Origin of the sequence: Nostoc sp. LPT, assembly GCF_017115165.1 — a bacterium.
Taxonomy (GTDB): Bacteria; Cyanobacteriota; Cyanobacteriia; order Cyanobacteriales; family Nostocaceae; genus Nostoc.
On record NZ_JABXKF010000031.1, the window covers coordinates 1 to 56,856 of the forward strand.

Below are 56,856 nucleotides of genomic sequence, written 5' to 3' on the forward strand. Positions count from 1 at the left end.
CCTACCTTAATGGATTATTGTCGGTTTGAGGCACTTCAAAAACTGAGATGCTCCCCTTGGCTGAGGTTGAGAGATTGACAGACTCTATGCAAAGTAACACATCCACCGATGAATCTTCTGAAAATTCTGGTGAGGTGTAACCATGAGAAGAACATCTGAGCAACTAATTCAGGAACTTTCAACAATTATTGACTCTCACTTTGCCCATGCAGTAGTTGAATGCTACGTCGAAATGCAGCAACGATTTCTAGCTGGCGATTGGCAACCAACAGAACTAGACGGTGGGCGGTTTTGTGAAGCGATTTCGCGTTGCTTGCTTCAAATGGATACCGGAAAGATTGATCATCGAAAATTGCCTGGTAAGGTTCGTGAGGATTTATTGAACAAAAATATTCCCCATCAACTTGGCTCGAAGGATCGTTATCATTTGGCTAAAGTGATTGAGGTTGTGTATGGATTTCGCTCCGATCGCGGTGCTGTTCACATATCAACTGAGTACACTGCAAACTATATGGATTCAATGCTAGTGCTTCATGCAAGCAAATGGATTTTTGCAGAATTTCTCCGCCTAGTTTGGAATCGAGATCGAAAGCTTGTTGCAGAAACCATTGCCCAAATTGTTCAACTAGAACATTCAGTAATTCATGAATTGGACGGAAAACCTCTAGTTCTGGCAAGGGATATTTATGCAACGGATGAAGTTCTGTTGCTGCTGTATCATGCCGCCAATAATCGCTTGAGTCGGGCTGAACTACGCGAACATGCTGTCAGCCAGAACCCTCAAAACGTTAATGTTGCTATATCTAGGCTAATCAAAAGTAAGGATATTCGACCTGTTGGAGAGGATGAAGTTGCTCTGACTCCTAATGGTCAAAAACGAATCCTTGAGCAGGTATTGCCTAAGCTCGTTCCCCAAAAATAGAATTCCTAGTTCAATTGCAGGGTAAGCATTTATCAAATCCCGTCTAAATCATGGCGAAGATAGCAGATTACCCAACAAAGTGAAGATTTTTTACAGCAGTTCAGAGTAAATACGGCTCCTATTGAGCTTTCAGTTACTCTATGTTTAAAGATAAATAGCTACTTTACAAGCGATCGCACAATCATGGACGACAGCAAGGCATTGTTTGACTATTGGCATGACCGAGTTCGGCTGAAAAACTCAGAGTTAATTGCAGATCCTGGACACGTCAAAACCCAGGATCTACGCCATGATTGTACCAACTACGATGAACTTTGGCGTAGCCCCGAAGTTCAACGACTGGAGGAACCAGAGCGTAGCAGGGTTATTGCGATTATTAAGTACGAATGTACAGCCAAAGTCTTACAGAATCGAGCTGGTCGTCTGCGCGATCGCGCTAATGAGCTTGAAGCAGTTTATCATGAACAAGATCAACAAAAATCCAAGCTCTTGGGTCTGCTCAAAGCATTACAAGAGAAACTGTTTGGCAAGGATAAAGAAATTAAGAGATTAGAAGCACGAGTTGCCTCGCTAGAAGCCGAAAATGAAGCCTTGCGATCTGAAGCTGAGAATAGTAAAGCTGAGGCGGAAATGGTTACAGAACTAGAGCAGCTTAAAAAGAAGTACAATGCGGTTGAGAAGCGAAGACAGGAACTAGCTAAGAATAATCAGAGTTTAGGTGGAAGAGTTGCCCATACCAAAAGATATAAGCAGCAAAGAGATGAAGCAATAGCTTTAGTTGAACAGCAGAAACAGCAAATTGCTACATTATTTCAAGAGAGTCAGCGTCTTCGTCAAGAGAATGAAAGACTTTATCAAAAATTAAAATAAGCGGATCGATAAAATGCTCTAGATTTGGGATGCTCGATAATAATCATGAAACTTCAAGAGCTAAAAGCTAAAGTCTATGAGTTAGCTGGAGTAAATAATACCAAACAACTCAAGGCAAAAATTCAGGAGATTAAGACGTTAGATATGCGTCTTAAAACCTCCTGGGAAAAAACTATTGCTATTCTTCAAAAGCCGCAAAGCGAGTTTGAGGAGTGGTTAGAAAATCCACCTGAAGAATACAAAGATATTTTTTCTGAAATTACAGAAGCCTCTCAAAAATATAATCAGAAATCAGCACAGACGAAACAGTTAGCGCAAGAGGTATTGTCAATAGCGAATAATCTTGAAGAACTAGCAGAAGAATGTCAAGACGAAGCAAATAAAATCAAGCAAGAAATTAAAATAACTAGACGGATTTCAAAACAAGCCAGACTGAACTAGTTTTGACTCAAATGACTATTGCCACATTTCCTACGCTTACAGCCAATGATTTCCATGCTTTCTGACAAGCCAATTGTCTAACTGTGCTATCTGTTGCAGCTAACACTTTGCTGCAACAGACTGAATCGATATCTGGGTTTGGATGCAAAGAAGCAAGCGTCTGGGCGCATTTGCATTGTTGATGCCTTATAGAGAATAATCACAGATAAAGCAGCTTTAGTGTCTTCGTGCGAGAGAATAAATATAAAATATGGCGATCGCAATCGATTTTGGTACTAGCAACACAGTTATTGCTCGTTGGAACCCTGTAACCCAGCAGCCAGAAACCCTGGCTCTACCAGGTTTATCAATTAAACAAAGTTTCAATCCGCCACTGATTCCCAGCTTGGTTTATGTTGAAGACGCAAGTCAAAATAAAGTCTTAGTCGGGCAACAAGTACGCGATCGCGGTTTTGACCTCAAAGGCGAAACGCGATTTTTCCGTAGTTTCAAACGCGGTATTGGTGCAGACATTCAAGGTTTCTTACCCGAACTCGATGGGCAAGTTGTCACCTTTGAACAAGTAGGGCAATGGTTCTTGACTCAAGTAATTGAAGAACTAGCGCCTCTGGAAGGTGGCTTAGATTCCCTCGTGTTAACCGTACCCGTAGACAGTTTTGAAGCCTATCGTCACTGGTTGGGAAAAGTTTGTCAATCCCTTCCCGTCGAACAGGTGCGAATGCTGGATGAACCCACAGCCGCCGCCTTGGGTTATGGCTTGGCAGATCAAGAAATTCTCTTGGTGATTGACTTTGGCGGCGGTACTTTGGATTTGTCCCTTGTCCGGTTGGATCGAGGTGTGCAAGCAACTACAAAGCCGCTGGGATTTATCCTCAAGTGGGGTAACAAGTCCTTGGCTGAAGATTCAAAACAAAAAGTCAAAACTGCCCGTGTCTTGGCGAAAGCTGGGCAAAATCTGGGCGGTACTGATATTGATAACTGGTTAGTAGATTACTTTGCCAAAACTCAAGAACTGGCGGTAAGTCCCTTGACAACAAGATTGGCAGAACGGGTGAAAATTCAGCTATCAACTCAAAATCAAGCTAGTGAAGTTTATTTTGATGATGAGACATTTGAAAGTTATGAACTGGAACTAAACCGCGATACTTTTGACGATATCCTCAAAGAACATGCCTTTTTTGAGTTATTGGATGAGTCGATGACAACACTGTTGCAGCAAGCAAAACGGCAAGGGATAGAACTTCCAGATATTAATGCAGTTTTATTAGTTGGTGGGACAGTGCAATTGCCGGCAGTGCAGACATGGATCAAACAGTATTTTGAGCCAGAAAAAATCCGTTGCGAACGTCCCTTTGAAGCGATCGCTCAAGGTGCATTACAGCTAGCACAAGGGATACAAATCAAAGACTTTCTGTATCATAGTTATGGTATCCGCTACTGGGATCGTCGCAACCAGCGTCATAAATGGCATTCTTTAATTAAAGCTGGACAGGCATATCCGATGAGTCAAGCAGTGGAATTAGTCTTAGGCGCTTCTGTAGAAAATCAGCCCAGCATTGAATTAATTATGGGAGAATTGGGAGCAGATACAGGTAGTACTGAAGTTTATTTTGATGGCGATCGCTTAATTACTCGCCGTATGGACAATAATGAAACCAGCGTCAAACCCCTCAACGATCGAGAAGGTGCGAAGACAATTGCCCAACTGACACCAGCCGGATATCCTGGAAGCGATCGCATCAAAATCCTCTTTCAAGTTGATGAGCAACGCTTTTTGCGAATCACCGTTGAGGACTTGTTGACGAATGATACGCTGTTGGAAAATCAACTTGTGGCACAGTTGAGTTAAACTAGTGCGTTTAACTATTTAGCTAAAGGGATTTAAAAGTGGGATACCGCAGCTATCAAAATCGCGGATGTTGCGCGTTACTAAGGTCAATTGGTGAATTTGAGCAGTAGCAGCAATCATTATATCTGCTTGGGTATGTGTTTTCCCACTTGATCTTAGTTCACCTCGCAATTCACCGGAGCGTTTCGCAATTTCAGTAGTGATGGGCAATACTTAAGAGTTATTTTCTAAAAAGTTCTCGAACCATATTTGAATTCTAGAGTTGGCTTGGATGTCAGTCCATAAAATATTTCCTTAACGGTAATCGCACTCAGAACTATTGAGTAAGCGCTTTCTGCCCATTTAAGTACACCAGAGTTAGGTTGGAGTCGTGCTAATTCGCTGATAATGTTAGTGTCACACAGAAAAGTCATCGATGGCATCAGCGAAGGGGTTAGGACGGTCTTGGCGGGAGGGTACTTCGAGGATATAGTCTTCCTCAGCGGCTATCTGGCGTAATTCTTGGAAGGCATCAACTAAAGACATCTTTTCGTGCTGCTTGCGCCAAACTAAGAATTCCTCGAACATCTCAGCCTCCACAACAACCGCCACTAATTGATTTCGGTTGTAGATGCGTTGTGGTTCTTTGGTTACGGCATTAATCAGTTCGGAGAACCTCTGTTTGGCTTCGGCAATTCTCCAGTTCATTGCGCTACCTTTTTTAGTTGATGATTAATGTCTATTATAAACATAATTAATGTCTATAATTTTTCTTAAAAAGCGATCACTCCTTCTGATTCCAGCCGAGTTATTCCTATTTACCGGACATCATATTACGGAAGATGTTAATAATAATTACTGTTAAATTTATATCTCATTTTTACAATATAAATTCCTCAGTAAATACAGCACCTTTATAACTCACTTCAACCTTGAATTGTTTATCCAGTGCTTCGCTAAATTCTAACTGAATAGCATTATCAGTTTGCCTCGCAGTGACTTCCTGACTTATAGAATCAGGGGTATTGGGATTAAGAGTAATTTTCAAGTTCAAGCCAGAAGGTAAATATTCTTCCTGAGGAGGAAGAATTTGTACAAGCACACCTTGTTCTCCATTTTCTTCTTTTTTTAGATTGACAATTAAAGCTAAGGGTTTATTTTGCAGCAATAGGCCAAAATCAAATAATTTAGTTTGTGAAATAGGAAAATTATTTGACTCCTTCCGGCTTCTAACATAACCCCAAGTTAAATTATTTGGAATTCTACTCCCAATAAAATCTGTAGATTGCCAACCTTCTTCAAATACTCTATCCCACCATTTACCCAGATTGACTAATGCTTTACCTACTTGAGTTGTTACCTGAGTTAGAGTTTCTATAACTGTGTTATTACTTGTTACTACTACAGGTAATTTAATCGTAGATGGTTCTAAGAAACGAGTGTATAGCAAGAGGTTATTTAACTTCGTGTCAAACAAAGACAGGGGTAATTGATAACTACCATCTAGCTGAGATTTAAAATCTGGTGTTTGAGAATATTTAAATAGTTCATCATAACGTAAAAAGCCATGAATATTTAATTGTTCTTCTTCTTCTAACACCTCCAGGAAGACATAGAAATGAGCAGCCGTTTTGGCTGAGGTAACAAGTTTTGCCGGTACGATGACAAAATCATCAATCAGGTTATCTACGGTAATTAAGCAGAGGCGAAATTCACCTACACTGAGATAACAGACATCATCAATTGCATTAGCACTCTTGTCTGGTTTAATTTTGATATTTGGATTTCGTTCTTTCAGACACTTTTCAAAACCAAGTTGTGCTAGTGCGTTTAAATATATTTTCCATGCGCCGAACTCGCCGAACTGGCTAAAATGATTCTCACTGATTACTCGCGCTTCGTCAAAATCTTCTGGTTCTAGCCAAACAATTTTTGGTGACAACTTTATTTTTATGTTTTGTGTACCAATTATATAAATGTGTGAGTTAACCATATTTCCTCTGTGATTCATTGTATGCTCCAATAGCTATGTATGTTTTATCATAATTTATTAATTATTAAGGTAGATGCGGATCATTTGAGCAAATAAGCTGTTTTTTATCTGTTTTTTACTAGCAGCTAATTCGGCTTTTGCTTCTTTAAATGTTTTCTTAAAAGTAAATTCTCTAATTTCAGCAGCAATATTTTTTAGATAATCAGGTTCATGAGAAATTATAGTTGACTGATATTTATTGACTGATTGTAAAAGTTCCTCTAAAAAAATATCTTCGGTTCGATACTGCACAATTTCCAAAAAGTTTTCTAGTTGAAAAATTCGTCTAGCTTTACTCCATTCGATTTCCCAAAGTTTACCAATTTCACTCAAAGACTTATTTTCTTGGTAATAAAGTCGTAAACCTTCCGGAAACCGTTGAGCAAAGTTTTTGTAACCTCTACTTTTTTTCAAATCTTCAATTCGCTGGTTAATTACCTCTGCTATTATTTTATATAACACTTTTTCAAACAAATTCTGACAGATTTCTTGTAATTTTTCTAATTCTATATCCTCCGGTTCGCAGTCTGTATAATAAGGTAAATCTGGGTTAGGAAGATAATCATTTGTTGAATTATCATATACTTCTGTGGGTATAGTTTTGGTAGTGCCTGTTTTTTTAAAAAGCCAGTCTTGTCGCAAGATTTCGGCGATGCGTTTTATATGATAAATTAATTGTTGTGGAGAAAAAGTAATATTTCTTTGCTGCAACAAATGCAACATTTCTTGCAGTTGGCTTGGTGTTGGTTCAGAACAGCGTCCTTTTTGGCATGTTTTTAGTCTATCTCGTTGGTAAACTGTTTGAAAAGCTTTTACAATTTCATAGTCTTCTGTTAAAAGAAGCCCAGACAGAGAACGAGGAACAGATTTACATAATAGCCCCCAATCACTGGGAGTGGCTAATCCAAACTCCCACAAAAATGACTTGATTTCTTGATTCTGGCGGGTGAGTCTGGTAGTCCAATTATCTAAGCTTTCCTTAGAACCTAAGCTGGGATTAAATCTTTGCAAAATGTCAACGCTAAAAAATTCTCCACCTTTTGCGATCACTCGAGTTGTACTATCATGATGGTTTAAGATATGTTGAGTTTTAGCCTCACTATCTAAAACTACCAGTGCTGTACCATCGTCGTTTAAAACGAAGCGAAGTAAATCGGTGTACCTGAAAAGGTTTTCTGCACTGACGTTGTAGATGTGAGGGATAGTTTTGCAGGTGATGAGAATTCTGTGTGAAACATAGCACCGCAAACAAAGCCCTGCAAGAGCGCGTTGGTAAATATCGTCTTTTGAACGAAAAATTTCCCACAGAACTGATTGAACTTGCTTATTTTCTTCTGTCGATAGTGTGGGTTTGCTATTTAAGTGAGGAAATTGTATTTTAAAAAACTCCTTAGCCCTACCGATTTCTCTATATTTTTTAAGCTGAACGTTTTCTCCTATAGGAAGTATCTGCATTTGCCAATATTTTGACGGTGACACCATAGTAATTTTAGTTACCTCAAGTCTCTTGAAAACATGACATTAACAGCGAAGCTTTAGCACCAGAGACGATTTTTGATTAATCTTCTGGGGGCTATATCATATATAGGTTTGATTTTTTTAGTTTATACACTCTTGGGAGTTCTGAACTGTAGCAATCCTATATGATTTGTGAAAATTAAGAGCAAAGCGGTGTGTGACTGTCGTGCGATTTGTAATCATCCAGATTTGATGCAAAATGTGAGTCTATTGCATCCCGTTATACTGTTTCACCTTAATTGCGTCTCTCCCAAATATGATTTGTATTATATTTTGTGAAATGGTATTATATCTCGAAGAAACACAATTTTCTGTAAGCTTTGATATATAAATCTTAGAGAATGTGTTTATTGAAAGTAAACTTCTATTTGCCTCACACAAGTGTATAGGTCGATTGGACTTGAACTTATATAAAAGTAGAAGCAGGATAAACAAGTAAATACCTTCTGAGCAGTATCAATATAGCTTATTACTTGTTTTATCTTTGTTTCTATCACTTCTTCCCAACCAATTATCAATCAACAAAGGTTCAAAAGCATGAAACGTTTCGTTGCTAGTGCTTTATTGGCTTTACCATTTGCTGTTGCTTCCCTACAAACACAGGTATTCGCAGCGAATGTAATTGAGAAAACTCCTGTGCAAACGCAAATATCTGGAAGAGAGGAAACTTTGAAAACTCCTGTAAGTGCGCCTTATTCAGTTACAGAACGAATATGGATTCCTCCTGTTTATGGATACTCGGAGAATGGTACAGAAATCTTAATTCGAGCAGGTTACTGGCTTGAGACAAACAATAACACTTGACCAAAGATCAAGAAGCATAAAGTCTAATAAATTAAGAGAGTTAAGTTGTAAGCAAGCGAAAGTTAACGCTAACAAATCTGAATCATCGTGCAGTATATCTACGCGGATTTCTCATTATACTAGAGTTTAGTTCATGACCAACTAAACTCTAGTTTTTCCCTTGATGATAGTTATATCTGGTATCCATACATGAAAAAGATAAACACCTTATTACCTGTAGTTTTTGTTATTGTTTTCCTGCTTTTAGCTTTTCCTTTACTTGGTCATTTAAAAGGTGTATTAGAAAATATTATTACTCTACAAAAACAAACTCAATTATTAGAAAATGAAATTAAAACTCTAGAATTTAATTTAAATTCAAGCAAGAAGATTAATTTAAAAGATAAGATTGTAATAGAGAAAGAGCGAATTGCACTAGATAAAGACTTACTGGGATTAGAAAAAGATATTAACGGGATTTTTATTCAAGCTCTTGTTGGCTCTGCTGCCCTACCCAGTATCTTTTTCACATGGCGAAGTCTTAAGGTTTCCCAAGAGGGACAAATTACAGAACGCTTCACCAAAGCTATTAACCAACTCGGAGATGATAAGCTTGAGGTTCGACTAGGGGGAATTTATGCACTGGAGCGAGTTGCAAAAGATTCAGAAAAAGACCACTGGACAATCATGGAAGTTCTTACTTCCTTTATTCTGGAAAAATCTTCTTTAGATGAAATTAAGAATAATCCAGAAAAGCAACACACTAATCTTGTAGAACACTGTATAAATCAACAGGGCGATTTCAGTAATCAAGAAAGAGAATCAGGAAAAGTTACTACGGATGTTCAAGCAGCTCTCACTGTTATTGGACGGCGGAATTCTACGAAAAATCCAGATAATCTAAGAATTAATTTAATGTATGCCAAGCTCATTGAAGCCAACCTCACTAAAGCCAACCTTAAAGAAGCTAAACTAACATCAGCTAACCTTAAACATGCCAACCTCATTAAAGCCAACTTTAAGAGAGCTGATCTCTATTTCGCCAACTTCACTTATGCCGATCTCTATGAAGCTGACTTCACTGAAGCCTTCCTCCGTGGAGCCGTACTTATAAAAGCTAAGCTTCAAGGAGCCAACCTCACTAAAGCTAAACTTAATTATATTAAGGTAGACAAATCTAGTAGAGTTTTAGATGAGGAAGGCGAATCATTTATATCTGACTACTTTGGTCTCAGCAAAGCCAATTTTAAGCAAAAAGAGTTCACTGGAGACTACGATCGCATTTACGCATTTCTCATTAAAGCTGATCTCAGTGGAGCCGACCTCAGTGGAGCCGACCTCAGAGGAGCCGACCTCAGAGGAGCTAACCTCAATGGAGCCGACCTCAATGGAGCCGACCTCCGAGAAGCTAAAAATTTAACTCCAAAGCAAGTCTATGCTGCCAAAAATTGGCAACAAGCCAAATATGACCCAGATTTTTACAAGCAATTAGGCTTACCACCAATTACATCCTGAAGAAAAGACACACTGTGGTCAACAGGTATGGTACGGGTAGTTCACTTTTGAATGTCGATACCGTTACACAAAGTGCGATCGCTCTTACTAACATTCGGGTTATTCTTCAGATAATCACGCACCCAGTCGCAACCATGTGCCATTACCTTATCTACATCGACAACTTGATCTAAATTCCACAGAATCACTGTCTTGTCATCACTTGCTGAGGCGAGCTTTTTACCGTCAGGGCTGAAAGCTACTCCCCAAACCCTATCGCTATGCCCATTAAGGGTAGCAAGTAGGACAGGCTCTCGGAGCGACACTTTCCAGAGTTTAACCGTCTTGTCGTCACTCGCTGAGGCAATTGTTTTACCATCGGGGCTGAAAGTAACTCCAAAAACCCCAGCTTTATGCCCCTTAAGGGTAGTTAGCAAAGTGCCGTCCTTGTTCCAGAGTTTGACAGTCTTGTCCCAACTGGCTGAGGCAATTGTTTTACCGTCGGGGCTGAAAGCTACTCCCGCAACCGTGGCGTTATGCCCCTTAAAAGTAGTTAGCAAAGTGCCGTCTTTATTCCAAAGTTTAACGGTGTTGTCGTCACTCGCTGAAGCAATCGTTTTACCATCGGGGCTGAAAGCTACTCCCCAAACCCGAGCTTGATGCCCTTTAAAGGTAGTCAGCAAGGTGCCGTCCTTGTTCCAGAGTTTAACAGTGCTATCCTCACTTGCCGAGGCGATTGTTTTACCATCGGGGCTGAAAGCTACTCCCCAAACCCCATTGCTATGTCCCTTAAGGGTAGTCAGTAGTACAGGCTCTTGGAGCGACACTTTCCAGAGTTTGATAGTTCTGTCGCTACTGCCCGAGGCAATTATCTGTCCGTCAGGGCTAAAAGCTACTGCGTAAACCGGAAGTTGTTGCCCCTTGAGGATAGTCAACAAAGTGCCGTCGCTGGCTCTCCAGAGTTTAACGGTGTTGTCGTCACTCGTCGAGGCGAGCATTTGACCATTGGGAGAGTAAGCAACTCTGAGAACTGTAGCGCTATGACCTCTGAGGGTTGTCAGCAACGTGCTATTTAGCTTCCAGAGTTTGACAGTATTATCCGAACTTGCCGAGGCGAGAGTTTTACCATCAGGGCTGAAAGTGACCCCCCAAACCCTCGCGCTATGCCCATTGAGCGTAGTCAACAAAGTGCCGTCCTTGTTCCAGAGTTTGACGGTCTTATCCCAACTTGCTGAGGCAATCGTTTTACCGTCGGGGCTGAAAGCAACTCCCGTAACCGGAGCTTGATGCTCGTTAAGGGTAGTTAGCAAAGTGCCGTCCTTGTTCCAGAGTTTGACGGTCTTGTCCCCACTTGCGGAGGCAATCGTTTTAGCGTCAGGGCTGAAAGCAACATCCCAAACTGCATTTTGATGTCCCTGTAGGGTAGTTAGCAAGGTACCGTCGCTAACTCTCCAGAGTTTGACGGTGTTATCCGCACTTGCCGAGGCAATCGTCTTACCGTCGGGGCTGAAAGCAACTTTCCAAACTGTATTTTGATGCCCCTTAAGGGTAGTTAGCAAGGTGCCGTTGCTGGCTCTCCAAAGTTTGACAGTTTTGTCGTTACTTGCTGAGGCGATCGTTTTACCGTCAGGGCTGAAAGTCACTCCCCAAACCTGATCACTAACCTGGAGGGTAGTTAGCAAGGTGCTGTCACTTGCTTTCCAGAGTTTGACAGTTTTGTCCGCACTCGCCGATACAATCGTTTTACCGTCGGGACTGAAAGCAACATCCCAAACTGTATCTTCATGTCCTTTGAGCGTAGTTAGCAAGGTGCCATCAATCTTCCAAATTTTAACGGTCTTGTCGTCACTCGTCGAGGCAATTCTCTGACCGTCGAGGCTGAAAACTACTTTCTTTACCTCACTGCTATGCTGTGATAAGCGGTTGTACTCAACTGCCCCATAAACTGCCCGCCGCAGCACCAATTCAACCTGATGCTGGGTGTCCGCATCTACCCCTACTAACTTTTGCAGTTTCCGCCTCGCCCTGATTGCTTCTCTGAGCGCGTCCAACTTTTGATTTGAGGCAAACAGTGCTGCTGAGGATTCACTAATAGCTTTAAGTTCGCTCTTTGCTGAATTCTGCCATTGCCACCAAGCTGCACTAGCTAGCATCGAAGTTACCACCAAACCAGCAGTTAGCCCAAAAATAGTGAATTGATTTGTGCGCTTTTTTTCCCTTTCTTGCTTATTTTGCTTTTCTGCACTGGCTTGAATAAACTCCTTTTCTTGGAGTGTTAGTTCATCTGTGCGTTCGATGTACCATTTGAGTGCAACACTTAACGGCTTTTCCTGTAATAATCTCCCAGAGTCGTACTGATGATCTTGCCATTCTCGGACATTTGGCTTTAATCTTTCTTGCCAAGTACGAAACTCCCGGTTATCTTGAATCCACTGGCGAAAAGTTCCCCATTCCCTAATTAACGCTTCGTGAATTATCTCTACCGTCTCTTCCTTGTTTTCGCTAGTCTCATCACAACCAGTCACCAGCAAACGTGCATCAGCTAATTGTTGCACCAAATCCCAATTTGCTTCTCCTACCTGTTTTCGAGTCGCCACACGTCGGGTATCCTCCGTACCTTCCCCAGGACACACTAACTGAATAAATATTTTTTCCGCCCGTTTTCTATCAACCTCACTCAGCTTATCTAACACCGTATCGGCATAGTTAGCCAAAGCTTTCTCTAACCCACCAATTTCTTGATAAGCTTCGTGGGTGAGAAACCATCTTTTCGGTTTGAGCCAAAGCTGCATCAGGGTAAACTCAAGTAAAGGTAAACGTCCCGATTCATTACCCAAATCTCTGATTAAAGTATCTGTCAACCCCTCCTCAAATACCACCTTCATTTTTTGCGCTGGTTTTTCAATAGCACAACGCAACTCCTCCCGGTTCATCGGACTAAGATTATAAATTCCCTGCTGCAAAGCATCGCTAAAAGGACGGTAAGATAAAGCATAGCCATAAAAATCCGCCCGCAATGTCATAACCAAGGTAAATCTAGGAGCGTAGTTGATAGCGTAGATTAATGCATCTAAAAAAGGCTGGCGTTCCTCTTGTGGTGCGAGGGTGTAAAGTTCTTCAAATTGGTCGGCGATAAGTACTAAGTGTGATATCCCCCCTTCCCTCGTAGGGAAGGGGGGTAAGGGGGTTAGGTTCTGAAAAATACTTGCGATCGCATCACACAACTTTGTCTCATCATGCCGCAAGTCTATCTCTAAAACCATTTGGTCTAATCTGCGTTGTATATCTGTTGAATTTTCTCCTTGTAGTGGTGCTGGAGAATGACAATGATGATTTAATGCGATCGCTAAATTACCAAGAGGATTATTCCCCGGACGAAAAGAAATAATCTCCACATTCCCAATTTTTCGTAAATTCGGAACCAACCCCGCAAACACCACAGACGACTTCCCACTCCCAGATGCACCAACCACAGGAACCAAAGATTTACTTTGAACTGCTGCTACCAACTGATCAACAAACTTCTCTCGACCAAAGAAAAAATCTGCCTGTTCTTCCCCAAACGCCGACAAACCCTGATAAGGACACTCAGGTAACTTACCAGATAATCCACCCAAATCTGACCAACTGGGAGGAAGTTCTAATGTATTCTTGCAAATAATCGGTAACCAACTCACTCCTGGTAGGGGCTTTTCTCCCTCAGACTTTCCTGTCAGTTCTTGTAATTTACCCCTTGCTTTCAAAACAGCGGTAAATAAAGAATCTCCACCAGCGTAAGAAGAAAGAAAAAAGTTGAGAAACTTGTGCGCGATTTTATCCGGTACTGGTTCCCGCCAAACTATGACGTAAGGTAAATTGAAATCTGCTAATCGTTGTGCTAAACCCAAACCATCACAGGAATTAAAAATTGCTAATTTTAAACCTTTACTAATTGCTAATTTTAAAGTTTGCGGAATTTCTTCTAAATCTAAACTTTCATTAGGATTCAGGTCAATTATACCTTTTTTACCATGCTCTTGAGATTCACTGTGTCCCGCAAAAAACAAAATATCACAAGGCTCGTCCCAAAGTTTTTGAAGTGACTCACGCTTTGGTTCTTTCAAAGAAATAATTTCTGCGCCTCGTTTTTCTAGCTGTATAATTAATTTTTCATCTGTTTTTGTATCTAGATCTTTACTATCTCCAAAAATACTGATAATTTTAATTCTTCGGAAATTTTCAGACTTTAATTTAGTTGTAGATACAGCCGTTTTTTGCAGGTAATCTTTAAAAGAAAGCGCTACTTCCGAGGAAGAATGTTGGCCAAATAAATAACATTCCTGCCAAGGTATGCGATGTAAAATGTTCTTTGTCGATTCTGATGTAACTCCGTGCGTATTGACAATTAAACGAATATCAATATTAGTATTTGAGGTAATTGCTGGTTCTAACTGTAACTTAATTGGTAGTAGCCATTGATTTAGTTTTTCACGTAAAGACTTAGCATATTCAGAACAGATATCTGCAGATACATTTGTAACTTGGTTATTTTTAAAACCTCTGCTGTCAGGTTGAACTAACAAGTTATAGATTTTTTTCCAACGTTCATAGCTATTTGGAATTTCTTCGGCTGGAGGTAATTGGGTTTCTAGTTGCTTGATATCACTTTCAGTCGAAAAAGCATCTATCTGAAGTTTGATTTTACTAAATCCCTGCTCAAAATCACCATCGCCAAATTGCAAATTTACCCATACTTCCATAAACCACCACTTGAAATTAATTTACCAAGGTGCCTTAGAGACCATTTATAAAGTAAATCTTAAGTAGGGGAGGCAGGATGAGCGCCGGCTTTCGGCATTGGCGCAGCCTGCACTTCGACAAAGCTCAGTGACACCGCAGGTATCATAACTGCCATTGCGTTAGGCTAAAGCCTAACGCACCATGTTGTATAGCGGTGTGTTAGGCGCTTTGATATGTTTTTTGCGAGAAAGCATATTGAAATATGCGCCTAACACACTCTACAGTAACTTGATTTTTACTTGATAAATGACCTCTTAATCACTTATTAACAATCCTACAAAATTAAAGCTGTCATAACCACAACTGAAGCTGTGGTTATGAACATTCCAAGTGTCATAAGTAACGCTTAAGTTGTTGTTACCACAGCTAAAGCTGTCGTTATGAATTTTCCCAGTTTCATAAGTAACGCTTAAGTTGTCGTTACCACAGCTAAAGCTGTCGTTATAATTGCTCAAGTTGTCATTATCAAGGTTCAATGTTAGACCAAATAAATATTTCCTCAACAGCTATGTCTACGATGGGCGTAGATGCAGCACCTTCTTATTCCAGGCGAGTTATTTCTAGCCACCCATCTTTAACCATCCAAAAACTTGGTTGACGGTTAGTGCAAGTTCAATTTCCGGTAATACAGGCAAAAAATCTTCTCCCTGGAGTAGCACTGGCTGCTGCTCTGGTAGAAATACCAAAATACTTACATCGTCAGGGTCAAGAAACCATCCCAGGCGACTGCCATACTTCAGACAGTGAAGAATGTTCCCAATTACCTTGTTGGGTTTTTGTTCTGGTGAGAGAATCTCAATCGTCCAGTCTGGTGGAAGTTCAAAATTATCAGGTACTTCATCGTCAACTGTGAACGGTATGCGTTCCCACAGAAATACAGCTACATCAGGTACAATTGAGCGTTCCCCAAAGCTACACCGTAATTCGGGAAACCCATAGGCAATCTTCTAGATTCTCTGTGACTTCATTAATAACAGCACAGAGTTTACCTTGTAAGCGGCTGTGTCTCCCTTTTGGCATTGGCTTTTGAATAATCTCTCCGTTAATATATTGACTTGCAGGCTTTGTTTCTGGGAGCTTCAGAAACTCTTCCAATGTGAGAGGTTGAGTAATTATGACGCTCATAGCTCCTGAATCCTTTGAAGATTGTTTTTAGTCTAGCAATATGTATAGACAGGTGCTTAACTCCGTGAACGCACCTGTCTATACATCAAAGGAAAAATTGCAGATATTGATTAGGAATTATCGATTATTTCCGCACCACTACTAAAGTTCCTGTTGAAGCCCAGTTGTAAAGATTACGAGCTTGCTTAACAGGTAAATTTACGCAACCATGACTGACTGGAGTCCCAAAACGGTTATGCCAATAAGCGCCGTGAATGGCATACCCTCTGTAGAAATACATTGTGTAAGGAACGTCAGGAATGTTGTAGCCTCTGCCTCGCATCCGGTGAGTGCGATACTTAGAATTAATCCGAAATCTACCTATGGGTGTAGGAGTCGCTCGCTTACCTCCAGAAATGCGATATGAATGAACAAGTTTATTACCTTCCCATGCACGTAAACGTTGCTCTGACAAATCAATTTCAATCCAGCGAGGTTGGCTAATATTATTAGATAGAGTGATGGTGTTATCATCGACTGACGTGGCTGTTGCTGTAGTCGAATTGGATATACCTGTTAGCGGTGATGACCAAGAGAATAAAGTCACCACCATCAGCGCCACACCTGTACAAAAAGTTCCTGAAGAACGAATCCCACCACGGCGAATCCAAGTTTGCATTATGCCTCATCTTCTAAACTACGCAAAAATCATCAAGTGAAGTAATTTTCTGGAAAACTATAAATTTCCAGATCGACTACTTGATTTCTGTGGAGGATTTACGCAATTCATCCGCTAATGCTTCTCAAGACAAGTCCTAAGTTAATCTGCATCCAATTTGCACATTTGTCATTTGTCCATAATTAAATGATGAATCCTAACTAGTGACTAATGACTAATGACTAATTACAAAGGACAATCTTAACAAAAATTTGTCATTTAAATGCTTAAATACAAACTTTCCCCAAATTTATATTTGCATTCGTAATTTCATACAGGAATTGTCAGGATTTCCGCTTATTTTTCGGGCAACTTATGAAATGCCTCTTTCTATATTTTATTTCAAATTCAGTAATTCCGACTCCGAAGATTCCCAGCAATATTTTATGCTGGGAATCACTTAATTGTCTTGATTTGTTGTTATTTATAATTTTAACTAAATTGCTTTTTAGCTGCTTCAACTATCATTTATGAATGACTATTGGTGTCCCTACCGATGCCCAATCGAATAGCCATTTTGCATGTTTAGGTGCGATATTCACACAGCCGTGGCTCACTGGAGTACCAAATCTCTTATGCCAATAAGCTCCATGAATAGCGTAATTACCTTGGTAAAACATTGCATAAGGAACGTTGGGAACATTATAGTTTTCTCCCTGCATCCGCGTAGTTTTAAACTTGGATTGAACCTTAAAAGTACCGACAAGAGTAGGAGTGGCTTTTTTCCCAGAGGAAATAGCACTTCCATAAACAACTTTGTCACCTTGCCAAGCTATTAATCTTTGCTTTGAAAGATCAATTTGAATCCAGCGCTGATTTGATTGTTGTAATGTCTGGATTTTTTGTGCAATCACTTGATTTTTGGAATTCGCCCAAACTCCACTGGTTCCAGTAGTAGTAAAAACACTTAAGGACAGTGCTGTACCAGTGAGGATTATTTGTAAGCGACGCACCCAGTCAGCAGAAATTTGTCTTTTCATTTTAGATACACTCACACTCAAATCATGGGGTCTTGAGAAACTTATCAGGTTTCACCTTTATTTCCCTATCTATTACTTTAATAGACGTGAAGTTTGATGATTTGATTCTAAGTTAACCTAACTGTTGCATTAGGTTTTTCGCCTGAGTTGCGATCGCCTGCCAATTTCCCTCTGTGACAAGCTTTTGGGGAAATAATTCGCTGCTCAAACCGACAGCGATCGCTCCAGCTTGCAAAAATTCTTTGGCATTTTCTAGAGTCACGCCGCCAGTAGGAATTAAGGGAATCTCACCCAGCGGCCCTTGCAAACTTTTGATATAGTTAGTCCCTCCCACTGCCTGCACGGGAAACACTTTTACACAACTAGCACCTTGACTCCAAGCGGTAACAATTTCTGTAGGAGTCAGCGCTCCTGGTATAATAGGCACATTTTTTTCTTGTGCTGCTTGAATCATTGCCGAATCGACGTGGGGTGTGAAGAGGAATTGCGCCCCAGATGCGATCGCATCTTGTAACTGCTGCACATTAAATAGCGTACCAGTGCCAACGATACAGGCTGGTAATTCCGAACGTAGTTGACTGATTAATTCCCCAGCGCGATCGCTATTCCAGGTAATCTCAATTAGCTGCATTCCCCCAGATGCTACAGCCATTGCCATTTGTTGTCCCACTTCGATTTGAGGAGCACGGATAACTGCGATCGCTCGGTGTTTTTCCAACTGTGATAACCAAATTTGATTAGGCATTTTGACTAGGGATTGGGGACTGGGAGTAGGAATTGGGACTAGAGAATAGTTTTCAATCTAGTAAATACCTAATTTTTAATACTAATGCCCAATGCCCTATTCCCAATCCCCTTAAAACTTGCTTCTTACATCAAGCTATGAGATATTACATAAAATAACGGTAAGTCTATCGTATTTACGTATTTTAAAATTAAATGCCTCAGCATTTGAGTCTAAAGGAGTAATTAAAATGACAATTGCACGACAAAACACAGCAGCATCCTTACCAATCACCATTCACGATTCTGAAAGCGTCGATATAACTAACTTATGGAAGCTTGTGCGACTAGGTGCGAATGGCTTTTGGTGGCGCACTAAGGCATATACAACGATTTTGGGTGTTATGCTGCTAACTTTAGTAAGTCTGATTTTTCTAAGTATGCATTGGTATTACCGCAGACTGTTCCCATTTCTCAGCCATCAAGTCATTGGTAGCGATCGTGGGATAAGCAATTAAAAATTAAAAACTAGACATGAACTTGAAAAAGGATAGGCGATCGTCTCAATCGCCTTCACTTGCTTCCTTTACATTACTTTAGAGACACTCTCTAAAAACTCAGCTTAATTCTTCTAGTAGAGGAGAGAGCTAATTAAAAATGCATATACTGCAATTACCAAGCAATAGTTTGTATAAGCCCCTAGTTAAAGACCTACTAGGAGCTTTTTTTTAATTGACTATCTACCTCAAATGGGTAATATAGCAGTGGTCAGACAGCTGAGGACATTGGCAAATCCTAAGAAAACGGCTGTCACACCTATCCATAGCCGACTTGTCCTAAGCAGGATGGTAGCCGCAATATATTAAAAAATCTAGTAGCAATTAAACTATTCCTAACGGATATTTATAATTAATTCTGATGGTAGATTAAGTCAGAAATGAAGATCGTTAACATGTACTGTGTAAGTTAAAAACGTTTACCAAACTTAACAACAATAAATATTCTTGCTTGGATTGTTTTAGGTCTAATTGCTGGTGCGATCGCAAAAGCTATCTACCCTGGTCATCAAGGTGGCGGAATTCTAGGAACCATAGTGTTAGGAATCATCGGTGCTTTTGTTGGCGGTAGTTTAGGTGTATTCTTCAGTACGGGAACTTTATCTCTAGCAGCTCCTAGTCTTAGCATTCCAGGTATTGCAGTAGCAGTTCTTGGTGCAATTGTCGCAGTTTTCTTGTGGAATTTATTAACCAACCGCAGTGCTGTATAAATATAAAATTGCGGTCAATCAATGAGATAGATTTAGCACATTCATTTAATTATTTTTAACTGTGAATTAAATTAAAAAAATAACGTCACCATAAAATTACAGGTAGGCGTTATTTTTTTGATTGTTTTGCAATAAAATAATTTGGTTAAAAGAAAAAGGATTGAATTCAGTACATTTAAAACGTGTAATTGATACAAACGCAATCCTTTTTTAGCATCCACATCAAATTTCAAACCAACTTCCATCCCCGTAGTTGTTTTTGTTTCATTAACTGATATATCATTCATTTTAATACTCTTAATAGTGGCTAAATAGCAGCAAGATGATCCCTCACTAACTAGGAAAAGGCTGTTTCCAACCAATAAAGTCGTTTCCTCAACCTTTGCTATTCCAGCTTCATGCTTCTTAAACCATTCAGTAATTCTACCAACCTCCTTGACTTGACCTATTGATTTTTTGCGTTCAATAACTTTGTAAGTAACCAACTCAGTAAGTGCTTGACATAAAATCTCCACAAAGTCACATAATTCTAACAGTGCATTAGAAGCTAGAACATCGTCGGGAAATCCGTGGGCTGCGTCGTTACGATAGCTAATTAATTCATTGAGTTCTCCTTCCGCTGTGTTTTCATTTCCTCTGATCTCCTGTACAAAATACTTTACGGCTCTATGTTTATTCTACCCAGCCCATGAATTTGGTATACCTGCTTCTGTCAACATTTTCTCTAAGGCTTCTTTACGTAAGTTCTGTTCATGGAAGAGAAACGCATCTGGCAATAGCTCATATTCTGTTTCACCCGTAGCTCCATGAAATAATCCGCGAATAACTTCCTCAATAGATAGGTGTTTATATCTGTTTTTCCTCAGATCAAGCAATAATCTTCCTACCCCTATCTGGTAAGTATTTCGTATTGTCTCTTCTAGCTCTGAATAATGTGAAAATAATCCTGGCAGAAGTACTAACTAGTCACTAACTAAGTCTTCAACAAAACGCTCATAAATTGCGTACAAGCGCGTTACTACAGCACAATGGTCGTAAACTCGCCACTCTATTACCTTGGGAATATCCTGCATGAGTGTGCCAAGGATTAATTCTGTGTCCTCGTTCCATTCTTTTTTTATTAAAGCAGACGCACCAAAGGAAATTTGTCTTAGCCTATCATTGGTTTTGATAATTGCACGTATAACAGAAATATTTACTTTTACTGTTATCAAAAGATCCTCAAACATCGCTTTTTACCCTGCGATGATTTTGGACAACATATTGTCAAACAATTTAATTCTATTCTCGACATCAATTTTGTTTCTTTCACCACCTGTAAATAATTTTGATGTATCTTCTCTCAGCAGTTTCTTTGTCTCTTCAATTATCTTAGACTTACGCTCAATTAAAATATCTGCATTTGCCAAATGTCTACTAGTTCCAACCATAACAGCATCATAATAGGCTTTATATGCCTTATCTTTCCAAGCATCAGACTCTATATCTAAAGGCTTGAATAAATTTTCTGCATATATTTCGTGAGCTAAATTTATTGTTTGAATAAAGATATTTTTGAGGAATTCAATATCTTCATCTGATAATTTCATACTTTTAATCATGTATAGGTCAAGAAAACCCTGCATTCCTCTACGAAAATCTCCTACATGGCGTAATGCAAAAAATCGAAGCACTAATTCGGCATCTTCCATCTTTTTGAATAGGTTGTTTTTAACGAGTTTTTCAGGTTTATTTATAGGAATTCCCCACGCTTCTGTAAATATAGGATTAGTTGTCAATTCAAGTAATAATTGATTGAATTTACCATAATACAAACAGTTACGTACTTCTTGGCGACTTAACTCAACACCTCCAGTATTCAGACGCTCAAATGCAAGCTGTTTCAGAAGCAGCGCTTCTTCAGGATTAGATGCTGACTCTGTAATCAAAACTATAGATGATATGGAGCGACGATCAATCCCTGCTTTAATTTTTGCAGGAAGAGTGGCATAAGTTCGTCCATTAAGTTCTGGCCAAAGTTCAAGACCTGTTAATTTTAAACGGTTGTCATAAAAATTCCGAAGGGCAGTAATTCTTTGTTGACCATCCATTACTTCATATAAGCTAAACTCTTTTTCGTAAAGAACTATTGGAGGAACAGGAATATTGATCAAAAACGACTCTATTAATCTGGATTGCTTCTTTTCATCCCAACGCAGCCTTCTTTGGTAGAAAGGTTGCACATCCATATACCCAGGCTTCTTTAGTGCTTCGACAAAGCTAGGCAGCTTTTCACGGTTAATTTCGGTAAGTATTCTTTGCTCTCCAGACTCATACTTTTCGTTGATTTCGATATCAGACATTTTGACTGGGTGTGTGGAAGGAGATACATCTTTTCTTCGATTGGTGTAAGTTGCATTGACTACATCCTCCACAAGAATGATATGATGAAATATAGTTAAATCTGCTGAATATACCCTAGCGCTTCTTGATGCGGCAAAGTTGTCTTGATATTAAATATTCGTCATACTACCTCAATAAACAGTTTTAGGGATGTTAGTACTGGAGAAAATCTACTCCACTTTAAAAACAGTTCATGGCAAAGTTATATTCAACTTAGCTGAGTATAAATACCCTAAAATCTAGAGGTTTCATAAAATTTTCAATAACTTGCACTGGTCGCTACACACAAACCAACAATGTTCAGTTAAGCTGTAAACGCTATGATTGAGCTTTATTGAACGTTTTATGCATTGGTTGTTATCTGGGCCGTTGAGTACAGAAGCATTGACGGTTAACATTGCCGGGTTGCCTGCATCGTTACAAGGTAAAAAGCTGGTGCAGTTGTCAGATTTTCACTACGATGGTTTGCGGCTGTCGGAAGAGATGTTAGAAAAAGCGATCGCAGTTACTAACGAAGCTGAACCAGATTTAATTTTATTAACTGGTGACTACGTAACTGACGAACCGACGCCAATTCACCAACTGGTACTTCGACTCAAAAATCTGCAAAGTTGCAGTGGTATCTATGCTATTCTTGGCAATCACGATATACATTACAGACAGGCAAAAGCCGAAGTTACAGAAGCCCTTACTAGTATTGGAATTCACGTCCTTTGGAACGAAATTGCCTATCCACTAGGAAAAGAATTACCACTCGTTGGATTAGCTGATTATTGGTCACGGGAATTCTACCCCGCACCAGTTATGAACCAGCTAAACCCTGACACACCCTGCATCGTTTTATCTCACAACCCAGATACTGCGGAGATATTACAAAGATGGCGAGTTGATTTACAATTATCTGGTCATACTCACGGTGGTCAAATCGTGATTCCCGGAATTGGCCCTGCGGCGTTGTTTTACGAAAAGCTTGTAAAAAAAATACCCAGAAAAGTGCGGCGTCGAGTCCCATTTTTAGAAGTAAATGTTTCTGTAGTCAACCATTGGGAATGGGCGCAGGGTTTGCATCGGTTAGGTAAAAATCAGCTATATGTCAATCGTGGTTTGGGAACTTACCTCCCAGGACGCTTTTTTTGCCGTCCAGAAGTTACTATAATTACCCTACAAGGTGAGTAGGTAATTTCAAATTCAAAAAAAGAACGCAATTACAGCAGGTATTTTGGCTAATGAGTGCTTGCAAACTCAGTCATAACCTGCTTACTTTCATCGGATAATTTAAATCAATGAATTAATTGTATCTGAAGTAGATGACATAAATTATTGCATTTTATCAAGTTACATTTTTATTTTTGGTAAGCTGTAAGCGCTGGTATGAGGAGTATCGGTTGACTTATGCATTGGTTGTTTACAGGACATTTAAGAGTAGATAAAATAACGGTTAAGATTGCGGAACTTCCTGCATCTTTACAAGGTACAACGTTAGTACAGTTGTCAGATTTTCACTATGATGGTTTGCGACTGTCGGAAGAGATGTTAGAAAAAGCGATCGCACTTACTAACAAAGCTGAACCAGATTTAATTCTATTAACTGGTGACTACGTAACTGACGATCCCACACCAATTCATCAATTGGTGCTTCGACTCAAGCATCTGCAAAGTCGCTGTGGTATCTACGCCGTACTTGGGAACCACGATATCTATTACAGCCACTCCAAAGTAGAAGTTACACAGGCGTTAACTAGCATTGGGATTCACGTACTTTGGAATGAAATCGCCTATCCGCTAGGAAAAGAATTACCATTGGTCGGACTAGCTGATTATTGGTCACGGGAATTTTACCCCGCACCAATCATGAATCAACTAGACTCGATTACACCGCGCATTGTTTTATCCCATAACCCAGATACAGCCAAGATATTGCAACAATGGCGCGTAGATTTGCAACTATCTGGTCATACCCACGGTGGTCACATCGTCATTCCGGGCATTGGCCCTGTAGTATTTTATTATAAAAAGCTCCTCAAACAAATTCCCAAAAAATTGCGGCGTTGGGTAACATTTTTCTTAGGAGACTGCTCGAAAGTAGTGCGATATTGGGAGTGGGCGCAAGGGTTTCACAAGGTAAAAGAAAATCAACTATATGTTAATCGTGGTTTAGGAACTTATAAACCAGGACGTTTATTTTGTCCGCCGGAAGTGACTGTAATTACTTTAATTCGTCATTAGTCATTGGTCATTGGTCATTGGTTGGCGTTGCTGAATCAGAGTATGAATAAACAATGTTTCTTTGCACCTTTGCGTGAGCCTAATTCATACTTTCAATCAGTAAGGCCCATTGGTATAAATAAATGACAAATGACGAAGGACAGCCCTCAGGTCAGAGTGCAATTTAAATACATAAACTCAAAGCAGAAACCGCCTGAAGCTACGATGGATAAATCTCAATAGCTTGGGGCGGTTTCTTGAAGATTGGTGAATTCAGAAATGACTAACTTAAAATTTGGTGGACAGTATTCGCGATCGCTCTACTCAGAATTGCACATCCTTACATTCCAACTAGGCAGGCATTTTCTGGCTGTGCGTTCTAAAACCTCCAAAACAACTCATTGAACTTAAGGCAAAAACACATTCAACGGATGCCACAACCAATCATAGCGATCGCGATAAGATTAGAGCAGGAGGCACAGGCTCTAACTTGAAAGTTTTTGTTTAACTTTTAACCTGTTTGTACCTTGGTCTTAATCTAGCATTGTGTTTGTTTAGCCACAAGACACCTTTACTAAACTTGAACACCATTAATTTATCGCAATAATTCAGAAACATTCCTTAAAAATTGTCCCACTTGGTAATGTTGGCGTGAATGCCAACATTACCAAGTGGACTGAAAGTTCAGAACCCGTTATTGAGCAGAATCGCCTGCGGTAGAAGAATCGCTATTAGATGTACTATTTGACTTGTCTACTCCTTGAGGTGTAGTACTTTTAGAAGTGTCACTTTTCGTACCAGGAGCAACAGTATTAGTAGAACTATCGTTCTGCGAAGCCGGAGTATTAGTAGTTGGACTCGTTGCCGGACTTTGTGTCGCTTTAGGGGTTGGCTGGGTTACAGAAGGTGCTTTTTCTGCCGCAGGCTGCTGGGGTGGAATAGTAATGTTAATATCCGGTTGGCGAGGTGCAGACGGAGGTGTAACTTGCTGTTGTGGAACAGGAACAGGAACAGCAACAGGAACAGGGACTTCCTTAGTTGTTTCGATTATTTTCGTTTGTGGTTGAGGAGATGCACTGGGAGTTGGATTACTCTTACTCGGTACAGGAACCGCGACCGGCACAATATTGTTAACCGCTGCGTTATTCTGCTGGTTGAAGTACCAAACCCCACCTATAACCAAACCAAGTAGGGAAGTAATGATAATACCTAACAGCAAACCACCACTAGCATTGTTTTCATCACGCTGGGCTAAATCTGCTTGCTGGTAGTTACGCTCAACATTTCGACCATGTACGTAACCGTTACTATAAGAGTTGGGATTAGCTGCGTTATTCTTGACTGTTTCAGTGGTTCGTGTCAAGTCAGTATGAGTATTACCATTAATATCAGTGTAAGATTTTTGCTTGAGTTCACTGTTTTTGATTTCGCGTTCATTAGGAATAGACATAGCCGTTGATTTAACTCCTCAGATTAAGATATTGACGAACTAAAGCTTTGTGAAAACAAAAAGTTTTAATGAACTGAAAATATATGTTGCTGATAAAAATTGAGTCTTATTTGCTACTCAACTGTTGGTAATCTCAGAATAACCTCTGCCCTCAAACAAGTGGCTCTATCTCCAGGGAGTTAATACTTAATCTTTAGAGAGTTAATACTTAATCATGAGAAAGAGTATCCCAAAGATAGATGTTATTAAACTGTCAAATGATGGTTTGATAAAAAATCTAGTAATTTACTGAAATCATCTAAATTTTCAATAAATCAAGAATAGATTGTGCTTATAGGTCATTTATGAAAGAATGACAGCCTTAGCGATGGGGAATAGGGTAATAGTTTTATCCCCACTGCCACTAGCCAGCATCTTCCCATCTGGGCTAAAGGCAACGGAAAAAACTACATCTTCAGATCCTAAAAAAGTACAGAGTTCATTGCCTGTATCCACCTGCCATAGCTTGATCGTTTTGTCTTTACTACCGCTAGCTATGATCTTGCCATTGGGGCTAAAAGCGACAGAACAAACACGATCAGAATGCCCAGTTAGGGTACAGATTTCTTCACCGCTTTCCAAATGCCATAACTTAATGGTGTTGTCCCAACTACCACTGGCTAAAGTCTTGCTATTTGGGCTGAAAGCAACAGAATTTATCCCTCCAAACCAATCGGAATGCCCTTTAAGGGTAAGGATTTTCTGTTTAGCCAGATGCCAAATCTTAATGGTTTTGTCATTACCTGCACCACCACTAGCTAAAGTTTTTCCATCTGGGCTGAAAGCGACACATAAAACGTTATCTGAATGCCCTTTAAGTGTGTGTACTTGCTTTCCTGTCTCTAGTGACCAAAGCTTAATGGTCTTGTTCTGACTGCAACTGGCTAAAGTTTTTCCATCCCTGCTAAAGGCAACACAGTAAACCTCTTCTTCATGTCCTGTGAAGGTACAGATTTCATTCCCTGTTAAGATTTCCCATAATTTAATAGTTTTGTCATCACTAGCACTGGCTAGAATCTTGCCATTAGGGCTGAAAGCAACAGAATTTACCCCTCCAGACCACCAAGAAGACTCTCCATGTCCCTTGAAGGTGCGTGGTTCCTGGTTAGCTAAATGCCAAATTTTTATAGTTTTGTCATGACTACCACTAGCTAAAGTCTGCCCATCAGGACTAAAAACAACAGACATTACCTTATTTGAATGCCCTTTGAGAATGCGTACAGATATTAAATCTTGCATATTTAAATAGGAAATAAGCAGCAAATTCAACTTTATTTAACGTGAGTTTGACAAACCTCTCCCTGCCTTGAACTTTCGTTCAAGTCTGTCCCTCTCCGAGTCGGAGAGGGAAGGTTTTGCGTAGTAAAACTAGGGAGAGGTTTCTTTATTAAGCTAATTAGGCGGTTACTACATAGACCGTCAAACTCACGTTTATTCAGTATTCCCAATTGCTAGTGTTATATAACTCAAGGTATTGTATTGCTATTTAAAGCGTCTTAAGGTATTTGCTTCTCATCTCCAACGCCGATTTAGCCGCAGTAAAGATTTTATCCTCTGACAAAATCTTTCTACCAGAGGTTGAGGCTTTGATACATATCTGGGTGAACGTGATGTACGCGTACTCCCCGGATTTCTTAACTTTTCTTCTATTTGTGCAGCTTTATTTAAATCTGAAGCGGCTCTATATTCATATCCTAATTGTGAGCAAACTAGCCCACGATATTTATATGCGTCAACATAGTGAGGATTAAGACGAATTGCGTGGGTAAAATCTGCGATCGCATCCTCATATCTTCCTTGAGTAGCATTTTCTACTCCTAAAGTGTAGAAAGTTTCTGCATCCCAACGATTGACAGATATTTTTGGGGGATTTTTAGGCGAAGATGAAGATGGATTTTCAGGAATGGGAGGCTCAGATGGAATTTCAGATTTGAGCCTGTTGTAAGCTGCGTTGATTGATTTGATTTTTTCCTCAGCTTCCTGTTTTTGCCTTTGATCGACAAAGCGATCGGGATGCCAAATTTTCACCAGTTTACGGTAAGTTCGCTTCACCTGTGCTTGAGATGCACCGGGTTTCAGCCCAAGAATTTCATAAGCATCATTAATATCGAAGCGATCGCGCATACTGAAAAAATCGGCAATTAGATAAATCTATGTTAACTATTCCCTTAAATTCTCTCCAAACGCCCCATTCTGGCTATCACTGGGATGGTAGTAGTCGCCGCTTCTTTGAAGGTTGGTATTACCGTGTCACACTACCGGAAATTGGGCAAACATTCGCCTTTATGTACTCTATTGAAGATCCCATCGGCGGTAAACCTTACAGTGGCGGTGCAGCTCAAATCCTCGGCCCGGATGATCAGTACCTCTGCCGTACTTTTCCTGATGTCAACAAATTTTGGGGTAGTCGGGATGTTTTGGGTTTAGGTCATTGGGGTAAAAATAATTTGCAAGTTTCTCCCCTATACTTACTCCCAGCAGAGTTTGAGTATCATGTCCAAGAAGGCTATCAAGCTACGGCCACCTTGAATCAAGGAATAATTCGCGATCGTGCCACCAATAATTATTGCCGTTGGCAGTATGAAATTCAACCAGTATACGGTTGGGGCAATCAAAATGCCATTCAGCAATCAACAGCAGGCTGGCTGTCGTTCTTGCAGATTTTTGAACCTGGATGGCAAATTTTGATGGCTCACGGTCTAGCTAGTGGGAAGATTGACTGGAATGGCAAAATCTACGAATTCACTAACGCCCCAGCTTACGGTGAGAAAAATTGGGGTGGTGCTTTTCCGCAAAAATGGTTTTGGATAAATTGTAATTGCTTCGAGGACGAACCCGACTTAGCATTAACTGCTGGCGGTGGACGGCGGGGTGTGCTGTGGTGGATGGAATCTGTAGCGATGATTGGACTGCACTATCAAGGCAAGTTTTATGAATTTGTTCCCTGGAATTCACAAGTAGAGTGGCAAATTCAGCCTTGGGGTAGGTGGCAAATTAAAGCTAGCAACTCTAGTTATGAAATTGAATTAACAGGAACCACGAATTTACCTGGTACACCTCTACGTGCGCCCACAGCAGAAGGTCTAAGATACTGTTGCCGGGACACCATGCAAGGAAAACTAAATTTAGAGTTACGAGAACTAAATGGGAGAAAATCTAAAATAATTCTAAAAGCAAAAAGTTTTCTTTGTGGTTTAGAAGTAGGCGGCGGCTCTTGGGATAATTGTTGGCAGTCTCCCTAAAACTACTGCTATAATTATATATGCTTCGTAGTTGGGGTTGTAGCTCAGTTGGATAGAGCGGACGCCTCCTAAGCGTCAGGTCGTGCGTTCAAGTCGCACCAGTCCCGTTATGTTCAAACAATTCATATATATAGCAATTCACAGGGTAACAGCATTGCTGTACCTCTAACAGTAGTATGCCAGTTCGCCCAAGTCGGCATATCCGCTCGCGCAACTGGCTCCTATATTCCGTGCAATTGAGAACTACTAGATAAAGTGGTTAGAACCCTTTGATGAATCGTCCGATATCGGTTAGGATAATCCATCAATCACATCAATTAGAGGAAAAACAGGCACGCTTGATCGCGCTATTACACGAAAACCAGTCAAATTTATATTTGGGCAGATTCTTTAGAAGTTTGCTACTCTACTATCAATTGTTTTTTCTTATATCCAGAGAAAATTGTGCACTAAGTAAATTAAGTTATTGAGCCTTGAATAAGCTACTCTTTACAAATAAATCTTTTCGTTTTATGGCTTTTGTCCTACCAATAATGATGTGGTGGGGATATAAAGAAGTACAAAACCAATTTGTGCAGCCGCAAGCAGTTATAGTGTTAGGTGGTTCAACGAGACATTTAGAGCGAGAAAAATTTACAGCAAGATTTGTTCGCGAGCATCCAAATATACCGATTTGGATTACAGGCGGTAGTCCACGTACATTCACCCAAAGAGTGTTTACCAAAGCTGGTGTTGATCCTCAACGTTTACACTTGGATTATGAAGCAGTAGATACAGTTACCAATTTTACTACTTTGGTAGATGATTTGCAAGCTCGCGGCATTAAGAGCGTTTATTTGATTACTTCAGACTTTCACATGCGCCGGGCTTGTGTCATTGGCGAAATTATTTTGGGTAGTCGGGGTATTTATTTAAAACCAGTGCCAGTTCCGTCAGAAAAACCCCCTGAATCTATCGAAAAATCTATTCGTGATGGAGCTAGAGCGATAATTTGGTTAGCAACTGGTTACACTGGTATGGATGCCGCTAAAAATAAACGGTAAATAAAACTAATTTTGGATTTTGAATTGGTCAAAATCCAAATGACTAATGACAGCCGTCACTAGTCACTTAATATGGTTCGGGAAAAAACGCCCCAATTTTTCCCACAATTTGATACCCTAGCTTAAACAGATTTGAGTAAAGTTAAAGCGTGGAAATTCAACTTGGGCGGGGAAAAACAGCTCGCAGAGCTTACGGAATAGATGAAATAGCTCTAGCCCCTGGTAACAGAACACTAGACCCTAGTTTGGCAGATACTAAGTGGCGTATTGGCAATATTGAGCGAGAAATCCCGATAATTGCTAGTGCTATGGATAGTGTAGTAGATGTTCGTATGGCTGTACGTTTGTCACAGTTAGGAGCATTAGGTGTCCTCAACTTAGAGGGTATTCAAACTCGCTATGCCGACCCAGAGCCAATATTAGATCGGATTACCTCTGTGGGGAAAGATGAATTTGTTGCCCTAATGCAAGAACTCTATGCCGAACCAATAAAACCGGAATTAATTGAACAACGTATTCAGGAAATTAAACAACAAGGTGGCATTGCCGCAGTGAGTGCGACTCCAGCCGGTGCAAGTAAATATGGTGAGGTAGTGGCAAAAGCGGGAGCAGATTTATTTTTTGTCCAGGCTACGGTAGTTTCTACTGCACATTTGTCACCAGAATCTTTAGTACCACTTGATTTAGCAGAATTTTGCCGTTCCATGCCCATCCCCGTGGTATTGGGTAATTGCGTAACTTATGAAGTCACATTGAATTTGTTGAAAGCTGGGGCGGCTGGGGTACTGGTGGGAATTGGACCTGGTGCGGCTTGTACTTCTCGTGGGGTGTTGGGTGTAGGTGTGCCACAGGCGACTGCGATCGCAGATTGTGCCGCAGCACGAGATGATTACTATAACGAAACTGGCAACTATATCCCCATTATTGCTGATGGCGGTTTAATCACTGGTGGCGACATTTGCAAATGTATCGCCTGTGGCGCTGATGGTGTGATGATTGGCTCCCCCTTTGCCAGAGCCGCAGAAGCCCCAGGACGAGGTTATCATTGGGGTATGGCAACTCCTAGCCCAGTCTTGCCCCGTGGCACCCGCATTCGCGTTGCCACCACTGGTAGCTTAGAGCAAATACTCATTGGCCCAGCAGGACTAGATGATGGTACTCACAACCTTTTAGGAGCCTTAAAGACCAGCATGGGTACTTTGGGAGTGAAAAATATTAAAGAAATGCAGCAAGTGGAAGTTATAATTGCACCTTCTTTATTAACCGAGGGCAAAGTTTACCAAAAAGCTCAACAATTAGGTATGGGGAAATAAAATTGGAGACTGGGAACTGGGGACTGAGAAAGATTTATTTTAATCCTAATCCCTAATCCTTTAATAAATTTTTCTGGCCCCCTAAACAATTGCTGGAAAAATCCGATATGTCGCTTACAATAGAGATAGCGGAGACGCATGTTTCCGTTCACTCCTCACACCACACTCCGCCCGGACTACTGTTCGGGCGGTTCCTTATGTTTGTAAATAAAATAAGAGAGCTTCTTTGCAAATGTACATCCTCCCACTCCCAAGCTGAGGTTTTTGCTATGGTAGAATTTTCACCAAGTTCAGATATTATTGGCGAAGGTTTTAGGCATGTCAACAGCCGCACAAGTTACCGATTCTAGTTTCAAGCAAGAAGTACTCGACAGCGATGTACCCGTTTTAGTTGACTTTTGGGCACCCTGGTGCGGACCATGCCGTATGGTAGCTCCTGTTGTCGATGAAATCTCCGAACAGTACAAAGGTCAAATAAAGGTCGTAAAAGTCAACACAGATGAAAATCCGAATGTTGCTAGTCAGTACGGCATCCGCAGCATTCCTACATTAATGATTTTTAAGGGTGGACAAAAAGTGGATATGGTGGTCGGCGCTGTGCCTAAAACTACATTAGCTTCCACTCTCGAAAAGCATCTTTGAAACTCAATCGGCAATAAAATCCTCTTGAGTTATCCATTTTGTTCTAACTTTAAGTTAATTTTCATAAACAAGTTTGAGAGGCACGAATTTGTCGTCTATCAAACTTGTTTACATTTGTATACATTTTCCGATTCCGAATATTTTTAGGAGTTTTCTAGCTCAAAAACAACTCCCTAATTCCTGTACTACCAATTTCCACTGCTAGCGCCGCCAACAGAAAACCCAAAAGTTGAGTCACAATTACTCCACCTTCTGCACCAATCCACTGGTCAATCAGATTTGCTAAACGCAAAATTAACCAAGTGATAAACATTGCCCCTACGATACCCACCGCCACAGCAATATGCGGACTCTGTGATTTTGACATCAGCAACATCACCGTTGTCAAAGTCCCTGGCCCTGCTAGCAGCGGTAAAGCTAGTGGAGTAATTGCGACATCGCGTTCTTCTTCAATAATCGGCTGATCTAATTCTCCCCGCAGCATTTGCAAAGCAATTAACAGCAACAATATTCCTCCTGCTATTCGCAAAGAGCCGATACTGATTTCCAAGTAATTTAAAATTATTTGCCCTGCAAAGGCAAATAGCAAAAGAACTGCGATCGCAATGATAATTGCTTTATCTATAACTTTGTTTCTTTGGTCTGGCATCATGCCCTTAGTCAAAACTAAAACAATCGGTATATTGCCCACAGCATCTGCCAAGACAAACACAGCGATAAATGTTTGAATGAGAATAGGAATATCCACAGTAGACAGCTTTATATCAAGGTTTGATCACAACCTAATCTTTATCTTGCTCAGTTTGCTAGAACCCAGAGGAAGATTAAGATCAGTAATAAAACCAGTGTGTTAAAGAAAAGCAATGCTGACGCATTTCTAATTAAGTTCCACAAATGTTGAAGTAGCGATATATTTTGATAATCTCTTTTCCATAAATCAACTGTTCGTTGTTGAATCTATGAAGTCTTATTTAGCCGCCGCTATTCAATTGACCAGTGTGTCCGATTTACAGAAAAATTTGGCACAGGCAGAAGAATTAATAGAGCTTGCCGTGCGTCAAGGTGCTGAATTGGTGGGTTTGCCAGAAAACTTTTCCTATATGGGAGAAGAAAAAGATAAACTCGCACAAGGTGATGCGATCGCTCTTGAAAGTGAAAAGTTTCTCAAAAAAATGGCTCAACGCTTTCAAATTACCATCTTGGGCGGCAGCTTTCCACTTCCTGTAGATAATACAGGTAAAGTTTATAACACAACTCTACTCATCGACCCCAGCGGTCAAGAACTTTCCCGCTACTACAAAGTACACCTATTTGACGTTGATGTCCCCGACGGCAACACCTATCGCGAATCCAGCACGGTTGTGGCTGGTACGCAACTGCCCCCCGTATATTTTTCAGAAAAGCTCGGTAATTTAGGGCTTTCTATTTGTTATGATGTCCGATTCCCAGAACTGTATCGTCATCTGGCAGATAAGGGAGCTGATGTTATCTTTATTCCCGCCGCTTTTACCGCTTTTACAGGTAAAGACCACTGGCAAGTACTACTACAAGCCAGAGCCATCGAAAATACCGCCTACGTCATTGCTCCCGCTCAAACAGGAAATAACTACGCCCGTCGTCTAACCCACGGCCACGCCGTCATTATCGACCCTTGGGGTGTAATTTTAGCCGATGCTGGAGAAAAACCCGGAATTGCGATCGCAGAAATCAAGCCCACTAGGCTCGAACAAGTCCGCCGTCAAATGCCTTCCTTACAGCATCGGGTGTTCTAGGGACTGGGGACTGGGGGGATGAGGGAGATGAGGGAGATGAGGGAGATGGGGGAGATGGGGGAGAAGAACTATTGATTATTGACCAATGCCCCATGCCCCATGCCCCATTCCCCATTCCCAATCCTTATGAATCAAACAAAAAACCGGGTGTTTACCCGGTTTCTGACAACATTAAAACCCTCAGTTTTTGAGGAGCATAGCAGTAATGTCCCCCTATTTATTTGTTGTCAAAATTAAACTTTAGCAGCTGATTTGGTAACAACGTTAAGTTCACCTTTAGCATACTTAGCAGCAAAATCTTCCAAAGAAATTTGCTTAATCTTGCTTGCATTGCCAGCTGTGCCAAATTGCTGATAGCGTTCAGCACAAACTTTCTGCATGTATGTAATAGAAGGCTTGAGGAAGTGACGGGGGTCAAACTCCTCTGGTTTTTTAGCCAAAGCTTCACGTACAGCAGCAGTAATAGCCAAACGGTTGTCGGTGTCGATGTTTACTTTACGTACACCACTCTTAATACCTTTTTGGATTTCTTCTACAGGTACACCGTAGGTTTCAGGAATTGCACCACCATACTGGTTAATCAGTGCAAGTAAATCTTCAGGTACAGAGGATGAACCGTGCATTACCAAGTGGGTGTTAGGCAGACGGCGGTGAATTTCTTCAATGCGGCTGATGGCCAAAATTTCGCCAGTTGGCTTGCGAGTAAACTTGTAAGCACCGTGGCTTGTGCCAATGGCAACAGCCAAAGCATCTACTTGGGTTGCTTCTACGAAGTCAACAGCTTCATCGGGGTCGGTTAGCAGCTGTGAGTGGTCGAGTGTACCTTCAAACCCGTGACCATCTTCAGCTTCGCCAGCACCAGTTTCTAGAGAACCCAAACAACCGAGTTCACCTTCAACGCTGACACCCAGAGCATGAGCTACATTTACAACTTCGCGGGTAACACTGACGTTGTACTCGAAGCTAGCGGGAGTTTTTGCATCAGCTTCTAAAGAACCATCCATCATCACGCTGGTGAAGTTGTTCTTAATCGCTGAGTAGCAGGTAGCAGGTGCATTACCATGATCTTGGTGCATGACAATGGGAATATGAGGATAGGTTTCTACAGCTGCCAAAATCAGGTGGCGGAGAAAGTTTTCTCCTGCATAATTACGAGCACCGCGTGAAGCTTGTAAAATTACGGGGCTATCTGTCTCGACAGCAGCCTTCAGGATCGCCTGAATCTGCTCCAAATTGTTAACGTTGAAAGCTGGGATGCCGTAACCGTTTTCAGCTGCGTGATCCAACAGCAGCCGCAGTGGTACAAGCGCCATAGATAGTCCTCCTAATGTGGTTGTCAGCTAGTCTGTGTGAGAGAAGCGTAATTATTACGCTAAATCTTAAGAGTTTTTTCAACTTATAGGAAATTATAACTAGTGTCGTGTGTCTATGTTGAAAAAGTTTACGCCATCGCTCATAAACATGCCCTATACTTCACCTATTCTACTGTATGGTAAGCTACCCTACGTTTAAAGGCTTTGGTAGCTCTGTATCCTAGATTGCTGAATGAAGTGAGCGCATACGACGGTTGGGAACGCTTTTCTGCCAGACGCTACGCGATCGCGATCGCACCCAAATCATCTGTAAAATCTCTATTTAAATAAAAGCGATCGCATTTCCTAAATAAACGATCTAAGATCGCTCTTTCTAAGTCTTCAAATTCAGTAGACTGAAAATTTTTACACTAAAGTAAAATTAGATACCTAAATTTATAAAACATTGTTTATACACTTATATCGAATCGGGATCTCAATCACAAACTCGGTTTCCTGATCGGGTATGGAATGGCACCGCAATGAGCCATTATGCTTTTCGGTAACAATCTGGTGGCTGATCGACAACCCTAATCCAGTCCCCTTGCCAACTGGCTTAGTGGTAAAGAATGGGTCAAACAATCGTTCTTGAACAAATTTTGGAATACCAAGACCGTTATCTACAATCCGAATCTGTACATGATGTGAATCAAGCATCTTAGTACAAATCAGAATTTGACTGGGCTGTTGCTCAATCTCGCTAAATGTACGCTGTAAATCTCGTTCTTCAAGGGCATCGATTGCATTACAAATGATATTCATAAACACCTGGTTCAGTTGAGAAGCTTTGCACTCAACCAATGGTAGGTTGCCATAATTCTTAACCACATTAATTTCCTGGTCAAACTTGCCTTTCAGGCGATGCTGCAAAATCATCAGCGTACTATCAATGCCCTCATGGATGTTGACCTGTTTGATCTCAGCTTCGTCCATACGGGAAAAGTTCCGTAAAGAGCGCACGATCGTTTGAATCCGCACTGCTCCAACTTCCATTGAAGAAAGTAACTGGGGCAAATCTTTTAGCAGGAAATCTAGGTCGATCTCCTCGCTTTCGTACTGGATTTCCGCCACGGGACTGGGATAAAACTTTTGATACAACCGCAGCAGTCTTAATAGGTCTTGAATATACTCATTGGCAGGCTTGAGGTTGGCATAGATGAAGTTCACTGGGTTATTAATTTCATGCGCCATCCCAGCGACTAACTGCCCTAAACTAGACATTTTCTCATTTTGCACTAGCTGAGTTTGCGTTCGCTTTAGTTCAAGTAAGGTAGTTTCCAACTCAGTTGCTTTCTGACGCAGCTGAGCTTCTGAATCTTGCAAAGCTTTTTCAATTTGTTTACGAGTACTGATATCACGAGCAATTTTGGAGACACCAATGATTGTACCTGTCGAATTTTTAATCGGAGAAATTGTTAGCGAGATATCAATCAGTGTCCCATCTTTGTGTTGACGCACGGTTTCAAAGTGTTCAACTCGTTCTCCTTGCCTCAATTTCTAAATAATTTGGGCTTCCTCGTTGATGCGATCGGCAGGAAAAAGTATTGTCCCATGTTGACCAAGTACTTCTTTTCCTTTATAGCCAAATATTCTTTCTGCACCAAGATTCCAGCTAACAATTACTCCATCTAAGGTTTTGCTGATAATAGCATCCTCAGAGGACTCTACAATTGCTGCTAGGCGAAACAAAGCTTCTTCAGCTTGCTCGCTTGTCAAATTTTCCATATTATATTAATTTATTTCCTAAATTAATAGATAAAGGGCATACCCAAATTCTTGACTATTGTCTGTTTCAAATACTCTTTTTTCGTTCCTATAAAAGGAAAAGAGTCAGCTTTACACAACTTTAATTAGTATTCCCTTAAGTATTAAATAATTAACATTTAAGTTTTTATAACTTATGTTTTATACGTATATACTACAGGAATCATATTTGATTTATAAATAACTACGAGATAATACTGAATAAATATAACTGTATAACAATGAATAAAAATAAAGCAGTATCTACAAACCATGATCGCAAAAGTAGCCATATCACTGAAATAGGCAGACAACTCAGTTAATTTCGATTAATCTGTAATCTTTCTTTTATCTTTAGCAAAAAGCAATCGCTCATCCGAAAATTTTTTATTCCCCAGAGCGATCGCATTCACAATTTTTTTGATAGGGATAGAGCTAGCCTCGACTTTTATCCTCAAAGACTTAGCAAGCATTTTTCCCTTGAATATGGGTCGCCCGGGATTCGAACCCGGAACTAATCGGTTAAAAGCCGAGTACTCTACCGTTGAGTTAGCGACCCTTTCATTGCATTTCGCAACTTTGCCATTATAGCATATAAATTTGTAGATTTGTAAAGGGGTTTAGAAAAAATTGGCAGTAAACCTTACAGATGCTGTGTGGCTAGCTTTTGGTGCTAACACAGTCAGGTTATCACCAGTATTAAGAGAGTTACGGGTGGCACTCCACGGTTCTAGACAGTAGAATTCTTTGCCTTTGACTGTCCAAAATACCAGGTAGGTAGAGAAATCATCATAATCCAAGGTGAGTTTTAACTTCCGGCTGCGATCTATGGCAGTGGCTGATTGACTCGTTAACTGTCCAAAGGCAAAATCAATTTCATCACGGCTAAAGTCAAAATTGCCGTCAAAAGAGTGAATTTCCTTAGTTTGATTATCTTGATACTGCTTAGAAGGAATTTCAAGCTCTAGCTGAGTTTTATCACCACAGAGAAAGTAGGGATGGAAACCAGCCGAAAAGGGCATTGGTGTGGATGACAAATTTTTATACTGCTGGCGGACTTCTAGGGTATTACCTTGAAGTTCGTAGGTGAAAGCCAGTTGAAAATCAAAAGGATAAACAGCCTTGGTTTGCTCATTACTGTTCAGAACGATAGTTAGACTAGCTTTATCTTTAGTTTCTTGTTCTGTTGCTGACCACGGCAATTCACGAGCAAAACCGTGTTGTTTGAGAGTATATTTTTGACCCTTATGAGTGTAAGTATTATCTGGTAGATTGCCACAAATAGGAAACAAAATTGGATTCCCACCTCTGACAGTCAACTCAGGATGAGTAAAGCGTTCAGCATCCAGGTAGAAAATTTCTTGCCCTTGAATACGCCAACGGGTAATGATACCGCCGCGTTCGGGTACGACTTCCAATTGAGAACCAGCGGCTTCGTCCGAAAGAATATAGGTTTTGTACTGTTGCTGTTGAACTGCAATGCTAAACACAAATTTTAGTCCTGGGTAAAGTGGAGTGCTGAGTACCTAATGCTAAGTCCTGAGCAGAATAAAAAGTACTCAGCACTCAGCACTCATAACTCAGCACTGTTTATGTTTATTCGTCTTCTGCAAACACGAAACGATATAACTCGCTGGGGTCTGGTTCGGGGCTACTTTCGGCGAACTTAACTGCCTCGTCGATTACATCCTGAATTTTACGGTCAATTGCTTTAATTTCTCCCTCATCCGCCAGGTTTTGCTCTAGCAAATAAGCTGCCAACTTCTTAATTGGGTCACGGGCGAACCAAAATTCTTTCTCCGCTTTGCTTCGCATTTCATCTGGGTCTGCCAAGGAGTGACCCCGGAATCGGTAGGTAAGCGCCTCAATTAATGTTGGGCCTTCACCTGCACGGGCACGGGCTACAGCTTCTTGGGCCACGGCTCGGACTGCTAGTACATCCATGCCATCTACTTCCACGCCCACCATGTTAAATACACTGGCTTTTTTATAAATCTCTGGCTGGGAAGTGGCTCGTTCGTGAGACATCCCAATGGCCCACTTATTATTTTCGACTACAAACAGAATTGGCAGTTTCCATAGGGCTGCCATATTTAGGGTCTCAAAAAACTGACCGTTATTAGCTGCACCGTCGCCAAAAAAGCAAGCTGTAACTTGGTCAGCATTTTTATCTCCCAGCACTTCGCGGCGGTATTTGGTTTGAAAAGCCGCCCCAGCTGCTACAGGAATTCCCTCAGCCACAAAAGCATAGCCACCCAGCAAACGATGTTCGGCAGAAAACATGTGCATCGAACCACCGCGCCCTTTGCTGCAACCTGTGGCTTTGCCAAATAATTCTGCCATTACCTCTTTTGCTGGTACACCTGCACTCAGAGCATGAACGTGGTCGCGGTAGGTACTACAAACGAAATCTTCACCCGGTCGCATTGACTGCACAACACCACTGCAAACGGCTTCTTGACCGTTGTACAAATGGACAAAACCAAACATCTTGCCCCTGTAGTACATTTCAGCGCATTTGTCTTCAAACAAGCGCCCTAATACCATGTCCTCGTACAACCGTAACCCTTCTTCCTTTGTAATATGCGTAGTAGCAGGATTAAATGTGGGTAAAGTACGCTCTTGAATCATTATTTTTGAGTATCCCTGTTGTACAACTTAAAGTTACAGTCTTAAATAACTTGGTCTGATAACACTTCAGCTTTTAACAGGCTAGCGTTTGTAAGACTCAACAATCAAACTTTATTTATGCACCAAAAAGGGTCTTAGGGAATAGCTGAATTTTTAATTTTTGCTTTTTAACTTTTCAGCTCATACCCCATGAGGATTTGACTCTAACGGCAATATCTGCCGCTTTAGGTTTTCTCTCTCACCAAAACAGTACCGAGTGCTGAGTAAAAAGTAAAATTAGACCGATTAGGCATCAAATCAGTTACGAGTAGTGAGTACTTAGGAAAAGATTCACAAGTACTACGTCTTACTCATTACTTCTTACTCAGAACTCAGCACGGGCTAAACCTTAGCTATCCGCTAACAAAACTCAGCACTCCTGAATATTCCCCTTCACAGACTAGCAATCAAGATAGACTGTTTTCTGCATATGCATTAACAATTTAAAAAAAAGGAGGCAAAAATCTATAATACCCAAATAGATAATTGTAATGAAGGGTAAATTATGATATGATTTTTGTCTCTTGTTATCAGGGTAAATCCCCAATAGTGGTATTTTTGTTACTGCATAGTGGGAAAGTCCCAAAAAAATCAATCATCAATAGATTCTTCCAGCCACAACAATTATGCCGTGATTAAAAGCGGTAGTTGTGGTTTGTGGTATCGAAGGCTGATAATAGTTGTGCTAAACAAAAATACTAAGAATTAAAACAAACAATTGAGGCTTTCTAGGCGAAAGCAAAAAATTAGTTCTAAAATGTGACTCAAAATTTCGGGAAGGTACAAAACAAGTTGTTGCAATATACACTTGTAGAGTAAATTCTATACGGCATTTTTCTGGCACAGTTTTACAGGCCTGGAACGCTCTAGGTGAATTATGTTGATCACGGTGCAGGGGAAGTAGGCTGTGCGAATTCCGCTAGATTACTACCGAATTTTAGGACTACCGTTAGCGGCAAGTGATGAACAATTGCGGCAGGCATACAGCGATCGCATTGTACAATTGCCGCGACGTGAGTATTCTCAGGCAGCAATTTCTTCTCGTAAACAACTCATAGAAGAAGCTTACGTGGTTTTATCAGATCCAAAACAACGCAGTACCTACGATCAGCTTTATCTTACCCACGCCTATGACCCTGATAACCTTGCTGCTGCCGCAGTAGCACTGGAAAATCGTCCAGAAAGCACTAAAAGGGGTAGTGACACCCAGAGTCTGGGGATCGAAATTACCCAAGACGAATTAGTTGGCGCTTTATTAATTTTGCAAGAGTTGGGGGAATACGAACTTGTACTGAAACTAGGTCGTCCGTACCTAGTAAATAAAAATGGTGTTACAAGTGCAAGAAAAGGCAATAATTTAGCAGACGAAGAAATACATGAAAGTGCTGAACATCCAGATGTTGTTCTCACTGTTGCCCTTGCTTGTCTAGAATTAGGTCGCGAACAGTGGCAGCAAGGTCACTATGAAAATGCCGCCATATCTCTAGAAACTGGTCAAGAACTGCTAGTACGCGAAGGGTTGTTTGCCAGTGTCCAGGCAGAAATTCAGGCGGATCTTTATAAATTGCGACCATATCGAATTTTGGAGTTGCTGGCACTACCTCAAGAAAAGACTGCCGAACGAAGCCAAGGTTTGGAGTTATTGCAAAACCTTTTAAAAGATCGTGGCGGGATTGATGGCACGAACAATGATGATTCTGGTTTAAATATAGATGACTTTCTGCGATTTATCCAGCAGTTACGCAACCACTTAACAGTCGCCGAGCAACACAAGCTATTTGAAGCCCAAAGCAAACGTTCTTCTGCTGTTGCCACTTACTTAGCTGTTTATGCCTTAATAGCGCGGGGATTTGCTCAACGGCAACCTGCTTTAATTCGTCAAGCAAGGCAAATGCTCATGCGTCTGGGCAAACGCCAAGATGTACATTTAGAACAGTCTCTATGTGCGTTACTTTTGGGACAAACTGAAGAAGCAACTCGGGTTTTAGAACTTAGTCAGGAGTACGAAGCTTTAGCTTTTATTCGAGAAAAATCTCAAGACTCTCCAGATTTGTTACCAGGGCTGTGTCTATATGCAGAACAGTGGTTGCAACACGAAGTATTTCCCCATTTTCGAGATTTAGCAAACCAGCAAGCTTTTCTAAAAGATTACTTTGCTAACCAACAGGTACAAGCTTATTTAGAAGCACTGCCAACGGATGCAGAAACAACTAATGAGTGGGCTGTAATTAACACCCAAAATTTTCCCCAGCCACAGACAAATAATTCGCCTTTGCCTAAAAATTCAACTAGGACTCCAAGACAATTTAACCACAGCAGAACACCTGACCTAGATTTGCCAGAAACACCAGAATATTCAAACTTCTCACCATCTATGTGGAATTCATCTGGAAATGTAAAATCAGAGGTTCCTGCTGCTGAACGGACGAGCAGAGGCACAAAGGAGCATTTGAACGGTTCAGCTAAAAGCGCTACACCTGCTCATAACCAAAAGCGTCGGCGGAAGAGAAAACCTATGCCATCTACTATCCGGGAGCGTGTACCGGATAACCGTCCCCATTCTCGTCGTCCTCGGCGGCGGCGAACTTTTGCTAACACCATCGAAGGGAAAACACGATTGGTATGGAGAGTGTTTATTTCTTTGGTGAGTATTTTAGTTTTCTGGGTGTTAGTCACAACAATTTTTGGATGGTTAAAAAATCTGTTGTTTCCTACACGAGCTGTACCTACTTCACAGTTGTTTGTACAAATAAATCAACCACCAATATCTATTCCCGATCCAAATAGTAAACCACAAGGACTAGATGGCCCTTTAACAGATGCAGCAGCAGAGGAAATCATTCGCACTTGGCTATCTACCAAAGCCGAAGCTTTAGGGCCGAATCATGAGATTAATAACTTAGAGCAGATTTTAACTGGTTCAGCTTTGTCTCAATGGCGGGAGATTGCTCAACAGGCTAGGTCTGACAACCGCTATCGCAAGTACGACCATAGCATAAAGGTGGAATCTGTAGAGAAAATTGATTTATTTGCAGATCGTGCCGCAGTCGTAGCTATGGTGAAGGAAGCGACGCAGTTATATGAAAATGGTCAATATAAAAACTCTTCTAATGAGAATTTGCGAGTTCGTTACGATTTGATTCGAGAACGAGGTAAATGGCGTATTCAGAGTACATCTGTTGTGAATCAGATAATTAGATAAGTTTGAATTTTTAGGCGATGTCTACGAAAAGTCAAACAATTTGGGAACCCATGCCTGTCCTATACAAACAGTCTTTTTGCTCATCAAAATTTAGAGGTAATCTTATTACCTTTACCTATAGATATTAAACTATTTTTTATGAATGTATATTTTCAGCAATTTGAAGGGCTTGTGCTAATAATTGTTCGCTTTTATCTTTTTGTTGTATTTTTATGTATTCAATAGCGATCGCAATTATCACCTCAACTTTCTCATCGCGGCTTTTAATAGTTTGAGCAACTTCAAGTGCTTGGGATAATACCTGCGCTGCTTTAGCGGATGGTTCTACCTGAGTAGCCTGAGCAACAATTTTAGGCAAAGCTAAGGCTTTGTCAGAGTCCCAATAAACATTCTCTTTAAGTGCTTGAAAAGCTTGCTCATATTGCCTTTTTGCTGCGTAATCAACAGCCAAATTAGTCCATGCTTTGGATTTGGAAAGATAAGGTTTATCAAGTTCTTTGAGTACTTTAAAAGCTTGCTCGTATTGATTCTTTTTTGCGTACTGAAGGGCAAGTACACCCAACGCTTCGCTTTTATTGATAGTAAACTTTATTTTTGGGATAACTTGCAGGGCTTGCTCATATTGTCCTGCTATTGCACACTTGTTAGCAATTGTAGTAAACACATCTGGATCATTACCGCCATCAATTAAACCTTCAGGCGTGATACGCATATCCTGTCTGTATACATCAGAACCAGGGTAGTTAGTAGTTTTGGCAGTCTCAATGGCTTGGTTGAATTGTCCTATTTCTGCATAAGCAATGGCGATTTTAGTCAAAGAATAGTCTCTAGAAATAAATACACTCCCATTTGGCTTTCTAACTTTTTGAAGAGCTTGAGTTAACAACTGCTCTGCTTTGTCTTTCTGTCCTAATTGTCCATACTTAACAGCCATTTCAGCGATAGAGTCTGGATATTCTAGATTTTGTGAAGCTTGCGCTAGCAATTGCAATGCCTTTGCTTTTTGTCCAAATTGTGCATATTTGAGTGCAATTTCAGCTATTTCATAGCTGCTGCTTTTTGCTTTTTGAAGTGCTTGTGCTAATATCTGTTGTGCTTGAGCTTTTTGGCCGGTTTGTGCATATCTAAGTCCAATTTCAGACATTAATATAGATGGAGCTGAATATTGATAAGTTTTTAATTTAGTCAGTTGAAGAGCTTTTTCATATTGTCCTACTTGTACAAACTGAGTAGCAATATGTGCCAAACTAATACTTACATCTGGGTTTAGTAATTGGTATTTGTAAAGAGATTTTGCTACTTGAAGTGCTTTGTCGTATTGTCCCATTTCTATATAGATGATACCCAACTGCTCCAATAAGTCGGTTTTGATGCGAATAGACTTATTTATTTTGATAGTCTGAATAGCTGGGGCTAATAACTTCGAGGCTTTATCCTGTTGTCCTAATTTTGCATATCCGACAGCTATTTTAGCTAAAAATTTTGCTTGGACTGGTTGCTTACCATTATTTTTCTCGTAAATAGCAACCTCAGCCACAGGTTTTACTTGTACTTGTTTGTCAGTATTAATTTCATTAAGTACAGATTGACAAGCTGCACCTAATGTGATTAGTAATGCTGCGATCGCCAATTTTTTGAGTTGCATCGGCTTTTTGACCTTGTATCGATACTGACGTTAAATCATTTCTCCTTTGAGACAGCCAGTGTTATTCCACAGAACTTTCCAATACTGCTAACAAACTTTTCAACATCAAATAAGCAGAAGTCCCTCCCGGATCTTGATGTCCAATACTCCGTTCTCCCAAATAACTAGCCCGTCCTTTTTTCGCCTGCATTGGTATAGTTTCCTCCAAGCCTCTTTGGGCTGCTGCTACAGCCTGTTGCATAGCTTCCACAGTAGCCTGATTTTCTCCGACAGCCTGCCGAAAAGCCGCTACAGCCGGAGATAACACATCTACCATTGTCTTATCCCCTAGTTGGGCTTTACCACGTTGCAGCACACCGTTTAAACCCGCTTGCAATAGCTCTAACATATCTTGCTCTGTTAATTCATGCTTCAAAGCTACTGCTATACTGGCTCGCAAAAACCAAGTACCGTAAAGAGGACCACTGGCACCGCCAATAGAAGAAATCAAAGTCATACTCACGGTTTTGAGAATGCTACCGATGTCCTTGTCTGTAAGAGTTGGTAACTGAGCGCTTACCTTTTTAAAGCCGCGATCCATATTGATCCCGTGGTCGGCATCTCCGATCGCAGCATCTAATTCTGTCAAATATGCTTTATTCTGCTCTATCTCGGTTGCATAAGCCTGCAACCATTGTAATATCTGCGCTTGAGTCACCATATCAACATAATTCGTAATCACGCTCGAATACTCGCTAACGCTACGCTAACGTAATTATGAAATTCCCCAACGCCAACTTGGCGTTTTTATCGGTGCATCCCATAGCCTGATCATCTCATCATCTAATTTCAGCAAGGTAATAGAGCAACCTTGCATTTCTAGAGATGTGATGTAAGGGCCTATCAAGTTTCGCACAATTTGCAATTCTTGCTGTTCGCAGATTTGGGCGAGTTTGCGATAAACAATATACAGTTCAGAAATCGGGGTTCCACCCATACTATTGACGAAAGCTAAGAGGCGATCGCCTTTGGCAAATGGTAGATTTGTTAGTTCTACATCTACCCATTCTCCTTTGTCTTCGTCCCACTCGCGCAGTGTGCGGCTGTATGCTGCATCCTCAATGAGCGATCGCGTCAAAATTTCGGTAATCTCATCTACTGATTTGATAGCTGTACGTTCTATTCCTGGCTCCCCGTGGATACCGATACCTAATTCGATTTGGCGATCACCCAATTCAAATGTCGGCGTTCCATTAGCTGGGACTGTACAAGATGTTAAAGCAATTCCCATACTCCGCCCATTTAGATTTACTCGGCGACATAAATTTGCTATTTGTGGCAAATCATACCCCATCTCTGCGGCTGCGCCACAAATTTTTTCCGCCAGTATTGTTGTTCCCACACCCCGTCGTCCTTGGGTATAGAGACTATCTTTCACTGCTACATCGTCATCAATTAAAATATTTAGCGATCGAATGCCTTCACCACGGGCTAACTCCGTTGCCATCTCAAAGTTCATCACATCGCCACTGTAATTTTTGACGATATAAAGGATACCTGAGCCTCCATCTACTTGCTTGGCTGCTTCTAGTATTTGGTCAGGAGTGGGTGAAGTGAAAACCTCACCAGGACAAGCTGCATCCAGCATTCCTTTGCCCACGAAGCCAGCGTGCATTGGTTCATGTCCACTGCCACCACCTGAAATAATTGCTACTTTTCCCGGAATAGGTGCATTGGCTCGATAGACAAAGGCAGGATCGTAGTTCAGTTTAATTAAATCGGAATGAGCCGCCGCCATACCTTCTAGACTTTCTTGCACAAAGTCTTCTGGCTTGTTGATCAGCTTTTTCATAATCTGTATCTGGTTAAAAGGGTGCTAAAACCCAGGTTATAGCGATCGCTGGTTTGTATGCAATAGAGGCTGACCTCTCTCTAAATCTCTCTCCTAAAAGGAGCAACGGTGTACACACAAGTCTGAAAAACTTCATCCACCAAAGATTTGCGGTGAAGCAGCGCTCTTGGTAGGGTTTCCAACGCCAGATGCTCCACTTGGGGAGACCCCATCGCCCTTGGCGTCTCCCCTTGGGAGAAGACCGCACTGGCTCCTTTGCAGGCGACTGCTGTTAGCGCAGCGTTAGCGACGCAGGAGCGTCACCCGAACGCGAGTGCGTCTCCGATCGGAGAAGGGTGCGTTACGCTGGCGTAACAAAGCTAACTTGTTGCAATCATGGCGATGGCTGCGGTGCTACGCCAACGCATTTGCTATTTCGGCGAACCCATTTGCTATTTCGGCGAACCCATTTGCTATTTCGGCGAACCCATTTGCTATTTCGGCGAACCCATTTGCTATTTCGGCGAACCCATTTGCTATTTCGGCGAACCCATTTGCTATTTCGGCGAACCCATTTGTTATTTCGGCGAACTCATTTGCTATTTCGGCGAACTCATTTGCTATTTCGGCGAACTCATTTGTTATTTCGGCGTGTCCATAACGCACCCTACAAAACTACTAGAATTGAAACCTATACTGGTCATACTTGTGTGTACACCGTAGCCTAAAAGGAGAGAGACTTTGAATTTTCCCCCTTCCCGCGTCGGGAAGAGGGTTAGGGGGTTAGGTTTTTCCATATCGCGTGATAAAAGTCAGTTATTTAATGTCAATCCAAAGATTCCATTAACTCAATACACTTGTGCATCTGCTGGTGCATGGTTTCCCTATCAGCATGAAACCTTCGCCCATGACCTGGTAGTACCCACTCAAAAGAGTAATTAGCCAAGTTACGCATTGATTTAGTCTGTTCTGACCAAGAATACCAGCAGGCACCGTGGAATGCAATCAGTTGGTGCAAGCTTTCTGACCAAGCGAGATGGTCGCCAGTGAAGAGGAACTTATTTTTGTAAAGTAGGACAGTTTGTCCTTTAGTGTGACCGGGAACTGGGATAATTAATAAATCTGGAGTCAAAGTAAATGGTTCAGAACCAGTTAGCTGTATTTCTACATTGCGAGTATCGGCAGTAATATCATCAGTATGAAGGATGCGATCGCACTGAAAATGCTCGGCAAACTTTTGATGATCTGCGACATCATCCTTATGAGTTAGGTACATATAACGAATTGGCCCCAGTTCCTCTAAACGCTTGACTAAAGGCGGCGTAAAGCGGGGAGAATCCACTAAAATATTACCTTCTGGAAGTTTAATTAAATAGCTAGCAGCACCATAAGATTTTTCGGAATGATAGCCGCAATGGTAAACATTTTCTGCTACTAATATTGGAAACTTTTCTTGAGCAACTTTGATATCTTTTGGTTTCTCAACTGTACCAATAGAACTAGTAGGACAAGCTAAAAGTGCTTCAAGGGCTGCTAATCTTTCTGTATTATTCGCAGGTTGATGATAAACCACCGACTGTTGATCGACACGAGAAAATACTTCAGGAGTCATCCAGCGACAAGTATCACAATCAATACAGGTAGTGTCTACATAAAAATCGCCGTTAACATTTTGGGAGCGACGCTGATTTAAATGAGCCATATTAATCCTTTTGCTTCCAGGTGCTTCTTGGGGAGCGATAAACCTTATATCCCTACGCTAGCAAAAGTAACTTGAGACTGTAGCCGCCACTAGAAATAAATCTGCTCAAAAATATCAAGACTCGTGAAACCCAGTAAGCATAAATTGGGAAAACTGAACATAGACACTATCTGCTGACATATTCCTAAATATGCTTTACTGTTCTAATTCCAGTTGTTTAAATCCCTTTACCTCTGATCACAATAAGTTTTGCATTAAGTGTGGAAAAACACTCACACCATTATTCAGAAACCGTTTTCGGGTAATACGACTTTTGGGTGAGGGTGGATTTAGCAGAACTTATGAAGCTAGGGATGCAGATAAAATAGATGAACCTTGCGTAATTAAGCAATTTGTCCCTCAATTTGAAGGAACGGCTGCACTTGAGAAAGCTACAGAGTTATTTAAGCAAGAAGCGAAGCGTCTGTATGACTTGGGAGAACACCCGCAAATTCCCCGCCTGATTGCTTATTTTGAACAGGATAAGCGGCTTTATTTGGTACAAGAGTTGATTCAGGGGCAGAATTTATTACAAGAATTGCAGCAGCAGGGAGCCTTTAGCGAAGAAAAGATAAAACAGCTTTTAACTGATTTATTACCTATCCTGAAATTTATCCATGAACGCGGTGTAATTCACCGAGATATTAAACCAGAAAATATCATGCGCCGCCAGGATGGCAAGTTAATATTAATTGATTTTGGTGTTTCTAAACAAATTACAAAAACTTTTGTAGGTGTTGGTACAACAGTAGGAACGCCTGGATATACACCATTAGAGCAAATGCGTGGTCAAGTTTTCCCTGCAAGTGACCTTTATAGTTTGGGTGTAACTTGTATTCGGCTATTAACTCAATGTTTACCAAATGCAGATGGTTCTGATGAACTTTATGATGCAGTAAATGGTAAATGGAAATGGATAAATTATCTACTCCAAGAGACAAATATTACACCTTTTTTGATTAAAGTTTTAGATAAATTGATTGAGGACTACGCTAAAGAACGCTATCAATCGGTAGATGAGGTATTTCTAGATTTAGATTTTTGTAATAAGCCACAATCTAATCGAGATATAGATTTAAAATCGAATACAACTAAGTTAAGTGGAGAAGATTGGAGACAACGGAAAAATTGGGGAACCCGTGGAAGCTGGGACAGTTCGAGGGACTGGGATAGTGGGGAAATTTCGGGAGATTGGGATAGTTGGGAAAGTTACGGAGATTTTAGATTTTAAGTTTTAGAGATGCGACGCCGAATAGCCCGTCGTAGACATCGCTGTTCCAATTTACAATAATTACATCCCAGAGGATTAACTATGAAATGGCGCGTGATTCTTGAATCAGACTTAGAAACAGGCGATTGGGCTGTATGGTGTCCAGAGTTACCTGGCTGTACTTCAGCAGGAGAAACTGAAGAAGAAGCTTTGGAAAATATTAAAGAAGCAATTCAATTATATTTACAGCCAGAATTAATTGAGTTAGCCCCTGGTGCGATCGCACGAGAGATTATTGTCTCATAAGCGATCGCGCATATAATTTATAACGCTTCCCACTCATCTCTGCTTGTATTAGCTTGACGTAATATTCTATTTAATAAGCTTGGGCTGATATCTCCCTGATGCGGATTGGGAATTGTCAGCTTTAATTCACCTTTCACCATGTATTGATGCTTACCACCTGGGTAAGGCCCATCAAAACCTGCATCTTTGAAATAACGAATCTGATCCCGCCGATTAATCGATCCAAAGGGTGGCATTAGGCAACCTCTTTGGTGAAATTCAGGTCAACACCATCAAGTATCGGTAGAGTATGACCTAAACGCAATCCTAAAATAATCCATCCTTCAAGAGTATCTTGCAAATCCTCTCGGCAAGCTTCTAATGTTGCAGCGTTTGCCCACACTCCTTGACACTCTGGAATTTCGCCATAGAAAGTTCCATCCTCAAGCAACTCGTAGGTTGCTTTGTGCATTGCTGTACGAATGTAATTTGTCAACATTGCCAAGATATCAGCAAGATTAATGAACTTTGGCTAAAGTATAGCAACGGGCGTTTTGGCTTTAGTATCCAAAGTCAAATTTGGTTAAAATTAGACTGTGATTGGATTAAACTAAGCGATCGCATCGGTTGGCGTCTAAACAATTACTGCAAAGAATATTCTGAACTAACTATTTAGTATAAATTCCCCAAAAGGAGCATTTACCACTTTCTGGGGTGGAGAGGGAAGAAAGTTGATATTTAGTTTTGGGAATATTGAATAGTTGTTTCGTGCTTAGAGCGAATCTACTCCAAATTCCTGCGGACGATGGCGAACCGCCGTATAGGCTTTCATTGGCGGCAATTCTGGTCGTCTTAAAAACCAGTTTTCTGAGGCATCAGAGCCGTAATTAAACCCCACTATTACCACATACTCTTCCTTGGGCTTATAGGTGTCAATCACATTAAACAACTCAGCATATTCGATCGGCTGTTGTTTCGCTGCTTGCGAGAGCATCATCATCTTCCAGGGTTCACTTCTTTGTGCCACATAATGAACCTTGCTCCCGATCGCAGATGGACTTTCTGTGATTGAAAAATCGTTGCCACCGGAATGCTGGATATTCACGACTTTGTGAAGATAAAGGTAGCCTCGACCTGAGCGCTGATAGAACTTCCACGCCTGGGCGCTAAACAGGACTTCACATTCATCGATGATGTTTCTTGCGATTTCGACTCTCAGTTCGCGTTCAGGTGTCATGTCAGTTCACCCGTGCAGTGGTCAGGCTTCTTGCCCTCATTTATCATGGTAACAGAAGATAAATAGACTATTTTGGCTCCTTTTGAAAACCATGCTGGTGAAGTAGTAATTACCTGCTGCCAATGAGCTTGTGCTGCCTGATGATTTTGATCGTTTGCCAGTTCGAGTTTTAGAAGATAGCTGGTATCGAGAAAAATCTTACGGGTTGGCATAGAGATAGCGATCGCGATCAATTGAAGCGTCTTAAATCAAATCTCTATATAATCCCCTGACCGAGGTGCGAAGCACAAGTGCGTTCCCGCTTCTCCTGTAGGAGAAGCTACGCGTAGCCGCAGGCATCGCCTAATTCCCTACCACTTCACCTCAGCTGCCACGTTGACCTCTCGTTGAGTGGGCACTTTCACCCGACGGCGATACCACCACATCACGACACCTGTCACCATCAGCACGGTAGGAGCCAGACCCACAAACACATACAAAACCTGCGTCAGCCGTCCACCGAAGGTGCCAAAATGCACAGAGCCAAACTGATTCAAAATGGCCTCGGCACGGGAGGGTTTAACGCCATCATTAATCTGAATCACCTTGCCTGTGAATTGATCGAGATAGACTTGCGTTCTCCCATATTGACCTGTTTCCTGAGCCTGCTTTTTGCCCACGCGGAATGGTTCTTCCTGTTTATTAGCAAAAGAAACGTAGGTAGTAGTAGCATTGGGAACGGCGGCATCGGCTCGTTGTAGCAGGTCTTTGATCGCCAAGGGTTGCTGAAGATAAATCGGTTTAGAAACTGGCTCTACGGGTTTTGGTGTCAGGGTTGCGGCATAAATGATATCAGTCACCTTTGCTTGAGGAATGTTCCAGGCAAAACCGGTGAAGCCAATGAAGGCAAGAAAGACGGCGGTGATGATACCTGCTACTTTGTGAATATCAAAATTTGTGCGTTTGATATGAGCCTTCTGCCATTTGATTTTGAATCCAGCAATCAATTTGCGCCAACCAGGCCAGAGGATGATACCCGTGATGCTAAGGATCAGAGTTAGAAGGGCAACAATACCCATAATCCATTGACCTATATCGCCTGCTAAGAGTTTGTAGTGCAGGCTATAAATGCTGCCAATCCAACTGGTTTCCCACTGACGATCGCCCATAACCTGCCCCGTATATGGGTTCACAAATACATACCAAACGCGATCGGCCGCATCATTCAACCACACCTGGTAAGGCTGATCGATGTGTTCTGGCAAGCTAACACCGCCAATAGTCAAGCCTTTGGAGGCGTAGGCGGTTTTCACAGTGTCTGCGATCGCATGAATTGAAACTCGCTCTTTAGCGGGGATAATGCGACCAAACCGTTGTGCTAGAACAATGCCATCGATTTCGTGCCAGAAAACCAGCACACTGCCCGTCAATCCAGCGATGCAGAGTAGAGTGCCACCGATTAACCCGAGCCAGCGATGCAGGTGAAATGCAGTATTGCGAATCGTTTTTGCATTCATAGATAGACCCTTCTCAAAAACTTAATCCTGTGCCCTTGTCACAGAGCTAGCAAAACAGATTGCGATAAGCTAAATGAGAATTAATTTTATCAGAACTTACGCATTGTCAATAACTCAATCCTGTACCCTTGTGACGGAGCAGCAAGGGACTTCCAACTAAAAAAATACCCATCGCTTTGGTGAGCAGGGGGCACTCTTGAAGCAGGGGAGGAAAAATCTAACGATCGTCTTCGCTCACAAAATTGAATAATTTAATTTCTGGAAGTCCCTAAAACAGTTTGTCCTTTGGTGTGACCGGGAACTGGGATAATTAATAAATCTGGTGTCAAAGTAAATGGTTCAGAACCAGTTAGCTGTATTTATACATTGCGAGTATCGGCGGTAATATCATCAATGTGGAGGATGCGATCGCACTGAAAATGCTCGGCAGAAAATGGAAAAACTTAATAGACACCATCTGCTTATTGTCAAATATGCTTTACTGTTCTAATTCCAGTTGTTTAAATCCCTTTAACCCTAATGACAAATTGTTTATCTCCTGGAAACTAGATTAATTATTAGGTTGTTTTCTGAGTATTTCTCAATTTAAATGCCAGATTTTTGTATTTTTAATAGGAACAGCGGCAAAAGTGCAACAATTATGGTCTTGACTTATGTAAAAATGAATTTAGCCAAAAATCATACTCTGGGTTGATCATCTAAATGAGTAGTAATGGTCAAATCAAAATTCTGTTTTTGGCAGCAGATCCAAGTGATGCTACACGATTACGCTTGGGGCAAGAGTTGCGTGATATTCGTGAGAGACTGCAACTAGCAAAAGAGCGAGATAGATTTATTCTAGACTCCCGTGAATCTGTACGTCCAGGAGATATCAGCCAAGCAATATTCGATTTTGAGCCGCAGATTGTGCATTTTTCTGGGCATGGAACCAGTACAGGTGAGCTTTGTTTTGAAGATTTACTTGGAAAATACCAACCTGTACAACCCGATGCTTTAGCGGCGTTATTTGAACTAATAACCGATAAAATAAATTGTGTGGTGTTGAATGCTTGCTATTCCAAAGCTCAAGCAAAAGCGATCTCAGAACATATTCCTTTTGTCATTGGCATGAATAAAGCAATTGGAGATCCAGCCGCGATCGCTTTTGCTGTTGGTTTTTACAAAGCATTGGCAGCAAGACGGACGATAGATCAGGCTTACAAGTTCGGTTGTGTAGAAATTAGATTGCTAGGCATTGCAGAACATTTGACTCCAGTGCTGTACACCAAACAAAACTCAGTGTCTCTGGTCTTAGAGGTACAGCAGATAGACTCGAACAAATCAAGTGGAGTACTAAATGCAAAGTCAACTAGTTTAAATCCGGGGCAAAGGCGGCGAATTTTACAGGAAATCGAAAGCCTCCAGCAACAGTATGATTTATTAAGTCAGAAGTTGAGCCGCCTACGGTTGGATTTAGTGATAGAATCCGGCACTGTCGTCAAGTTTCAGTTAGAAAAGCAGATTGAAAATGCTGAAGCTGAAAGAACACAACTTACTCAACGGATCGAGCAGCTAGAAAACAGCCTGTAATAAAAATAGTAATATCTCAATAGTTGGGTATTAAAACTCACAGATGTTCTCAGTTCGGCATTTACAGCAAAAACGGGAAGAACTTCAACAACACTACGATGCGTTTAGCGAGAAGATAAGGTTGTTGCGGAATCAACACGCCATTGAAGCGGGGGCTTCAGTAGCTTTTCAGCTAGACAAGGAGATTAAGCGGGTTGAGGTAGAGCGCGATCGCCTCTTTAAGCAGATTCAGATTATTGAGAGGTCTTGCAAGAGTGAGCCAATACACAATGAACTGTTTCGCCTCAACTACATAGCACAGGTACAGTTATTCCGAGAATTTATTACAGAAAAACGTATAGGAGCTTTCTTAGTTCATGGTTCACCAGAATATGGTCAAATCTGGTTACTGAAGCGTTTGTTAGAGAAAATTCCTGAAAGTACAGTGACTCCCCCAATTCCATTTCATCTCTCACGCCGGACACTTAGGACTGATATTGCAGCCCTATGGAGAGAGTTGGGTCGTCGGATTGGAGTAGAAGATTTTTCATCCCATGAGGAGATTGCCAGGAATGTAGTTGCTCAATTGAAAACTCAACATATCATCCTAGTTTTTCACGATCTCGAATGCATCGATGAAACTTATCTGCACGAATTAATCTGTGATTTTTGGTTACCCCTGGTAAACTCAACCTCACAAACAATTTGCTCAAGCAACGAATTTTTTCTACTAATGTTTTTGCTTGACCAAGATGGTTGTGTCAACACTTGGAATCTTGAGTTTGCAGATTAGCTCGATCTGGTATGGAAACCCCATATTCCCATTAGGCTACCGATGATTGACCCTTTATCTGAGCAAGTCTTGGTTAACTGGATGGAAAATGCAATTGATGTTTTACCAATCCAGATGACTAAAAAAATTGACTATACAGTTCAGGTGATTCTAGAGAAGAGTGAAGGCATTCCAGAGCGTGTGTTTGCTCAAATTTTTGGTTTGTGTGGCTGTAACTGGCAGGAGGAAGAAACTCGGTGGTTAGAACTTTAGACGGAAAGCGACTGAAATACATAGGTAAGGTTCAACCCCAGCCAGGAGAGCAAGACCCGGAGACGGGGCAAATATTGTATCCCTACCTACCTAGTGAGAAATTGGTAGAGGCTGTGAATTTAGCGATCGCCCTCGAACGCCCTTTACTATTAAAAGGAGAGCCGGGGTGTGGCAAGACAAAATTGGCTCGTGCAGTGGCTTATGAATTGAATTTACCTTATGAACCTTGGTACATCAAATCTACCAGTCGAGCGCGGGATGGTCTTTATACCTATGATGCCGTTGGCAGATTGCGGGATGCTCAACTTGCTGCTTCCAAAATAGATGAAGAAGCCGCTGTCAAAGCAAAAAATGCTGATGCCTACGTAGAGTGGGGGCCATTAGGACGTGCCTTTCGCAACGAGCAGCCAACTGTAGTTTTGATTGATGAAATAGATAAAGCTGACATTGACTTTCCTAACGACCTGCTGTTAGAGCTTGATGAGCAAAGGTTTGAAGTCACAGAAGTAAAACAAAACAGTTCGCTCAAGAAAATTCAGGCAAAGGCAACACCAATTGTTTTTATTACCAGTAACGATGAGAAAGACTTGCCTGATGCTTTCTTACGTCGTTGTTTATTTCACTATGTCAAATTCCCTGAACGTCAGCAGTTAATCGAGATTGTTAAAACTCGGTTTACAGTTTCGCCTTTGGAATTAGTGGACGCAATTATTGACCGCTTTTTAGAACTGCGCGAAGAGATGCGACGGGATAAGGGCGAAGCAGGAAAAAAGGTCAGTACCAGCGAACTGATGGATTGGGTGCGGATTCTTAGTCATCATCAAGAAGATCAAATTCTCAAAAAGTTAAAAACAGAACTTCTGTATCCTGGGGTATTGCTGAAGAGTTGGGATGATTATCGCCGTTATGGTGAACAGATGCGAGCGCAGCCATAAGCATGAAAACAGAAGCTATCCACGAAGAACTACCACTGCTTGAGCTTTTTACACAACTGCGCGAGGCAGGTTTGCCCTTGGGGATCGATGAATACCGCCTTGTTTTGACAGCTTTACAGGAAGGCTTTGGCACGACTGACCAAAAAGCGTTAGCAGAATTGTGCCGTACCTTGTGGGTAAAATCCCAGGATGAAGAACACCTATTCAACTATCATTTTCAACAGGTAATAACAGAACCTTATCCTGTAAAACCTTCTGTTACAAGGCAACAAGAGAAAACTACTTTATTCCCCTCTCCCGATGTACAAGAAGCGTTAGAAAGTCAGGGTAATTATTTACCTGAGTTACCCAATATAACACCTGCCACTGTACCCGTTTCATCAGAATTAATGGAAGTACAAGATGAGATGCAAGTGGCTGAAGCAGTACAGATTACTACTCAAAACAATGAGGAAATTACTGTTAATCGTTTTACCGAAACCGATGAGTATTTTCCAGTGACGCGGCGGCAGATGAAACAAAGCTGGCGACATTTACGCCGAATGGTACGCCAAGGTTTGCCCACAGAGTTAGACATAGAGGCAACTATTGAGCAAGTGGTACGGCAGGGAGTTTTGCTAGAGCCTGTACTGATGCCCAGTCGGGTGAATAGAACTGAACTGCTGTTGTTGATTGATCACAAGGGATCGATGGTTCCCTTTCACGCATTATCCCAGCGATTAGCCCAGACAGCATTACGAGGCGGACGCTTAGGAAAAGCTAGTATTTACTACTTTCACAATTGCCCAACTAAGTATCTTTATCATGACCAGACGCGCCAAAAAGCCCAACCTGTCACAGATTTTCTCGCTCAGTTGCGCCCAGAGCGTTCCGCTGTATTAATTTTTAGTGATGGGGGTGCAGCACGGGGCGGTTTTAGTCTGGAACGGCTAGAGTTAACCCAAAAATTTTTAGACCAGTTGAAACAGCGATCGCGTTATATTGCATGGCTGAATCCGATGGCGACAGAGCGCTGGTTTGGCACAACAGCTGGAGAAATTGCCCGTTTAGTGCCGATGTTTGAAGTTAGCCGACAGGGTTTTGATGGTGCGATCGATGTTTTGCGGGGGCGGGGAATCAATGCACAATTAAGGTAGTGGCTGTAATTAATCTAACTGGGAGTATTTCAAGGGTAGAGAGCATGAAGCCAGAAGTAGCTAGTCGTCGAATTGAATCTTTTGGTCAACGCTTCGGGGAAGCGCACCTCTATCTGGCTTACCATGCTGCTTTTCCGTTAGCCCTCACCCCAGATTTACTTTACCGCTTGTGGGCGAATTTTCAACGAGATATTCATAGGCAGGAATTAAAAATACCCTGGCTGGCTGTGGCTGATCTGCTGCTTTCTAGTCTA

59 protein-coding genes, 2 tRNA genes and 4 pseudogenes are annotated in these 56,856 nt (G+C 41.2%); 27 read left to right on the forward strand and 38 right to left on the reverse strand.

The features are described from left to right. Positions 1-142: 142 nt before the first annotated feature. From HWQ58_RS06220 to HWQ58_RS06235, 4 genes are all read left to right on the forward strand, one after another. Positions 143-922 (forward strand): hypothetical protein, encoded by a 780-nt coding sequence (locus HWQ58_RS06220; protein ID WP_292859192.1) that lies wholly within the window; start codon positions 143-145, stop codon positions 920-922. 183 nt (positions 923-1,105) lie between these two features. After that, positions 1,106-1,792, forward strand: a complete 687-nt coding sequence (locus tag HWQ58_RS06225) for a hypothetical protein (protein ID WP_292859195.1) — start codon at positions 1,106-1,108, stop codon at positions 1,790-1,792. Between the two features lie 45 nt (positions 1,793-1,837). Further along, positions 1,838-2,233 carry a hypothetical protein gene (locus tag HWQ58_RS06230; protein ID WP_292859198.1) on the forward strand — a complete coding sequence of 132 codons (396 nt, stop codon included), beginning with the start codon at positions 1,838-1,840 and terminating at the stop codon, positions 2,231-2,233. Positions 2,234-2,483: 250 nt separating this feature from the next. Beyond that, positions 2,484-4,082 (forward strand): Hsp70 family protein, encoded by a 1,599-nt coding sequence (locus HWQ58_RS06235; RefSeq protein WP_292859201.1) that lies wholly within the window; start codon positions 2,484-2,486, stop codon positions 4,080-4,082. 18 nt (positions 4,083-4,100) lie between these two features. Here HWQ58_RS06235 and HWQ58_RS06240 read toward each other — a convergent pair whose 3' ends face one another. From HWQ58_RS06240 to HWQ58_RS06260, 5 genes are all read right to left on the reverse strand, one after another. After that, positions 4,101-4,292: a type II toxin-antitoxin system VapC family toxin gene (locus HWQ58_RS06240; protein WP_292859204.1), complete on the reverse strand. Its 192-nt coding sequence runs from the start codon at positions 4,290-4,292 to the stop codon at positions 4,101-4,103. Positions 4,293-4,309: 17 nt separating this feature from the next. Then, positions 4,310-4,495, reverse strand: coding sequence for a PIN domain-containing protein (locus HWQ58_RS06245; RefSeq protein ID WP_292859207.1), 186 nt, complete (start codon positions 4,493-4,495; stop codon positions 4,310-4,312). Beyond that, positions 4,479-4,769 carry a type II toxin-antitoxin system prevent-host-death family antitoxin gene (locus tag HWQ58_RS06250; protein ID WP_292859210.1) on the reverse strand — a complete coding sequence of 97 codons (291 nt, stop codon included), beginning with the start codon at positions 4,767-4,769 and terminating at the stop codon, positions 4,479-4,481. Before HWQ58_RS06250 ends, HWQ58_RS06245 begins: the two co-directional genes overlap by 17 nt. Positions 4,770-4,941: 172 nt before the next feature. After that, positions 4,942-6,054, reverse strand: coding sequence for a DUF1822 family protein (locus tag HWQ58_RS06255; RefSeq protein WP_292859213.1), 1,113 nt, complete (start codon positions 6,052-6,054; stop codon positions 4,942-4,944). A 57-nt stretch (positions 6,055-6,111) separates the two neighbouring features. Continuing rightward, the gene (locus tag HWQ58_RS06260) at positions 6,112-7,575 is read right to left on the reverse strand and encodes a hypothetical protein (RefSeq protein WP_292859216.1); all 1,464 of its coding nucleotides are present in this window, start codon (positions 7,573-7,575) and stop codon (positions 6,112-6,114) included. A 573-nt stretch (positions 7,576-8,148) separates the two neighbouring features. Between HWQ58_RS06260 and HWQ58_RS06265 the strand changes: the two genes are divergently transcribed. Both HWQ58_RS06265 and HWQ58_RS06270 read left to right on the forward strand, forming a co-directional pair. Further along, positions 8,149-8,415, forward strand: coding sequence for a hypothetical protein (locus HWQ58_RS06265; protein WP_292859219.1), 267 nt, complete (start codon positions 8,149-8,151; stop codon positions 8,413-8,415). A 189-nt stretch (positions 8,416-8,604) separates the two neighbouring features. Continuing rightward, complete coding sequence (locus tag HWQ58_RS06270; protein WP_292859222.1) at positions 8,605-9,909, forward strand: pentapeptide repeat-containing protein; 1,305 nt, start codon at positions 8,605-8,607, stop codon at positions 9,907-9,909. Between the two features lie 41 nt (positions 9,910-9,950). Here HWQ58_RS06270 and HWQ58_RS06275 read toward each other — a convergent pair whose 3' ends face one another. Both HWQ58_RS06275 and HWQ58_RS06280 read right to left on the reverse strand, forming a co-directional pair. Continuing rightward, a complete protein-coding gene (locus HWQ58_RS06275) occupies positions 9,951-14,627 on the reverse strand; it encodes a CHAT domain-containing protein (RefSeq protein WP_292859225.1) in 4,677 nt (1,558 codons plus the stop codon). A 294-nt stretch (positions 14,628-14,921) separates the two neighbouring features. Next, a complete protein-coding gene (locus HWQ58_RS06280) occupies positions 14,922-15,143 on the reverse strand; it encodes a hypothetical protein (RefSeq protein WP_292859228.1) in 222 nt (73 codons plus the stop codon). Between HWQ58_RS06280 and HWQ58_RS06285 the strand changes: the two genes are divergently transcribed. Further along, complete coding sequence (locus tag HWQ58_RS06285; RefSeq protein WP_292859457.1) at positions 15,143-15,265, forward strand: hypothetical protein; 123 nt, start codon at positions 15,143-15,145, stop codon at positions 15,263-15,265. The two genes, HWQ58_RS06280 and HWQ58_RS06285, sit on opposite strands and share 1 nt — an antisense overlap. On the opposite strand, the pseudogene HWQ58_RS06290 reads toward HWQ58_RS06285, so the two are convergent. The 4 genes and pseudogenes from HWQ58_RS06290 to HWQ58_RS06305 all read right to left on the reverse strand — a co-directional run bounded on the left by HWQ58_RS06290 (position 15,228) and on the right by HWQ58_RS06305 (position 18,214). Then, positions 15,228-15,792, reverse strand: a pseudogene (locus tag HWQ58_RS06290) (Uma2 family endonuclease). The gene HWQ58_RS06285 and the pseudogene HWQ58_RS06290 sit on opposite strands and share 38 nt — an antisense overlap. A gap of 124 nt (positions 15,793-15,916) precedes the next feature. Next, entirely contained in the window at positions 15,917-16,450 is a 534-nt protein-coding gene (locus tag HWQ58_RS06295) for a L,D-transpeptidase (protein WP_292859230.1), read from the reverse strand. A 503-nt stretch (positions 16,451-16,953) separates the two neighbouring features. Beyond that, on the reverse strand, positions 16,954-17,469 hold the full coding sequence (locus tag HWQ58_RS06300; protein ID WP_292859232.1) for a L,D-transpeptidase: 516 nt from the start codon (positions 17,467-17,469) through the stop codon (positions 16,954-16,956). 112 nt (positions 17,470-17,581) lie between these two features. Next, positions 17,582-18,214 carry a bifunctional 4-hydroxy-2-oxoglutarate aldolase/2-dehydro-3-deoxy-phosphogluconate aldolase gene (locus HWQ58_RS06305; protein ID WP_292859234.1) on the reverse strand — a complete coding sequence of 211 codons (633 nt, stop codon included), beginning with the start codon at positions 18,212-18,214 and terminating at the stop codon, positions 17,582-17,584. 229 nt (positions 18,215-18,443) lie between these two features. On the opposite strand from HWQ58_RS06305, the gene HWQ58_RS06310 reads away from it, so the two are divergent. Together HWQ58_RS06310 and HWQ58_RS06315 are read left to right on the forward strand one after the other, a co-directional pair. Next, positions 18,444-18,710: a hypothetical protein gene (locus HWQ58_RS06310; RefSeq protein ID WP_292859237.1), complete on the forward strand. Its 267-nt coding sequence runs from the start codon at positions 18,444-18,446 to the stop codon at positions 18,708-18,710. 476 nt (positions 18,711-19,186) lie between these two features. Then, positions 19,187-19,459 carry a GlsB/YeaQ/YmgE family stress response membrane protein gene (locus HWQ58_RS06315; RefSeq protein WP_094348080.1) on the forward strand — a complete coding sequence of 91 codons (273 nt, stop codon included), beginning with the start codon at positions 19,187-19,189 and terminating at the stop codon, positions 19,457-19,459. 71 nt (positions 19,460-19,530) lie between these two features. Here HWQ58_RS06315 and HWQ58_RS06320 read toward each other — a convergent pair. From HWQ58_RS06320 to HWQ58_RS06335, 4 genes and pseudogenes are all read right to left on the reverse strand, one after another. Continuing rightward, positions 19,531-20,118, reverse strand: a pseudogene (locus HWQ58_RS06320) (MAE_28990/MAE_18760 family HEPN-like nuclease); the annotation flags it as partial. An 18-nt stretch (positions 20,119-20,136) separates the two neighbouring features. Continuing rightward, positions 20,137-20,334, reverse strand: a complete 198-nt coding sequence (locus HWQ58_RS06325; RefSeq protein WP_292859240.1) for a hypothetical protein — start codon at positions 20,332-20,334, stop codon at positions 20,137-20,139. A gap of 87 nt (positions 20,335-20,421) precedes the next feature. Further along, on the reverse strand, positions 20,422-20,688 hold the full coding sequence (locus HWQ58_RS06330; protein ID WP_292859243.1) for a hypothetical protein: 267 nt from the start codon (positions 20,686-20,688) through the stop codon (positions 20,422-20,424). A gap of 6 nt (positions 20,689-20,694) precedes the next feature. Further along, positions 20,695-21,801, reverse strand: coding sequence for a DUF262 domain-containing protein (locus HWQ58_RS06335; protein WP_292859246.1), 1,107 nt, complete (start codon positions 21,799-21,801; stop codon positions 20,695-20,697). Between the two features lie 385 nt (positions 21,802-22,186). On the opposite strand from HWQ58_RS06335, the gene HWQ58_RS06340 reads away from it, so the two are divergent. From HWQ58_RS06340 to HWQ58_RS06350, 3 genes are all read left to right on the forward strand, one after another. Continuing rightward, positions 22,187-23,017, forward strand: coding sequence for a metallophosphoesterase (locus HWQ58_RS06340; RefSeq protein WP_292859249.1), 831 nt, complete (start codon positions 22,187-22,189; stop codon positions 23,015-23,017). A 216-nt stretch (positions 23,018-23,233) separates the two neighbouring features. Beyond that, positions 23,234-24,067: a metallophosphoesterase gene (locus HWQ58_RS06345; protein ID WP_292859251.1), complete on the forward strand. Its 834-nt coding sequence runs from the start codon at positions 23,234-23,236 to the stop codon at positions 24,065-24,067. A gap of 258 nt (positions 24,068-24,325) precedes the next feature. Further along, complete coding sequence (locus HWQ58_RS06350; RefSeq protein ID WP_292736867.1) at positions 24,326-24,451, forward strand: hypothetical protein; 126 nt, start codon at positions 24,326-24,328, stop codon at positions 24,449-24,451. Between the two features lie 289 nt (positions 24,452-24,740). Here HWQ58_RS06350 and HWQ58_RS06355 read toward each other — a convergent pair whose 3' ends face one another. The 3 genes from HWQ58_RS06355 to HWQ58_RS06365 form a co-directional block, all read right to left on the reverse strand. Then, the gene (locus tag HWQ58_RS06355; protein WP_292859254.1) at positions 24,741-25,496 is read right to left on the reverse strand and encodes a hypothetical protein; all 756 of its coding nucleotides are present in this window, start codon (positions 25,494-25,496) and stop codon (positions 24,741-24,743) included. 342 nt (positions 25,497-25,838) lie between these two features. Further along, positions 25,839-26,774, reverse strand: a complete 936-nt coding sequence (locus HWQ58_RS06360) for a WD40 repeat domain-containing protein (RefSeq protein WP_292859257.1) — start codon at positions 26,772-26,774, stop codon at positions 25,839-25,841. A 273-nt stretch (positions 26,775-27,047) separates the two neighbouring features. Continuing rightward, positions 27,048-27,659, reverse strand: coding sequence for a DnaJ domain-containing protein (locus tag HWQ58_RS06365; protein WP_292859259.1), 612 nt, complete (start codon positions 27,657-27,659; stop codon positions 27,048-27,050). A 29-nt stretch (positions 27,660-27,688) separates the two neighbouring features. Here HWQ58_RS06365 and HWQ58_RS06370 point away from each other — a divergent pair, with 29 nt between their 5' ends. The 5 genes from HWQ58_RS06370 (at position 27,689) to trxA (ending at position 31,775) form a co-directional block, all read left to right on the forward strand. Continuing rightward, positions 27,689-28,777 (forward strand): tocopherol cyclase family protein, encoded by a 1,089-nt coding sequence (locus tag HWQ58_RS06370; RefSeq protein ID WP_292859262.1) that lies wholly within the window; start codon positions 27,689-27,691, stop codon positions 28,775-28,777. 33 nt (positions 28,778-28,810) lie between these two features. After that, a tRNA-Arg gene (locus HWQ58_RS06375) sits at positions 28,811-28,884 on the forward strand. A 405-nt stretch (positions 28,885-29,289) separates the two neighbouring features. After that, positions 29,290-29,820: a YdcF family protein gene (locus HWQ58_RS06380; RefSeq protein ID WP_292859265.1), complete on the forward strand. Its 531-nt coding sequence runs from the start codon at positions 29,290-29,292 to the stop codon at positions 29,818-29,820. A gap of 149 nt (positions 29,821-29,969) precedes the next feature. Beyond that, positions 29,970-31,133 (forward strand): GuaB3 family IMP dehydrogenase-related protein, encoded by a 1,164-nt coding sequence (locus HWQ58_RS06385; protein ID WP_292859268.1) that lies wholly within the window; start codon positions 29,970-29,972, stop codon positions 31,131-31,133. Positions 31,134-31,451: 318 nt separating this feature from the next. Then, positions 31,452-31,775, forward strand: a complete 324-nt coding sequence (gene trxA / locus HWQ58_RS06390) for a thioredoxin (RefSeq protein ID WP_104909616.1) — start codon at positions 31,452-31,454, stop codon at positions 31,773-31,775. Between the two features lie 154 nt (positions 31,776-31,929). On the opposite strand, the gene HWQ58_RS06395 is transcribed toward trxA, so the two are convergent. Further along, entirely contained in the window at positions 31,930-32,523 is a 594-nt protein-coding gene (locus HWQ58_RS06395) for a MarC family protein (protein ID WP_292859271.1), read from the reverse strand. 211 nt (positions 32,524-32,734) lie between these two features. Between HWQ58_RS06395 and HWQ58_RS06400 the strand changes: the two genes are divergently transcribed. After that, positions 32,735-33,547 (forward strand): carbon-nitrogen hydrolase family protein, encoded by an 813-nt coding sequence (locus tag HWQ58_RS06400; protein WP_292859273.1) that lies wholly within the window; start codon positions 32,735-32,737, stop codon positions 33,545-33,547. Between the two features lie 233 nt (positions 33,548-33,780). Here the strand turns inward: HWQ58_RS06400 and fba are convergent, their stop codons facing one another. From fba to pdhA, 7 genes and pseudogenes are all read right to left on the reverse strand, one after another. Beyond that, positions 33,781-34,860, reverse strand: a complete 1,080-nt coding sequence (gene fba, locus HWQ58_RS06405; RefSeq protein ID WP_229485451.1) for a class II fructose-bisphosphate aldolase — start codon at positions 34,858-34,860, stop codon at positions 33,781-33,783. Positions 34,861-35,295: 435 nt separating this feature from the next. Continuing rightward, positions 35,296-36,120, reverse strand: coding sequence for an ATP-binding protein (locus HWQ58_RS38335; RefSeq protein ID WP_366837477.1), 825 nt, complete (start codon positions 36,118-36,120; stop codon positions 35,296-35,298). A 111-nt stretch (positions 36,121-36,231) separates the two neighbouring features. Beyond that, positions 36,232-36,624 (reverse strand): annotated as a pseudogene (locus HWQ58_RS38340) (PAS domain S-box protein); the annotation flags it as partial. 347 nt (positions 36,625-36,971) lie between these two features. After that, a complete protein-coding gene (locus tag HWQ58_RS06415; protein WP_292859276.1) occupies positions 36,972-37,115 on the reverse strand; it encodes a hypothetical protein in 144 nt (47 codons plus the stop codon). A gap of 14 nt (positions 37,116-37,129) precedes the next feature. After that, positions 37,130-37,201 (reverse strand) — tRNA-Lys (locus HWQ58_RS06420). 61 nt (positions 37,202-37,262) lie between these two features. Continuing rightward, on the reverse strand, positions 37,263-38,132 hold the full coding sequence (locus tag HWQ58_RS06425) for an aldose epimerase (protein WP_292859278.1): 870 nt from the start codon (positions 38,130-38,132) through the stop codon (positions 37,263-37,265). A gap of 106 nt (positions 38,133-38,238) precedes the next feature. Then, on the reverse strand, positions 38,239-39,273 hold the full coding sequence (pdhA, locus tag HWQ58_RS06430) for a pyruvate dehydrogenase (acetyl-transferring) E1 component subunit alpha (RefSeq protein WP_292859281.1): 1,035 nt from the start codon (positions 39,271-39,273) through the stop codon (positions 38,239-38,241). A 946-nt stretch (positions 39,274-40,219) separates the two neighbouring features. Here pdhA and HWQ58_RS06435 point away from each other — a divergent pair. Then, the gene (locus tag HWQ58_RS06435) at positions 40,220-42,514 is read left to right on the forward strand and encodes an IMS domain-containing protein (protein WP_292859284.1); all 2,295 of its coding nucleotides are present in this window, start codon (positions 40,220-40,222) and stop codon (positions 42,512-42,514) included. A gap of 136 nt (positions 42,515-42,650) precedes the next feature. Here HWQ58_RS06435 and HWQ58_RS06440 read toward each other — a convergent pair whose 3' ends face one another. The 6 genes from HWQ58_RS06440 to HWQ58_RS06465 all read right to left on the reverse strand — a co-directional run bounded on the left by HWQ58_RS06440 (position 42,651) and on the right by HWQ58_RS06465 (position 47,671). After that, positions 42,651-44,144, reverse strand: coding sequence for a hypothetical protein (locus HWQ58_RS06440; RefSeq protein WP_292859287.1), 1,494 nt, complete (start codon positions 44,142-44,144; stop codon positions 42,651-42,653). A gap of 76 nt (positions 44,145-44,220) precedes the next feature. Next, positions 44,221-44,859 carry a dihydroxyacetone kinase subunit DhaL gene (gene dhaL / locus HWQ58_RS06445; protein WP_292859442.1) on the reverse strand — a complete coding sequence of 213 codons (639 nt, stop codon included), beginning with the start codon at positions 44,857-44,859 and terminating at the stop codon, positions 44,221-44,223. Positions 44,860-44,913: 54 nt separating this feature from the next. Next, positions 44,914-45,990, reverse strand: coding sequence for a dihydroxyacetone kinase subunit DhaK (dhaK, locus tag HWQ58_RS06450; RefSeq protein WP_292859290.1), 1,077 nt, complete (start codon positions 45,988-45,990; stop codon positions 44,914-44,916). 80 nt (positions 45,991-46,070) lie between these two features. Next, positions 46,071-46,202 carry a hypothetical protein gene (locus HWQ58_RS06455; protein WP_292859293.1) on the reverse strand — a complete coding sequence of 44 codons (132 nt, stop codon included), beginning with the start codon at positions 46,200-46,202 and terminating at the stop codon, positions 46,071-46,073. 181 nt (positions 46,203-46,383) lie between these two features. Continuing rightward, entirely contained in the window at positions 46,384-46,635 is a 252-nt protein-coding gene (locus tag HWQ58_RS06460) for a hypothetical protein (protein ID WP_292859296.1), read from the reverse strand. A 160-nt stretch (positions 46,636-46,795) separates the two neighbouring features. After that, positions 46,796-47,671 (reverse strand): MBL fold metallo-hydrolase, encoded by an 876-nt coding sequence (locus tag HWQ58_RS06465; protein ID WP_292859299.1) that lies wholly within the window; start codon positions 47,669-47,671, stop codon positions 46,796-46,798. Positions 47,672-47,861: 190 nt separating this feature from the next. Between HWQ58_RS06465 and HWQ58_RS06470 the strand changes: the two genes are divergently transcribed. Together HWQ58_RS06470 and HWQ58_RS06475 are read left to right on the forward strand one after the other, a co-directional pair. Continuing rightward, entirely contained in the window at positions 47,862-48,941 is a 1,080-nt protein-coding gene (locus tag HWQ58_RS06470) for a serine/threonine-protein kinase (protein ID WP_366837459.1), read from the forward strand. A gap of 81 nt (positions 48,942-49,022) precedes the next feature. Then, complete coding sequence (locus HWQ58_RS06475; protein WP_292859302.1) at positions 49,023-49,226, forward strand: type II toxin-antitoxin system HicB family antitoxin; 204 nt, start codon at positions 49,023-49,025, stop codon at positions 49,224-49,226. 17 nt (positions 49,227-49,243) lie between these two features. Here HWQ58_RS06475 and HWQ58_RS06480 read toward each other — a convergent pair whose 3' ends face one another. Then, positions 49,244-49,462, reverse strand: coding sequence for a type II toxin-antitoxin system HicA family toxin (locus tag HWQ58_RS06480; RefSeq protein WP_292859305.1), 219 nt, complete (start codon positions 49,460-49,462; stop codon positions 49,244-49,246). Beyond that, a complete protein-coding gene (locus HWQ58_RS06485; protein ID WP_292859308.1) occupies positions 49,462-49,704 on the reverse strand; it encodes a type II toxin-antitoxin system HicB family antitoxin in 243 nt (80 codons plus the stop codon). Before HWQ58_RS06485 ends, HWQ58_RS06480 begins: the two co-directional genes overlap by 1 nt. Here HWQ58_RS06485 and HWQ58_RS38345 point away from each other — a divergent pair. Beyond that, complete coding sequence (locus tag HWQ58_RS38345) at positions 49,672-49,881, forward strand: GUN4 domain-containing protein (RefSeq protein ID WP_366837462.1); 210 nt, start codon at positions 49,672-49,674, stop codon at positions 49,879-49,881. The genes HWQ58_RS06485 and HWQ58_RS38345 overlap by 33 nt on opposite strands. Before the next feature lie 96 nt (positions 49,882-49,977). Here the strand turns inward: HWQ58_RS38345 and HWQ58_RS06490 are convergent, their stop codons facing one another. The 4 genes and pseudogenes from HWQ58_RS06490 to HWQ58_RS06505 form a co-directional block, all read right to left on the reverse strand. Next, entirely contained in the window at positions 49,978-50,442 is a 465-nt protein-coding gene (locus tag HWQ58_RS06490; RefSeq protein ID WP_292859311.1) for a hypothetical protein, read from the reverse strand. Further along, positions 50,439-50,654: a hypothetical protein gene (locus HWQ58_RS06495; RefSeq protein ID WP_292859314.1), complete on the reverse strand. Its 216-nt coding sequence runs from the start codon at positions 50,652-50,654 to the stop codon at positions 50,439-50,441. The genes HWQ58_RS06490 and HWQ58_RS06495 overlap by 4 nt, the downstream gene beginning before the upstream one ends. Before the next feature lie 138 nt (positions 50,655-50,792). Continuing rightward, positions 50,793-51,938, reverse strand: a complete 1,146-nt coding sequence (locus HWQ58_RS06500) for a PepSY-associated TM helix domain-containing protein (protein ID WP_292859317.1) — start codon at positions 51,936-51,938, stop codon at positions 50,793-50,795. A 269-nt stretch (positions 51,939-52,207) separates the two neighbouring features. Beyond that, positions 52,208-52,366, reverse strand: a pseudogene (locus HWQ58_RS06505) (MBL fold metallo-hydrolase); the annotation flags it as partial. 274 nt (positions 52,367-52,640) lie between these two features. On the opposite strand from HWQ58_RS06505, the gene HWQ58_RS06510 reads away from it, so the two are divergent. Genes HWQ58_RS06510 through HWQ58_RS06530 form a run of 5 tightly spaced genes read left to right on the forward strand, consistent with a single transcriptional unit; the run spans position 52,641 to position 56,602 of the window. Next, positions 52,641-53,507 (forward strand): CHAT domain-containing protein, encoded by an 867-nt coding sequence (locus HWQ58_RS06510; protein ID WP_292859320.1) that lies wholly within the window; start codon positions 52,641-52,643, stop codon positions 53,505-53,507. Positions 53,508-53,550: 43 nt separating this feature from the next. After that, positions 53,551-54,279, forward strand: a complete 729-nt coding sequence (locus HWQ58_RS06515) for a hypothetical protein (RefSeq protein WP_292859323.1) — start codon at positions 53,551-53,553, stop codon at positions 54,277-54,279. A gap of 42 nt (positions 54,280-54,321) precedes the next feature. Further along, complete coding sequence (locus tag HWQ58_RS06520) at positions 54,322-54,531, forward strand: hypothetical protein (protein ID WP_292859325.1); 210 nt, start codon at positions 54,322-54,324, stop codon at positions 54,529-54,531. Then, the gene (locus tag HWQ58_RS06525; RefSeq protein ID WP_292859327.1) at positions 54,516-55,466 is read left to right on the forward strand and encodes a MoxR family ATPase; all 951 of its coding nucleotides are present in this window, start codon (positions 54,516-54,518) and stop codon (positions 55,464-55,466) included. The genes HWQ58_RS06520 and HWQ58_RS06525 overlap by 16 nt, the downstream gene beginning before the upstream one ends. 2 nt (positions 55,467-55,468) lie before the next feature. After that, positions 55,469-56,602: a hypothetical protein gene (locus HWQ58_RS06530; RefSeq protein ID WP_292859329.1), complete on the forward strand. Its 1,134-nt coding sequence runs from the start codon at positions 55,469-55,471 to the stop codon at positions 56,600-56,602. Positions 56,603-56,856 lie beyond the last annotated feature (254 nt).

Excerpts from the sequence above, each read along its gene's own strand:
- HWQ58_RS06220 (WP_292859192.1), top strand. The coding sequence starts at position 143 with ATGAGAAGAACATCTGAGCAACTAATTCAGGAACTTTCAACAATTATT.
- HWQ58_RS06225 (WP_292859195.1), top strand. The coding sequence starts at position 1,106 with ATGGACGACAGCAAGGCATTGTTTGACTATTGGCATGACCGAGTTCGG.
- HWQ58_RS06230 (WP_292859198.1), top strand. The coding sequence starts at position 1,838 with ATGAAACTTCAAGAGCTAAAAGCTAAAGTCTATGAGTTAGCTGGAGTA.
- HWQ58_RS06235 (WP_292859201.1), top strand. The coding sequence starts at position 2,484 with ATGGCGATCGCAATCGATTTTGGTACTAGCAACACAGTTATTGCTCGT.
- HWQ58_RS06245 (WP_292859207.1), bottom strand. The coding sequence starts at position 4,495 with ATGACTTTTCTGTGTGACACTAACATTATCAGCGAATTAGCACGACTC.
- HWQ58_RS06250 (WP_292859210.1), bottom strand. The coding sequence starts at position 4,769 with ATGAACTGGAGAATTGCCGAAGCCAAACAGAGGTTCTCCGAACTGATT.
- HWQ58_RS06255 (WP_292859213.1), bottom strand. The coding sequence starts at position 6,054 with ATGGTTAACTCACACATTTATATAATTGGTACACAAAACATAAAAATA.
- HWQ58_RS06260 (WP_292859216.1), bottom strand. The coding sequence starts at position 7,575 with ATGGTGTCACCGTCAAAATATTGGCAAATGCAGATACTTCCTATAGGA.
- HWQ58_RS06265 (WP_292859219.1), top strand. The coding sequence starts at position 8,149 with ATGAAACGTTTCGTTGCTAGTGCTTTATTGGCTTTACCATTTGCTGTT.
- HWQ58_RS06270 (WP_292859222.1), top strand. The coding sequence starts at position 8,605 with ATGAAAAAGATAAACACCTTATTACCTGTAGTTTTTGTTATTGTTTTC.
- HWQ58_RS06275 (WP_292859225.1), bottom strand. The coding sequence starts at position 14,627 with ATGGAAGTATGGGTAAATTTGCAATTTGGCGATGGTGATTTTGAGCAG.
- HWQ58_RS06285 (WP_292859457.1), top strand. The coding sequence starts at position 15,143 with ATGTTAGACCAAATAAATATTTCCTCAACAGCTATGTCTACGATGGGC.
- HWQ58_RS06295 (WP_292859230.1), bottom strand. The coding sequence starts at position 16,450 with ATGCAAACTTGGATTCGCCGTGGTGGGATTCGTTCTTCAGGAACTTTT.
- HWQ58_RS06300 (WP_292859232.1), bottom strand. The coding sequence starts at position 17,469 with ATGAAAAGACAAATTTCTGCTGACTGGGTGCGTCGCTTACAAATAATC.
- HWQ58_RS06305 (WP_292859234.1), bottom strand. The coding sequence starts at position 18,214 with ATGCCTAATCAAATTTGGTTATCACAGTTGGAAAAACACCGAGCGATC.
- HWQ58_RS06310 (WP_292859237.1), top strand. The coding sequence starts at position 18,444 with ATGACAATTGCACGACAAAACACAGCAGCATCCTTACCAATCACCATT.
- HWQ58_RS06330 (WP_292859243.1), bottom strand. The coding sequence starts at position 20,688 with ATGTTTGAGGATCTTTTGATAACAGTAAAAGTAAATATTTCTGTTATA.
- HWQ58_RS06335 (WP_292859246.1), bottom strand. The coding sequence starts at position 21,801 with ATGTCTGATATCGAAATCAACGAAAAGTATGAGTCTGGAGAGCAAAGA.
- HWQ58_RS06340 (WP_292859249.1), top strand. The coding sequence starts at position 22,187 with ATGCATTGGTTGTTATCTGGGCCGTTGAGTACAGAAGCATTGACGGTT.
- HWQ58_RS06345 (WP_292859251.1), top strand. The coding sequence starts at position 23,234 with ATGCATTGGTTGTTTACAGGACATTTAAGAGTAGATAAAATAACGGTT.
- HWQ58_RS06350 (WP_292736867.1), top strand. The coding sequence starts at position 24,326 with ATGACTAACTTAAAATTTGGTGGACAGTATTCGCGATCGCTCTACTCA.
- HWQ58_RS06355 (WP_292859254.1), bottom strand. The coding sequence starts at position 25,496 with ATGTCTATTCCTAATGAACGCGAAATCAAAAACAGTGAACTCAAGCAA.
- HWQ58_RS06360 (WP_292859257.1), bottom strand. The coding sequence starts at position 26,774 with ATGCAAGATTTAATATCTGTACGCATTCTCAAAGGGCATTCAAATAAG.
- HWQ58_RS06365 (WP_292859259.1), bottom strand. The coding sequence starts at position 27,659 with ATGCGCGATCGCTTCGATATTAATGATGCTTATGAAATTCTTGGGCTG.
- HWQ58_RS06370 (WP_292859262.1), top strand. The coding sequence starts at position 27,689 with ATGTTAACTATTCCCTTAAATTCTCTCCAAACGCCCCATTCTGGCTAT.
- HWQ58_RS06380 (WP_292859265.1), top strand. The coding sequence starts at position 29,290 with ATGGCTTTTGTCCTACCAATAATGATGTGGTGGGGATATAAAGAAGTA.
- trxA (WP_104909616.1), top strand. The coding sequence starts at position 31,452 with ATGTCAACAGCCGCACAAGTTACCGATTCTAGTTTCAAGCAAGAAGTA.
- HWQ58_RS06400 (WP_292859273.1), top strand. The coding sequence starts at position 32,735 with ATGAAGTCTTATTTAGCCGCCGCTATTCAATTGACCAGTGTGTCCGAT.
- fba (WP_229485451.1), bottom strand. The coding sequence starts at position 34,860 with ATGGCGCTTGTACCACTGCGGCTGCTGTTGGATCACGCAGCTGAAAAC.
- HWQ58_RS38335 (WP_366837477.1), bottom strand. The coding sequence starts at position 36,120 with ATGTCTAGTTTAGGGCAGTTAGTCGCTGGGATGGCGCATGAAATTAAT.
- HWQ58_RS06415 (WP_292859276.1), bottom strand. The coding sequence starts at position 37,115 with ATGCTTGCTAAGTCTTTGAGGATAAAAGTCGAGGCTAGCTCTATCCCT.
- pdhA (WP_292859281.1), bottom strand. The coding sequence starts at position 39,273 with ATGATTCAAGAGCGTACTTTACCCACATTTAATCCTGCTACTACGCAT.
- dhaL (WP_292859442.1), bottom strand. The coding sequence starts at position 44,859 with ATGGTGACTCAAGCGCAGATATTACAATGGTTGCAGGCTTATGCAACC.
- dhaK (WP_292859290.1), bottom strand. The coding sequence starts at position 45,990 with ATGAAAAAGCTGATCAACAAGCCAGAAGACTTTGTGCAAGAAAGTCTA.
- HWQ58_RS06455 (WP_292859293.1), bottom strand. The coding sequence starts at position 46,202 with ATGGGGTCTCCCCAAGTGGAGCATCTGGCGTTGGAAACCCTACCAAGA.
- HWQ58_RS06465 (WP_292859299.1), bottom strand. The coding sequence starts at position 47,671 with ATGGCTCATTTAAATCAGCGTCGCTCCCAAAATGTTAACGGCGATTTT.
- HWQ58_RS06470 (WP_366837459.1), top strand. The coding sequence starts at position 47,862 with ATGCTTTACTGTTCTAATTCCAGTTGTTTAAATCCCTTTACCTCTGAT.
- HWQ58_RS06475 (WP_292859302.1), top strand. The coding sequence starts at position 49,023 with ATGAAATGGCGCGTGATTCTTGAATCAGACTTAGAAACAGGCGATTGG.
- HWQ58_RS06480 (WP_292859305.1), bottom strand. The coding sequence starts at position 49,462 with ATGCCACCCTTTGGATCGATTAATCGGCGGGATCAGATTCGTTATTTC.
- HWQ58_RS06485 (WP_292859308.1), bottom strand. The coding sequence starts at position 49,704 with ATGTTGACAAATTACATTCGTACAGCAATGCACAAAGCAACCTACGAG.
- HWQ58_RS06490 (WP_292859311.1), bottom strand. The coding sequence starts at position 50,442 with ATGACACCTGAACGCGAACTGAGAGTCGAAATCGCAAGAAACATCATC.
- HWQ58_RS06495 (WP_292859314.1), bottom strand. The coding sequence starts at position 50,654 with ATGCCAACCCGTAAGATTTTTCTCGATACCAGCTATCTTCTAAAACTC.
- HWQ58_RS06500 (WP_292859317.1), bottom strand. The coding sequence starts at position 51,938 with ATGAATGCAAAAACGATTCGCAATACTGCATTTCACCTGCATCGCTGG.
- HWQ58_RS06510 (WP_292859320.1), top strand. The coding sequence starts at position 52,641 with ATGAGTAGTAATGGTCAAATCAAAATTCTGTTTTTGGCAGCAGATCCA.
- HWQ58_RS06515 (WP_292859323.1), top strand. The coding sequence starts at position 53,551 with ATGTTCTCAGTTCGGCATTTACAGCAAAAACGGGAAGAACTTCAACAA.
- HWQ58_RS06520 (WP_292859325.1), top strand. The coding sequence starts at position 54,322 with ATGATTGACCCTTTATCTGAGCAAGTCTTGGTTAACTGGATGGAAAAT.
- HWQ58_RS06530 (WP_292859329.1), top strand. The coding sequence starts at position 55,469 with ATGAAAACAGAAGCTATCCACGAAGAACTACCACTGCTTGAGCTTTTT.